Origin of the sequence: Amycolatopsis roodepoortensis, from assembly GCF_024628825.1 — a bacterium.
In the GTDB taxonomy this organism is placed as follows: domain Bacteria; phylum Actinomycetota; class Actinomycetes; order Mycobacteriales; family Pseudonocardiaceae; genus Amycolatopsis; species Amycolatopsis roodepoortensis.
The window spans coordinates 8763569-8819261 of record NZ_CP102415.1 but is presented as its reverse complement, the minus strand read 5'-3'; the positions used below and the strand labels follow the sequence as shown (position 1 = coordinate 8819261).

General features: G+C 69.5%; 52 protein-coding genes and 1 pseudogene (2 of these 53 cut by a window edge). 25 read left to right on the top strand and 28 right to left on the bottom strand.

All coding sequences use genetic code 11. The annotated features are described in order from the left end of the window. The 4 genes in view from NQK81_RS42330 to NQK81_RS42315 are tightly spaced (at most 17 nt apart) and all read right to left on the bottom strand, a layout consistent with a single transcriptional unit that may run on beyond the window. Positions 1 to 157: the 5' end (the start) of an HpcH/HpaI aldolase/citrate lyase family protein gene (locus NQK81_RS42330; RefSeq protein ID WP_257485980.1), read on the bottom strand. The gene continues 647 nt to the left of window position 1, outside the view; only the first 157 of its 804 coding nucleotides appear in the window; it begins with the start codon at positions 155 to 157; the stop codon falls past the left edge of the window. Next, entirely contained in the window at positions 154 to 927 is a 774-nt protein-coding gene (locus NQK81_RS42325) for an HTD2 family dehydratase (protein ID WP_257485979.1), read from the bottom strand. The genes NQK81_RS42330 and NQK81_RS42325 overlap by 4 nt, the downstream gene beginning before the upstream one ends. Beyond that, positions 924 to 2078, bottom strand: a complete 1155-nt coding sequence (locus tag NQK81_RS42320; protein ID WP_257485978.1) for a CaiB/BaiF CoA transferase family protein — start codon at positions 2076 to 2078, stop codon at positions 924 to 926. Before NQK81_RS42320 ends, NQK81_RS42325 begins: the two co-directional genes overlap by 4 nt. A gap of 17 nt (positions 2079 to 2095) precedes the next feature. Then, entirely contained in the window at positions 2096 to 3244 is a 1149-nt protein-coding gene (locus NQK81_RS42315) for an acyl-CoA dehydrogenase family protein (protein ID WP_257485977.1), read from the bottom strand. A gap of 86 nt (positions 3245 to 3330) precedes the next feature. On the opposite strand from NQK81_RS42315, the gene NQK81_RS42310 reads away from it, so the two are divergent. From NQK81_RS42310 to NQK81_RS42300, 3 genes are all read left to right on the top strand, one after another. Continuing rightward, a complete protein-coding gene (locus NQK81_RS42310; RefSeq protein ID WP_257485976.1) occupies positions 3331 to 4278 on the top strand; it encodes a LysR family transcriptional regulator in 948 nt (315 codons plus the stop codon). Continuing rightward, on the top strand, positions 4275 to 5051 hold the full coding sequence (locus NQK81_RS42305) for an alpha/beta fold hydrolase (RefSeq protein WP_257485975.1): 777 nt from the start codon (positions 4275 to 4277) through the stop codon (positions 5049 to 5051). The genes NQK81_RS42310 and NQK81_RS42305 overlap by 4 nt, the downstream gene beginning before the upstream one ends. Before the next feature lie 64 nt (positions 5052 to 5115). Further along, entirely contained in the window at positions 5116 to 6459 is a 1344-nt protein-coding gene (locus tag NQK81_RS42300) for an MFS transporter (protein WP_257485974.1), read from the top strand. Between the two features lie 1246 nt (positions 6460 to 7705). Here the strand turns inward: NQK81_RS42300 and NQK81_RS42295 are convergent. Further along, positions 7706 to 8854, bottom strand: a complete 1149-nt coding sequence (locus tag NQK81_RS42295; protein WP_371878935.1) for an HNH endonuclease signature motif containing protein — start codon at positions 8852 to 8854, stop codon at positions 7706 to 7708. A gap of 140 nt (positions 8855 to 8994) precedes the next feature. Further along, on the bottom strand, positions 8995 to 10047 hold the full coding sequence (locus tag NQK81_RS42290; protein WP_257485973.1) for an FAD-dependent oxidoreductase: 1053 nt from the start codon (positions 10045 to 10047) through the stop codon (positions 8995 to 8997). Between the two features lie 81 nt (positions 10048 to 10128). Here NQK81_RS42290 and NQK81_RS42285 point away from each other — a divergent pair, with 81 nt between their 5' ends. Then, on the top strand, positions 10129 to 10692 hold the full coding sequence (locus tag NQK81_RS42285) for a TetR/AcrR family transcriptional regulator (RefSeq protein WP_257485972.1): 564 nt from the start codon (positions 10129 to 10131) through the stop codon (positions 10690 to 10692). On the opposite strand, the gene NQK81_RS42280 is transcribed toward NQK81_RS42285, so the two are convergent. From NQK81_RS42280 to NQK81_RS42255, 6 genes are all read right to left on the bottom strand, one after another. Then, positions 10689 to 11690: a TerC/Alx family metal homeostasis membrane protein gene (locus NQK81_RS42280; protein WP_126737631.1), complete on the bottom strand. Its 1002-nt coding sequence runs from the start codon at positions 11688 to 11690 to the stop codon at positions 10689 to 10691. The two genes, NQK81_RS42285 and NQK81_RS42280, sit on opposite strands and share 4 nt — an antisense overlap. 39 nt (positions 11691 to 11729) lie before the next feature. Continuing rightward, on the bottom strand, positions 11730 to 12644 hold the full coding sequence (locus NQK81_RS42275; RefSeq protein WP_257485971.1) for a LysR family transcriptional regulator: 915 nt from the start codon (positions 12642 to 12644) through the stop codon (positions 11730 to 11732). After that, positions 12641 to 13822, bottom strand: coding sequence for a glycine C-acetyltransferase (locus NQK81_RS42270; RefSeq protein WP_257485970.1), 1182 nt, complete (start codon positions 13820 to 13822; stop codon positions 12641 to 12643). The genes NQK81_RS42275 and NQK81_RS42270 overlap by 4 nt, the downstream gene beginning before the upstream one ends. Beyond that, positions 13822 to 14853 (bottom strand): L-threonine 3-dehydrogenase, encoded by a 1032-nt coding sequence (gene tdh / locus NQK81_RS42265; protein WP_126737634.1) that lies wholly within the window; start codon positions 14851 to 14853, stop codon positions 13822 to 13824. The genes NQK81_RS42270 and tdh overlap by 1 nt, the downstream gene beginning before the upstream one ends. Positions 14854 to 14923: 70 nt before the next feature. Beyond that, on the bottom strand, positions 14924 to 15604 hold the full coding sequence (locus NQK81_RS42260) for a GNAT family N-acetyltransferase (protein WP_257485969.1): 681 nt from the start codon (positions 15602 to 15604) through the stop codon (positions 14924 to 14926). A gap of 55 nt (positions 15605 to 15659) precedes the next feature. Then, positions 15660 to 16340 (bottom strand): TetR/AcrR family transcriptional regulator, encoded by a 681-nt coding sequence (locus tag NQK81_RS42255; protein WP_257485968.1) that lies wholly within the window; start codon positions 16338 to 16340, stop codon positions 15660 to 15662. A gap of 66 nt (positions 16341 to 16406) precedes the next feature. Here NQK81_RS42255 and NQK81_RS42250 point away from each other — a divergent pair, with 66 nt between their 5' ends. Then, a complete protein-coding gene (locus NQK81_RS42250; RefSeq protein ID WP_257485967.1) occupies positions 16407 to 17162 on the top strand; it encodes a zf-HC2 domain-containing protein in 756 nt (251 codons plus the stop codon). 4 nt (positions 17163 to 17166) lie between these two features. Here the strand turns inward: NQK81_RS42250 and NQK81_RS42245 are convergent, their stop codons facing one another. Further along, complete coding sequence (locus tag NQK81_RS42245) at positions 17167 to 18906, bottom strand: ABC transporter ATP-binding protein (protein WP_257485966.1); 1740 nt, start codon at positions 18904 to 18906, stop codon at positions 17167 to 17169. A 74-nt stretch (positions 18907 to 18980) separates the two neighbouring features. Here NQK81_RS42245 and NQK81_RS42240 point away from each other — a divergent pair, with 74 nt between their 5' ends. Next, entirely contained in the window at positions 18981 to 19550 is a 570-nt protein-coding gene (locus NQK81_RS42240) for a TetR/AcrR family transcriptional regulator (RefSeq protein WP_257485965.1), read from the top strand. Positions 19551 to 19602: 52 nt separating this feature from the next. Next, the gene (locus NQK81_RS42235; RefSeq protein ID WP_257485964.1) at positions 19603 to 20472 is read left to right on the top strand and encodes a CPBP family intramembrane glutamic endopeptidase; all 870 of its coding nucleotides are present in this window, start codon (positions 19603 to 19605) and stop codon (positions 20470 to 20472) included. Positions 20473 to 20697: 225 nt separating this feature from the next. Here the strand turns inward: NQK81_RS42235 and NQK81_RS42230 are convergent, their stop codons facing one another. Next, positions 20698 to 21747: an NAD(P)-dependent alcohol dehydrogenase gene (locus NQK81_RS42230; RefSeq protein WP_192741770.1), complete on the bottom strand. Its 1050-nt coding sequence runs from the start codon at positions 21745 to 21747 to the stop codon at positions 20698 to 20700. 88 nt (positions 21748 to 21835) lie between these two features. On the opposite strand from NQK81_RS42230, the gene NQK81_RS42225 reads away from it, so the two are divergent. Together NQK81_RS42225 and NQK81_RS42220 are read left to right on the top strand one after the other, a co-directional pair. Further along, entirely contained in the window at positions 21836 to 22444 is a 609-nt protein-coding gene (locus NQK81_RS42225) for a TetR/AcrR family transcriptional regulator (RefSeq protein WP_257485963.1), read from the top strand. Between the two features lie 84 nt (positions 22445 to 22528). Beyond that, positions 22529 to 23884: an MFS transporter gene (locus NQK81_RS42220; protein WP_257485962.1), complete on the top strand. Its 1356-nt coding sequence runs from the start codon at positions 22529 to 22531 to the stop codon at positions 23882 to 23884. A gap of 6 nt (positions 23885 to 23890) precedes the next feature. Here the strand turns inward: NQK81_RS42220 and NQK81_RS42215 are convergent, their stop codons facing one another. The 4 genes and pseudogenes from NQK81_RS42215 to NQK81_RS45490 form a co-directional block, all read right to left on the bottom strand. Beyond that, positions 23891 to 24352 (bottom strand): ATP-binding protein, encoded by a 462-nt coding sequence (locus NQK81_RS42215; protein WP_257485961.1) that lies wholly within the window; start codon positions 24350 to 24352, stop codon positions 23891 to 23893. 90 nt (positions 24353 to 24442) lie between these two features. Next, complete coding sequence (locus NQK81_RS42210) at positions 24443 to 25054, bottom strand: TetR/AcrR family transcriptional regulator (protein ID WP_257485960.1); 612 nt, start codon at positions 25052 to 25054, stop codon at positions 24443 to 24445. After that, a complete protein-coding gene (locus tag NQK81_RS42205; RefSeq protein WP_257485959.1) occupies positions 25054 to 25887 on the bottom strand; it encodes a class I SAM-dependent methyltransferase in 834 nt (277 codons plus the stop codon). Before NQK81_RS42205 ends, NQK81_RS42210 begins: the two co-directional genes overlap by 1 nt. Before the next feature lie 77 nt (positions 25888 to 25964). Continuing rightward, positions 25965 to 26162 (bottom strand): annotated as a pseudogene (locus NQK81_RS45490) (hypothetical protein); the annotation flags it as partial. A 142-nt stretch (positions 26163 to 26304) separates the two neighbouring features. Here NQK81_RS45490 and NQK81_RS42200 point away from each other — a divergent pair. Then, positions 26305 to 26745, top strand: a complete 441-nt coding sequence (locus NQK81_RS42200) for a hypothetical protein (RefSeq protein WP_257485958.1) — start codon at positions 26305 to 26307, stop codon at positions 26743 to 26745. Here the strand turns inward: NQK81_RS42200 and NQK81_RS42195 are convergent. The 4 genes from NQK81_RS42195 to NQK81_RS42180 all read right to left on the bottom strand — a co-directional run bounded on the left by NQK81_RS42195 (position 26717) and on the right by NQK81_RS42180 (position 31937). Further along, positions 26717 to 29620, bottom strand: a complete 2904-nt coding sequence (locus NQK81_RS42195) for an AfsR/SARP family transcriptional regulator (protein ID WP_257485957.1) — start codon at positions 29618 to 29620, stop codon at positions 26717 to 26719. The genes NQK81_RS42200 and NQK81_RS42195 overlap by 29 nt on opposite strands. Beyond that, entirely contained in the window at positions 29620 to 30282 is a 663-nt protein-coding gene (locus NQK81_RS42190; protein WP_257485956.1) for a response regulator, read from the bottom strand. Before NQK81_RS42190 ends, NQK81_RS42195 begins: the two co-directional genes overlap by 1 nt. Further along, the gene (locus NQK81_RS42185; RefSeq protein WP_257485955.1) at positions 30279 to 31445 is read right to left on the bottom strand and encodes a sensor histidine kinase; all 1167 of its coding nucleotides are present in this window, start codon (positions 31443 to 31445) and stop codon (positions 30279 to 30281) included. Before NQK81_RS42185 ends, NQK81_RS42190 begins: the two co-directional genes overlap by 4 nt. 120 nt (positions 31446 to 31565) lie before the next feature. Then, on the bottom strand, positions 31566 to 31937 hold the full coding sequence (locus NQK81_RS42180; protein WP_192741754.1) for an MmcQ/YjbR family DNA-binding protein: 372 nt from the start codon (positions 31935 to 31937) through the stop codon (positions 31566 to 31568). A 113-nt stretch (positions 31938 to 32050) separates the two neighbouring features. Here NQK81_RS42180 and NQK81_RS42175 point away from each other — a divergent pair, with 113 nt between their 5' ends. From NQK81_RS42175 to NQK81_RS42165, 3 genes are read left to right on the top strand one after another with little or no spacing between them, the layout of a single operon-like run. After that, positions 32051 to 33259 (top strand): SGNH/GDSL hydrolase family protein, encoded by a 1209-nt coding sequence (locus tag NQK81_RS42175; protein WP_257485954.1) that lies wholly within the window; start codon positions 32051 to 32053, stop codon positions 33257 to 33259. 38 nt (positions 33260 to 33297) lie between these two features. Continuing rightward, positions 33298 to 34680, top strand: coding sequence for an FAD-binding oxidoreductase (locus tag NQK81_RS42170; RefSeq protein ID WP_371878838.1), 1383 nt, complete (start codon positions 33298 to 33300; stop codon positions 34678 to 34680). Between the two features lie 26 nt (positions 34681 to 34706). Further along, the gene (locus tag NQK81_RS42165; protein WP_126737658.1) at positions 34707 to 35969 is read left to right on the top strand and encodes a class I SAM-dependent methyltransferase; all 1263 of its coding nucleotides are present in this window, start codon (positions 34707 to 34709) and stop codon (positions 35967 to 35969) included. 5 nt (positions 35970 to 35974) lie between these two features. On the opposite strand, the gene NQK81_RS42160 is transcribed toward NQK81_RS42165, so the two are convergent. Further along, on the bottom strand, positions 35975 to 37582 hold the full coding sequence (locus tag NQK81_RS42160) for a thiamine pyrophosphate-binding protein (protein WP_257485953.1): 1608 nt from the start codon (positions 37580 to 37582) through the stop codon (positions 35975 to 35977). Further along, positions 37579 to 38355, bottom strand: coding sequence for a cyclase family protein (locus NQK81_RS42155; protein WP_126737660.1), 777 nt, complete (start codon positions 38353 to 38355; stop codon positions 37579 to 37581). The genes NQK81_RS42160 and NQK81_RS42155 overlap by 4 nt, the downstream gene beginning before the upstream one ends. Before the next feature lie 99 nt (positions 38356 to 38454). Between NQK81_RS42155 and NQK81_RS42150 the strand changes: the two genes are divergently transcribed. Both NQK81_RS42150 and NQK81_RS42145 read left to right on the top strand, forming a co-directional pair. Continuing rightward, complete coding sequence (locus NQK81_RS42150; protein ID WP_257485952.1) at positions 38455 to 38943, top strand: GNAT family N-acetyltransferase; 489 nt, start codon at positions 38455 to 38457, stop codon at positions 38941 to 38943. Positions 38944 to 39084: 141 nt separating this feature from the next. Then, positions 39085 to 40329, top strand: a complete 1245-nt coding sequence (locus NQK81_RS42145; RefSeq protein ID WP_257485951.1) for an HNH endonuclease signature motif containing protein — start codon at positions 39085 to 39087, stop codon at positions 40327 to 40329. A gap of 345 nt (positions 40330 to 40674) precedes the next feature. On the opposite strand, the gene NQK81_RS42140 is transcribed toward NQK81_RS42145, so the two are convergent. Together NQK81_RS42140 and NQK81_RS42135 are read right to left on the bottom strand one after the other, a co-directional pair. Further along, entirely contained in the window at positions 40675 to 41538 is an 864-nt protein-coding gene (locus NQK81_RS42140; RefSeq protein WP_257485950.1) for a sigma-70 family RNA polymerase sigma factor, read from the bottom strand. Positions 41539 to 41547: 9 nt separating this feature from the next. Further along, positions 41548 to 42462, bottom strand: a complete 915-nt coding sequence (locus NQK81_RS42135) for a glycoside hydrolase family 16 protein (protein WP_257485949.1) — start codon at positions 42460 to 42462, stop codon at positions 41548 to 41550. A 122-nt stretch (positions 42463 to 42584) separates the two neighbouring features. Between NQK81_RS42135 and NQK81_RS42130 the strand changes: the two genes are divergently transcribed. From NQK81_RS42130 to NQK81_RS42120, 3 genes are read left to right on the top strand one after another with little or no spacing between them, the layout of a single operon-like run. Beyond that, a complete protein-coding gene (locus NQK81_RS42130; protein ID WP_257485948.1) occupies positions 42585 to 43295 on the top strand; it encodes a GntR family transcriptional regulator in 711 nt (236 codons plus the stop codon). A 52-nt stretch (positions 43296 to 43347) separates the two neighbouring features. After that, the gene (locus NQK81_RS42125) at positions 43348 to 46743 is read left to right on the top strand and encodes a TM0106 family RecB-like putative nuclease (RefSeq protein WP_257485947.1); all 3396 of its coding nucleotides are present in this window, start codon (positions 43348 to 43350) and stop codon (positions 46741 to 46743) included. Then, positions 46740 to 47030, top strand: a complete 291-nt coding sequence (locus tag NQK81_RS42120) for a hypothetical protein (RefSeq protein WP_125684924.1) — start codon at positions 46740 to 46742, stop codon at positions 47028 to 47030. The genes NQK81_RS42125 and NQK81_RS42120 overlap by 4 nt, the downstream gene beginning before the upstream one ends. A 1-nt stretch (position 47031) precedes the next feature. Here the strand turns inward: NQK81_RS42120 and NQK81_RS42115 are convergent, their stop codons facing one another. After that, positions 47032 to 50115: an ATP-binding protein gene (locus NQK81_RS42115; RefSeq protein WP_257485946.1), complete on the bottom strand. Its 3084-nt coding sequence runs from the start codon at positions 50113 to 50115 to the stop codon at positions 47032 to 47034. Positions 50116 to 50233: 118 nt separating this feature from the next. Between NQK81_RS42115 and NQK81_RS42110 the strand changes: the two genes are divergently transcribed. The 5 genes from NQK81_RS42110 (at position 50234) to NQK81_RS42090 (ending at position 54214) form a co-directional block, all read left to right on the top strand. Beyond that, positions 50234 to 51115: an alpha/beta hydrolase gene (locus NQK81_RS42110; protein WP_257485945.1), complete on the top strand. Its 882-nt coding sequence runs from the start codon at positions 50234 to 50236 to the stop codon at positions 51113 to 51115. A 175-nt stretch (positions 51116 to 51290) separates the two neighbouring features. After that, a complete protein-coding gene (locus tag NQK81_RS42105; protein ID WP_257485944.1) occupies positions 51291 to 51911 on the top strand; it encodes a hypothetical protein in 621 nt (206 codons plus the stop codon). Positions 51912 to 52009: 98 nt separating this feature from the next. Then, complete coding sequence (locus NQK81_RS42100) at positions 52010 to 52513, top strand: hypothetical protein (protein ID WP_257485943.1); 504 nt, start codon at positions 52010 to 52012, stop codon at positions 52511 to 52513. Between the two features lie 136 nt (positions 52514 to 52649). Further along, positions 52650 to 53339 carry a sigma-70 family RNA polymerase sigma factor gene (locus tag NQK81_RS42095; protein WP_257485942.1) on the top strand — a complete coding sequence of 230 codons (690 nt, stop codon included), beginning with the start codon at positions 52650 to 52652 and terminating at the stop codon, positions 53337 to 53339. A gap of 95 nt (positions 53340 to 53434) precedes the next feature. Further along, on the top strand, positions 53435 to 54214 hold the full coding sequence (locus NQK81_RS42090) for an SH3 domain-containing protein (protein WP_126736796.1): 780 nt from the start codon (positions 53435 to 53437) through the stop codon (positions 54212 to 54214). Here the strand turns inward: NQK81_RS42090 and NQK81_RS42085 are convergent. Then, positions 54204 to 54725, bottom strand: a complete 522-nt coding sequence (locus NQK81_RS42085; RefSeq protein WP_257485941.1) for a hypothetical protein — start codon at positions 54723 to 54725, stop codon at positions 54204 to 54206. The two genes, NQK81_RS42090 and NQK81_RS42085, sit on opposite strands and share 11 nt — an antisense overlap. A 37-nt stretch (positions 54726 to 54762) precedes the next feature. Here NQK81_RS42085 and NQK81_RS42080 point away from each other — a divergent pair, with 37 nt between their 5' ends. Both NQK81_RS42080 and NQK81_RS42075 read left to right on the top strand, forming a co-directional pair. Then, positions 54763 to 55200: a MarR family winged helix-turn-helix transcriptional regulator gene (locus tag NQK81_RS42080; RefSeq protein ID WP_257485940.1), complete on the top strand. Its 438-nt coding sequence runs from the start codon at positions 54763 to 54765 to the stop codon at positions 55198 to 55200. A 60-nt stretch (positions 55201 to 55260) separates the two neighbouring features. Continuing rightward, on the top strand, positions 55261 to 55693 hold the start of the coding sequence (locus NQK81_RS42075) for a PucR family transcriptional regulator (RefSeq protein ID WP_257485939.1). The gene runs 740 nt beyond the window's last position; the window shows 433 of its 1173 coding nt (coding positions 1–433); the start codon lies at positions 55261 to 55263; its stop codon lies off the right edge, out of view.

Genomic DNA, 55693 nt, shown 5'->3' with positions numbered 1-55693 from the left:
CGTGCTCGCGGGCGGCCTCCTTCCGATCGGGCGCTACGGCGTCCTCCAGGTCGAGGATCACGACGTCGGCCCCACTGGCCGCGGCCTTCGCGAAGCGATCCGGCCGGTGACCGGGCACGAACAGGAAGGTCTTCGCGGCGGTCAGGAGTTCGTTCACCGGCCTAGGCTCCGCATCGTTCCGGTCGCCGTCCGCCGTCCGTGGCGATCACGCACGGCGGTGCCGGCCCCGTCCGCTCGCACGATCATGCCCTGATGGTCGAACAAGGGCGCGACGAGCCGGTAGTCGAAGGCCAGCCTCCCGCTGCTCCCCCGCCGCCGCGCGGCTTCGGCCATCGCGAGCGCCTGCAACGGGCCGTGGGTGAGCAGCCCCGGATAGCCCTCGACGTCGCGGGCGTAGTCGCGGTCGTAATGGATGCGGTGGGCGTTGTAGGTCAGCGCCGAGAAGCGGAACAACAGCGTCGGCGAGACGTCGATCTCCCATTCGTCCTCGGCCGCCGGCACCTCCGGCTCCTCGGCGGGGGCGTCCGCCCGCCCGGCGGCGGCGTCGCGGTAGACGATGTCCTGCTCCTCCTCGACCACGACCTCGCCGCCCTGGACGATCCTGTGCCCGGTCACGACGAAGGTCAGCCGTCCGGTGCGGCCCTGTTTCTCCTGTGTGGAAAGCACTTCCGTATGCCGCTCGGCGGGCAGCCCGCATCGCAGCGGGCCGAGTGTCCGCACCCGACCGCCCGCCCACATCCGGCGGCGTCCCGGCTCCATGCCACGGACCGGATGTCCGTCCGGCCCCAGATCGGCCTGCGCGGGCCGGTCCAGCAGGTAGAACCAGTGCCAGAGCAGGGGCAGGCCGTCGCGGTCCAGATCCGGCTGCTCGACGTCGAGCAGCGAAGCCAGCGCCTCCGCGGGACCAGGCTGCAGGATTTCCTTCACGTTCGCACCTCCTGAAGGGCACCGAACTCGGCCCGGATCGACTCGTTGTGCGCCCCCAGCGCGGGTACCGGCCCCATGATCGGCTCCCGGCCGGCGACCTCGACCGGTGGGAGCAACGCCTCCAGCGGCCCGGCGGGGGTTTCCACCTCGCGCCACCGATTCCTCGCGGCCAGCTGCGGATGGCGGGTGAACTGCTCCGGCGTCCGCAGCCGGGCGTTGGCGATCCCGGCGCGCTCCAGCAGGTCCCCGACCTCGTCCGCGGTCAAGCCGCTGAAGGCCTCCTCCAGGATCGCGGTGAGTTCGCCGTCGTTGGCGACACGGTCGTCGTTGGTCCCGAAGCGCGGATCTTCGATCAATGTCTCCTGTCCCAGCACGTCCCGGCACAGCACGATCCACTCCCGTTCACTTTGGACACTCAGGAAGACCCGGTCGTCCCCGGTGCGGTACGGGCCGTAGGGCGAGATCGACGGATGCGCCGCCGCCGTGCGCCGCGGCGGTTCCTTGCCGTAACGGGAGAAATAGGCGGGCTGGCTCATCCATTCGCCGAGCGAGTCGATCATCGCGACGTGCAGGCTCGCTCCCTCGCCGGTGCGCTCGCGGTCGTACAGCGCGGTAAGGACGCCGCTGTAGGCGTACATCCCGGTGGCGATGTCGGCGATCGAGATCCCCGCCTTGGCCGGTGTCTCCGGCGTGCCGGTGGACATCACGAGCCCGGTTTCGCACTGCACCAGCAGATCGTAGGCCTTCTTCGTCCGATATGGACCTTCCGGGCCATAGCCGGAGATCGAACAGTGGATCAGGTCCGGACGTTCCGCGCGCAGCGTCCCGGCGTCGAGACCGAGCCGCTCCACCGCGCCGGGCGCGAGGTTCTGCAGGAACACGTCGGCCTTGCCGATCATCGCGCCGAGCAGCGCCCGGTCCGCCGGATCCTTGATGTCGAGTTCGACGCTTTCCTTGCCCCGGTTGAGCCAGACGAAGTAGCTCGACTGCCCGTGCACCGTCCGGTCGTAGTCGCGGGCGAAGTCGCCCGCTCCACGGCGTTCGATCTTGATGACGCGGGCACCGAGATCGGCGAGCTGACGCGAGGCGAACGGAGCGGCGACGGCCTGTTCCAGCGCGACGACGGTGATTCCCTCGAGTGGTGGGCCCATGCTGCCTTCCTCGGTGTTCAGGACGGGATGCGGTGCCGTTCGATCAGCTGGCGCGCGATCACGCCGCGCTGGATCTCGTTGGTGCCCTCGCCGACGATCATCAGTGGCGCGTCACGGAAGTACCGCTCGACGTCGAACTCGGTCGAGTAGCCGTAGCCGCCGTGGATGCGGACCGCGTCGAGCGCGATCTCCATCGCGGCCTCGGAGGCGAACAGTTTCGCCATCCCCGCCTCCATGTCCGCGCGTTCGCCCGAGTCGTACCGTCGCGCCGCGTGGTGCACCAGCTGGCGGGCGGCTTCGAGTTTGGTCGCCATGTCCGCGAGATGGTTGCCGATCGACTGGTGCTGCCAGATCGGCTTGCCGAAGCTCTCGCGTTCCTGGGCGTAGCGCAGGGAATCCTCCAGCGCCGCCCGCCCGACGCCGAGTGCCCGGCAAGCGACCTGGATCCGGCCGATCTCCAGGCCCCGCATCATCTGGGCGAATCCGCGGCCCTCGACTCCGCCGAGCAGTGCCGTGACCGGCGCGCGGAAGCCGTCGAAGGAGAGCTCGCAGCTCTCGACCCCCTTGTAACCGAGCTTGGGCAGATCCCGTGAGACCTCGAAACCCGGCCCCTTCTCCACCAGCAGGATGGAGATCCCCTTGTGCGCGGGTTCGGCGGTGGGGTCGGTCTTGCACAGCAACGCGACCAGCTGGGACCGGCGCGCGTTGGTGATCCACGTCTTGCTGCCGTCGACCACGTACTCCTCGCCCTCGCGTCGCGCCGTGGTGCGGAGTGCCTGCAGATCCGAGCCGCCACCGGGTTCGGTGAGCGCCATCGTCGCGCGGATCTCGCCTGTGGCCAGCTTCGGCAGGTAGGTGTCCTTCTGCTCCTGAGTGCCATATGCGGCAAGGAGTTTCGCTACGACGGTATGGCCGCCCATCGCGCCGGCGAGGCTCATCCAGCCGCGTGCGAGCTCCTCCGTCACCAACGCGTAGCACTCCGCGGAGACCTGGGTCTCGCCCCAAGGCTCGGGCACGGCCAGCCCGAAGACACCCATCGCCTTCATCTGGTCGACGAGCCTCTCGGGATAGGTGTCCGTGTGGTCGAGCTCCCGCGCGACGGGCCGGACCTCACGATCCACGAACGCGGCCACGAGCGCGACGATCTCGGTCTCTTCCTCGGTCATGTGGTTATCATGAGCGATGATGAGACGGTATGTGAAATACCGAATCATGATGCCCGCATACCGGACCGCGATGAGCAGGGGCGACGGTGGACTTCAAGCAGCTCAAGGCGTTGGTGACGGTCGCCGAGGTCGGCAGCGTGACCCGCGCGGCCGAGCTGCTGCACCTGGTCCAGCCCGCCGTCACCCGGCAGATCCGCACCCTGGAGCAGGAGCTCGGGGTGCCGTTGTTCGAGCGGACCCGCCACGGGATGCGCCCGACCGAGGCGGGCGCGACGCTCGTCGAGCGTGCCCGGCGGGCGCTCACCGAACTCGACCGCGCCCGTGCCGAGCTGGCCCCGAAACCCGGTGTGGTCACCGGCATCGTCACGGTCGGCCTGCTGGAGAGCGCCGCCGAACGGCTCGCCGCGCCGCTGACCACGGAAGTGCTCCGCGAGCATCCGGGGATCGAACTGCGGCTGCTCACCGCGTACTCCGGACATCTCCAGCGGTGGATCGACGACGGCGACGTCGACCTGAGCCTGCTCTACAACCTGACCAGCACCCCGTCGCTCAACGTCCGTCCGCTGGTCCGTGAACGACTATGGGCGGTCGCTCCCCCGTCGGCCGGGCTCGATCCCGCGCGACCCGTCCCGTTCGCCGAGGTGGCCGCGCATCCGCTGGTCATGCCCTCCGAGGGGCACGCGCTGCGCACCCTCATCGACGGCGCGGCCCGGGAAGCGGGCGCCGAGGCGGAGGTCGCCGTGCAGACCAACGCCATGACCCTGCAGAAACGCCTCGTGCTCGGCGGGCACGGCTGGACGATCCTTCCCGGCATCGGCATCGCCGCGGACGTCGCGGACGGCACGCTGAGCGCGGCTCCGGTATGCGAACCGGAGGTCTGGCGCACCGTCGTCCTCGGCACGCCCAGGACGGGGCGCGTCACGCCCGCCGTCGACGCCGTCGCGCGGGCACTGGTCCGGCAGATCCACCGGACCGTGCGGGAGGGCGAATGGCCCTCGGCACGGCTCTGGGAAGACCGAACAGGAGAAGAATGAGCACGCTCACCGGCAACGCCGTCGCCGCCGACGGTGCCCGGCTGGCCTACCAGTGGCACGGCACGGGCAGACCGCTCGTACTGCTGGCCGGGCAGGCGAACGACCACACCTGGTGGGATCGCACGCGCGGGGACTTCCCGAGCACGATCACCATGGACTACCGCGGTACGGGTGCGAGTGACGCGCCAGATTCCGCTTACTCCACACCGGGTTTCGCGGACGACGTGATCGCGGTCCTCGACGAACTCGGGGTCGGCGAGGCCGATGTCTACGGCACCTCGATGGGTGGCCGCGTCGCGCAGTGGGTCGCCGCGCGGTATCCCGATCGGGTGCGGCGGCTCGTGCTCGGCTGTACCTCGCCGGGTGGCACGCACGGTGTCGAGCGGTCGAACGACGTGCGGCTGGCCCTGGCGCGGCGGTCGTCCGCGGAAGCACGGGAGACGCTGGAGGACCTGATGTACACGCCCGCCTGGCGAGCGGCCAATCCCGGTCCGTACCGGGTGCTGGGCGCGCACGGCATGCCGCCGCACGCGGTGCGCGGACACCTCGTCGCGAGCAACACCCACGACGCGTGGGACGTGCTTCCGGAGATCACCGCGCCCACGCTGGTCTTGCACGGTGACGACGATCTTCTCGCACCCGTGGCGAACGCGCCGCTACTGACCGAGCGAATCCCCGACGCACGAATGCATCTCTTCGCCGGGGCGCGCCATGCCTACTTCGACGAGTGCCGTCCCGAATCGAGCGAGCTGGTGAACGACTTCCTCGGGTAGACCATGCCGACCGGGTATGTGTCCATCGCGGATTTCTATTTCTCAACCGCAGGGATCACAGCTCATGATGGTCGGCGTTCCCGGAGCGAAGGAGCTTCCCTTGCCGCACAAGACACCCGGCGTCGTCGCGAACGTGGTCCGCGGCTGCCTCGGCAACCTGGTCGAGTGGTACGACTGGTTCGTCTACGCCTCGTTCAGCATCTATTTCGCGGCCAGCTTCTTCCCCGAGGGAAACCTGACGGCGCAATTGCTTTCGACCGCCGTCGTGTTCGCCGTCGGCTTCCTGATGCGCCCGCTCGGTGGCTGGCTGCTGGGCCTCTACGCGGACAGGTTCGGCCGACGGTCCGCACTGACCCTGTCCGTGACGCTGATGAGCTTCGGCTCGCTGGCCATCGCCCTCACCCCGGGTTACGCGTCGATCGGCCTGCTCGCGCCCGTGATCCTCGTGGTCGCCAGGCTCGCGCAAGGTCTCTCAGTGGGCGGTGAGTTCGGTTCGAGCGCGACCTACCTGTCCGAGATCGCCACCCCGCGGCGGCGCGGCTTCTACTCGAGCTTTCAGTACGTCTCGATCACCGTCGGGCAGCTTTCGGCCCTGCTGGTGATGATCGTGATGCAGTCGCTGCTCACCGAAGCGCAGATGTACGCGTGGGGCTGGCGGGTCCCGTTCGTGCTCGGCGCCGTCGCCGGCCTCGTGGTGATGTACCTCCGCCGCAGCATGGTGGAATCGGAGCACTTCCAGCGCTCTTCCGGCTCGCCTTCTCGCGGCGGCCTGCGGGTCCTGCTGCGCGAGCACCGTCGCCAGGTTCTCGCCGTTCTCGGGCTCGCCATCGGCGGCACGGTGGCGTTCTACACCTTCACCAGCTACCTGCAGAAGTACATGGTGAACACGGCGGGGATCCCGAAGCCGACCGCTTCGCTCATCGGTTTCGCCGCCCTGTTCCTGTTCATCTTCATGCAGCCCGTCGCCGGCGCCCTTTCCGACCGCTGGGGGCGGCGCCCGGTCATGTTCGGCTTCTCCGTCGGCGGCATGCTGCTGACTGTGCCGATCATGACGCTCGTGGGCAGGACGGGGAACCCGTGGGTGGCGTTCCTGCTCATGATCACCGCCATGATCTTCCTCAGCGGCTACACCGCCTTGTCGGCCATCATCAAGGCGGAGATGTTCCCCACCAACGTCCGCGCTCTCGGCGTCGGCTTGCCGCACGCCCTGGCGACCGCGGTTTTCGGCGGGCTCTCTGAGCCGATCGCGCTGGCCTTGAAGCAGGCAGGGCACGAGAGCGTGTTCTTCTGGTGGGTCACCGGTTGTATCGCGCTGACCTTCGTGGCGACTTTGGTGGTGCGGGAGCCTTCGCGTGACTCCGCGCTGGAGATCGGTGAGGCGCCTGCTCGGGATTCTGTTGTGCGGTAGGGGGTGCTTTCTCGGCTGGGTCGGCGGATGGTTGCGGTGGGATCCGGGCTCGGCGGTGTGGGCGTTGCCGAATCTTGGCGACGGTCGCGGGTGCCATGGCGAGGATTGTCGTCGCAGTTATCCGTACGGAGGTCTGTCCGTGGGATCAGCTGTCGTCGGATTTCGGTAATGGGCGGTGTGGTGGCGGGACTCGCGTGGTGCACGGTCTCCGTGGCCGTTTTCCGGCGACGGTGGGGGCCGGCGTCGGGGCGTAGCCACGAAGTGCGAGACACCGCATGGCGCACCGCTCCTGACTCCGTAGCCGAATTTTGGCAACGAACCCAAGCCTGAGCAGCGTGGTCGGTTTTCGGCGACGGTCCGAGGCTTGTGTCGATTGCGCAACTTGAGGTGGCGAACGTTAGCCGGATCGTAGCCGCGAGGCGCCAACGCCCGGCACATAGTCCCCTGGCTTCGTGGCCGGATTCTGGCAATGATCGCAGGCCTCGGCGCCGTGGTGTTTTCCAGCAACGGGCCGAGACCGGCGTCGATTGCGCAACCCGGGGGTGGCGAACGTCAGCCGGATCGCAGCCGCGAGGCGCCACCGCGCGGCACATCGTCCCTGGCTTCGTGGCCGGATTCCGGCAATGCTCCCAGGACTGGGCGCCATGGCCGTTTTCCGGCGACAGGCTCGATTAGGGAGTCGCATGACAAGCGCAGCCACAAGCCGCGAGAGGCCATCACAGGGTGCACCGCGCCTGTTCCGTGGCCTAATTTCGGCAACGAACCCAAGGCTGGGCACCGTGGCCGTTTTTCGGCGACGGCCCGAGACCGGCGCCGATTGCGCAACCCGGGGGTGGCGAACGTCAGCCGGATCGCAGCCACGAGACGCCAGCGCCCGGCACACCGCCCCTGGCTTCGTGACCGAACTCCGGCAATGCTCCCAGGACTGGGAACCATGGCCGTTTTTCGGCGACAGGCTCAGCTAGGGAGCTGCATGACGAGCGCAGCCACAAGCCGCAAGAAGCCACCACAGGGTGCACCGTCCTTGGCTCTGTCGCCGGATTCCGGCAACGAAACCAAACCTCGGCACCGTGGCCGTTTCGGCGACGGGCCAAGACCGGCGCCGATTGCGCAACCCGGGGCGGCGAACGTCAGCCGGATCGCAGCCCACGAGGCGCCACCGCCCGGCACACCGCCCCTGGCTTCATGGCCGAATTCCGGCAACGACACCAGCCCCGGGCAACCGTGGTCGTTTTTCGGTGATGGTTCAGAACGGTGGTTCCTCGGCACGAGGTTCGTGCAGGGGTGGTGGTGTGCTGTCGTAGCTCTGCCCGGTCGGCGTGGTGATGGTGAGTGTGCCGTCGGAGTCGAGTCGGTAGATCCAGCCAGGTTCATCCTTCAACCGGTGGTCCCGGCGGCACAGATCGATCAGCTCAGTGTGAGCGGTGTGGCCGCCGTGCTGCCACGGCACCGCATGGTCGAGATCGCAAGCCTGGGCGACACGATGGCAGCCAGGTCTTCGGCATTCCCGGTCCCGCACCCGCACGAACTCCCCCAACCCCGCAGTAGGCCGATACCGGTCACGACCCAGATCCAGCACCTGCACGGAAAGCGGATCGGTGACGATCCGCCGCAGGACGGTATCGGGCCCGGTGGCGATGTGCCGGGCCAGGGCAGCCGGAATATGCCCATGTCCGGCGAGTTCGGCGGGGTCATCGTTCAGCCCGAGATAGGTGTTCAAATCCATGTACAGGAACACCTCGGACCGTTCACTCCCACCCTGCCCACCCAGCAACAAATCAAGGGCCACATCCGCACGCAGCTGATCCAGAGTGCGAGTCTCGCCGCCGGTCTTGAGGGCGCGGGCTTCACGATCGATCCGGGTGTAGGCAGCGGCGACCTTCTCCACCGGCCCGTCCTCGACCTCGATCGACGCCACCCCAGCCTCGCCGTGGCGGATCGACAACCGGCGCCCGGCACGATGACGCTCCGCACGCCGGGCCGCGCCCTCGCGGTCGGCCATCATCGCCGCATGATTCGCCGCCTTCCGAACCTGCTCGGAATTCCGCCCCGGCAACCGATCCTCCAGCACCGCGTCCACCGCACGCGCATCGTCATCAGACAACCACGCAGTCGCGGCAGCGACCTTCATCGCCCCGTAACCGCCCACCTTGCCCCGATCCAGCAACCCCAGCGTGCACGGAAGCCGCGTGGTCAACGCCTCCGCCGTCGACACCAGCCCAGCCGCGTGACCGTCCACAACAGACAACCCCAGCGCGACCTCCTGCACCACACTGCCGGCGCCGTCACGGTGACGACTCAGCTGCGCCAACGCACGAAACCGCACCGCCTCCAACCGCGCGATCCCCTCCGACGCAGCCACCGCAGCAGCCACAGCATCGCCGTCCTCCAACATATCCAACGCGGCATTGACCTCCTTCAAAACATCAGCCGACGTGATTTCCTTGAGTACCGCCACAATGGCGTTGCGAGTATCCACACACCGAAGCTACAACCGACCACCGACAAAATGAGCATTTCCCTTACACAGCAACACTAATCGACATCGAGCAACCCCTCGGCACCATTCTCCAGCCGCCGCGCGATCTCCTCCGACCGTGGCAACATGGTCTTCTCGTAAAGCGCGACAGCATCACCGACCGAAGCAGAGCCGGCCAGCGCGAGGGCGAGTTCACAAGCGTCGACCATCGCCAGATTGACACCGACACCGAGCGGCGGCATCAGGTGAGCCGCATCGCCGAGCAAGGTCACCCAAGGCTTCTGCTCCCACGTGTGCGGAACGGGCAGGACGTACAACGGACGGTCGACGTACGGCCCGTCGTTCTCGGTGATCATCCGCAACATCGACGGCGACCAGCCGGAAAACGCGTCCAGCAGCCGACTTCGGACATCGGGCGTCGACCCGATCCAGTCCGCGGGCAGCCGCTGGATGATGTAGACCCGGATGTGGTCTCCACTGTTGCGCTGGGCGAAAAGGCACCGCTCGCCGTCGGCCGCCATCGCGCTGCCCTGGCCGACGAGTTCGGCGAGTTCGGGGTGCGCGTTCTCGACGTCGTCGAACCACGCCTCCAGGAAGGTGATCCCGGCGTATTCGGGCACGGCCGCCGAAACCGCCGGGCGGACCCGTGACCACGCGCCGTCGGCGCCGATGACCAGATCCGTCTCGACCGTCGCTCCGTCCGTGAACAGCAAGTGCCCGGGAGCTTCGACCCGCTCCAGCGTCCGTCCCCAATGGACGGTGCCAGGTTCCAGCGAGTCGAGCAGGAGCCCGCGGAGCTGGCCGCGGTCGATCTCCGGTTTGAACAACTCCCCTTCGGCAGGGACATGGTGTTCCAGGAGACGCCCAAGAGGATCCAGTTTGCGCATCTCCTGCCCTTCCGGGCGAGCGAGTGCGAAGAACTCGTCGAGCAGGCCGGCCTCGCGCAGGGCCAGCTGCCCGTCGTCCGCGTGGAGGTCCAGGGTGCCGCCCTGATTCCGCGCCCGGGGATGCGGATCGCGGTCGTAGACCGTTACGGGGACGCCGTGTTTCTGCAGGATGCGGGCGCAGGTCAGGCCGCCAGGACCCGCTCCGATGATGCTGATCGTCATGACCCCAGAAAAGCAGAACGAGTTAAAAAGTGCAACGAGTCAACTTAGTGACCGTGACAACTCATGCGGTAGGGTGCGCTCATGGAGACACCGGGACGGCGTGAACGCAAGAAGGCGGCCACCCGCCAAGCGCTGGCGGACGCCGCGCTGAAGTTGTTCCTGGAGCGGGGCTACGACCAGGTGAGCATCCGCGACATCGCCGAGGCGGCCGACGTCTCGACGACGACGCTGTTCAAGCACTTCCCCGGCAAGGAGGCGCTGGTCTTCGACGAGTCCCAGGACCGCGAAGAGCGCTTGGTCGCCGCGGTCCGGGAGCGCAAAAAGGGGCAGAGCATCGTCGAGGCGTTGCGCGAGTACGTGCTCGCGACGTGGCTTCCGCTCACGAAGCATCCCCAATACGCCGAGTTCACCGCGCTGGTGACCGGCACCCCGGCACTGCAGGAGTACGGCGAGCGCATGTGGACCCGGCACGCCGCGACCCTCGGCGCCGCGATCGCAGAAGACACCGGCGCGGACTCCGACGACATCGCCTGCCACGCGCTCGCGCGCTTCGTGCTGGACATTCCAGCCCTCACCCGGGGCCGCCCGGACCCGCGGGAGGACGTCGAGCGGATCTTCGACCTCCTCGAACGAGGCTGGCGTTAATCCTCTTCGGAAGCGTGGCGGGATCCGCGCAGCGAGCCCGGATGCGCCTTGGCGGAAGGATCCTTGCGGGTCTTGAGCAGGCTCGCCACCGTCACCACGACGAGGATGCCGATGATCACCGACAGGCTGACCGGCGTCGAGATCTCCGGAACACGCTCGTCGATGTCCACGTGTGCCCAGTGCAGGATCAGCTTGATCCCGATGAACCCGAGGATCACCGCGAGCCCGGCCGACAGGTACACCAGGCGGTCGAGCAGGCCCTTCACCAGGAAGTACAGCGCTCGCAAGCCCAGCAGGGCGAACGCGTTGGCCGCGAAGACCAGGTACGGCTCGTCGGTGACGCCGAAGACCGCGGGGATCGAGTCCAGCGCGAACAGCAGGTCGATCCCGCCGATCGCGAGCAGCACCACGACCAGCGGCGTACCCACCTTCTTCCCGTCAACACGGGTCACGAGCTTGCCGCCGTCGTATTCGGTGGACAGCGGCAGCAGCCTCCGCGCGGACCGCACCACCACGTTGTTCTCGACGTCCGGATCCTCGTCGCGATGCCGGAACAGCTGGACGCCGGTGTAGATCAGCAACAGCCCGAACAGCAGGAACATGAAGGAGAACAAGGAAAGCAGCGTGGCGCCGAGCGCGATGAAGATCGCGCGCATGATCAGGGCGACGACGATGCCGAACGTGAGCACCTTGTGCTGATGTTCCTCGGGTACCGCGAAGGTGCTCATGATGATCACGAAGACGAAGAGGTTGTCGACGGACAGGCTCTTCTCGACGATGTAACCCGCGAAGTACTGCTGCCCGAAGTCGCCACCGTGCGCGAGCGTCAGCCAGACGCCGAACGCCACCGCGACCAGGATGTAGCCGACCGACCAGGCCACCGCCTCGGCGAAGCCGACCTTGTGCGGCCGCACCGCCGCGAGGATGAGATCGAGTGCCAGGAGCCCGAGCACCAGCCCGATCGTGACGATCCAGGTGAGGGCATCGATCTGGAGCATCCGCACCCTGTCTTTCCTTCGACGGCTGGTGCCAAGATCTTATGTGCGACTCCCGCGGTCCGCATTCGCAGGACCCGGCGCCGCGTCCAGCAGCGCGGCGAGCACGGTCTTGAGCAGGGGGTGGTCCGCGCTCCCCCGCCGGACGGCGGCGAACACGCGGCGCAGCGGCGGCTCGCCACGCAACGGGACGGCGACGGCTCCGTGAACGGCGGCGAAAGCGTTGCGCGGCACCAGCGCCACGCCCTCGCCCGCGGCGACCAGGGTGGTGATCGCGTGGAAATCGTCGGAGACGTGCCGGATCGCCGGGTTGGCGCAGACGATCATCAGCACGTCGCGGCACGGATTCCCGGGCTTCGGCGCGATCCACTCGTCGTCGGCGAGTTCGTCGATGTCCACTTCGGACGCTTCCGCGAGCCGGTGCGCGGTGGGCAGCACGACGTCGAACGGCTCCACGTACAGGGGGAACCGGGTGAGCCTGCTTTCATCCGTCCGTGGCGAAAGCCGGTACTCCTCGGTGATCGCCAGATCTACCTCGCCGTCGAGCAGCAACGGGATGCTCGCGTGCCCCTCGACGTCCTGGACCTGTATCGACACGCCGGGCGAGCCGGCGCGCAAGGAGGCGATCGCCGGCGCGACGACCATCGTGATCGCGGAGGCGAAACTCGCCAGCCGCACCATGCCCTGCACGCCGGAATCGAGCGCGGCCAGCGTGGCCTGCGCCCGTTCCAGTTCGGCCGCGACGGCGTTGGCGTGCACCACCATCAGTTCACCCGCGGGGGTCAGCGAAACCCGCCTGCCCCGGCGGCGAAGCAGCTGCTGGCCGCACTCGGCTTCGAGGGCGGCCAGCTGCTGGGAGACCGCGGACGGCGTGAGGTGCAGCGCCTGGCCCGCCGCCGTCACGGTGCCGTGGTCGGCGAGGGCACGCAGCACGCGCAGCCGTCGCGGATCGATCATTCGTCCATCATGGACCTTGCCGTCACGAACGCGTCGACGGCCCGGTTGACATCGTCGGTCGAATGCGCGGCCGACATCTGCGTCCGGATCCGGGCCTTACCGTGCGGCACCACCGGGTACGAGAAACCGATCACGTAGATGCCCTGGTCGAGCAGCAGATCCGCCATCTTGCCGGCCTTGGCGGCGTCGCCGATCATCACCGGGATGATCGGGTGCTCGCCCGGCAGCAGGTCGAAACCGGCCTCGGTCATCCGGCGCCGGAACAGCTCGGTGTTGGCGCGCAGCTTGTCCAGCAGCTCGCCCGAGGACTCCAGTAGTTCCAGCGTGGCGAGCGCGGCCGCGGTGATCGACGGCGCCAGCGAGTTCGAGAACAGGTACGGCCGCGAACGCTGCCGCAGCATCTCGACGATCTCCGCGCGGCCTGAGGTGTAACCGCCGCTCGCACCACCCAGCGCCTTGCCGAGGGTGCCGGTCAGCACGTCGACCTTGTCCTGGACGCCGAACAGCTCGGGCGTACCGCGGCCGGTCGGACCGGTGAAGCCGACGGCGTGCGAGTCGTCGACCATCACCAGCGCGTCGTAGCGCTCGGCCAGCTCGCAGATCTCGTCGAGCGGCGCGAGGTAACCGTCCATCGAGAACACGCCGTCGGTGGCGATCATCCGGTAACGCGCGCCGGACGCCTCCTTCAGGCGGGCTTCCAGATCCGCGACGTCCCGGTTGCGGTAGCGCATCCGCTTCGCCTTGCACAGCCGGACGCCGTCGATGATCGACGCGTGGTTGAGCTCGTCGGAGATGATGGCGTCCTGATCCGTCAGCAGTGTCTCGAAAAGCCCCGCGTTGGCGTCGAAACAGGAGCTGTAGAGGATCGTGTCCTCGGTGCCGAGGAATTCCGACAGCTTCGCCTCGAGCTCCTTGTGCGGCTGCTGGGTCCCGCAGATGAACCGCACCGACGCCATGCCGAAGCCCCACCGGTCCAGCGCCTCCTGGGCGGCCTTGATCAGCTTGGGGTGGTCGGCGAGGCCGAGGTAGTTGTTCGCGCAGAAGTTGAGGACGTCGCCGTCGCCGACACTGACCGAAGCCCGTTGCGGCCCCTGGATCACCCGCTCGCCCTTGTACAGCCCGGCTTCCCGGATCTCGGCGAGCCCGGCCTTGAGGTCGTCGCGCATCGCGCCGTACATCAGTTCTCCGTCCAGTCCAGAATGACCTTGCCGCAGCGGCCTTCCCTGGCCGTCGCGAACGCCTTCTCGTATTCGGTGTAGCCGAACCGGTGGGTGACCACCGGCGAGATGTCGAGCCCGGCCTGCAGCAGCACGGACATCGAGTACCACGTTTCGAACATCTCGCGTCCGTAGATCCCCTTGATCTGGATCATCTTCAGCACCACGGACGCGATGTCGACCGACACCTCGGAAGCGGGGAGGCCCAGCAGCGCGACGCGGCCGCCGTGCGACATGTTCGCGATCATGTCGCGCAGCGCCTCGGGCCGCCCGCTCATCTCCATGCCGACGTCGAAGCCTTCGGCCATGCCGAGCCGCTCCTGCGCGTCGGCGATGGTCGAGGAGGAGACGTCCAGCGCGAGGTCGACGCCGACCTTGCGGGCCAGTTCCAGCCGGTGCTCGCTGACGTCGGTGACGACGACGTTGCGCGCGCCCGCGTGGCGCGCGATGGCGGCGGCCATGATGCCGATCGGGCCGGCGCCGGTGACCAGCACGTCCTCGCCGATGACGGGGAAGGACAGCGCGGTGTGCACGGCGTTGCCGAGCGGGTCGAAGATCGCGGCGATGTCGAGGTCGACCTTGGTGCGGTGCACCCAGGCGTTCATCTCGGGCAGGACGGCGTACTGCGCGAAGGCGCCGTCGGTGTGCACGCCGAGGCCCTTGGTCCTGGCGCACAGGTGACGCCGTCCCGCCTTGCAGTTGCGGCAGCTCCCGCAGACGAGGTGCCCCTCGCCGCTCACCAGGTCGCCGACCTTGACCGTGGTCACCGAGCGGCCGATCTCGACCACCTCGCCGACGAACTCGTGCCCGATGACCAGCGGCGCGGCGATGGTGCGCGCCGCCCAGTCGTCCCAGGAGTCGATGTGCAGATCGGTGCCGCAGATCCCGGCGCGCAGCACGCGGACGGCGACGTCGCCGGGGCCGACGACGGGGTCCGGCACGTCGGTGAGTTCCAGCCCGGGTGCTCGGTCGGCTTTGACCAATGCCTTCATGGCGCGAAGTCTGGCCCGCCCATGTTGTTCAGTCCATCGCGAGTTTCTGAAATCCCTCGTTAGAGCAACTTCACAAGGAGCCCGGAACGCGGACCGACACGAAGTCCGGCCGCGGCTCCACCTCGAAACCGATCGACCGATACAGGCGGATGGCCGAAGTGTTGGTCGCGGCCGCGTGCATCATCGGGCGTTCGCCGCGTGCCCGGATCCCCGCCGCCACCGCGCGGATGAGCCGCGTCGCCAGCCCTTGGCCGCGATACGCCGGGTCGGTGCAGACGGCGCTGATCTCCGTCCAGCCGGGTGGGTGCATCCGTTCCCCCGCCATCGCGACCAGTTCGCCGTCGCGCCGGATGCCCAGATAGGTCCCCAATTCGATGGTCCGTTTCCGGAACGGGCCGGGCTTGGTCCGTTCGACCAGCGCCAGCATCTCCGGGACGTCGTCCGGCCCCAGCACGACCGCTTCGGGATCTTCGGCGGCTTCGAGCGCGACGTCGACCAGCCGGACCCCGGCGATCCTGCCGAGGACCTCCCAGTCCGCCGGGACGGGCAGGGAATTGTGGACGGTCACGGTCTGGCCGGGACCCGCCAGCGCGGCGACGTCTGCCCACACGCCGTCGTCCGGTTCCGGCGGCAGGGCGAAGAACGGCGCGACGTCGACCTGGTAGCGCAGGACCTGGCCGGAGCGCTCCGCGAAGTGGGCGTGGGGGCCGGTCAGCGAAGCCCAAGCGGGATCGTCGAAGGGGGTGGCCATGATCGCTCCGACACCGACGGGCCGGCTTTCATTCCCGCTCCCACATCCTGAGCGCTCAGCCACCCGGAACGAGCAGCGGTGAATGCGGGTCGAGTTCGATCCCCCGTTCGCGGAGCGTGTCGTCGATGACCCGCCAGATCCACCGCACCAGCTGGCCCGCGAGCTCCGGGAGTTCGAGGCCGCCTGGATTCTCCAGCCAGCGCGCGGCACTCGCGTCGACGAGGCCGACCAGCCCGAAGGCGAGCGGTTCGGCGATCCGGCCGTCCAGGTCGAAGGTGTCGAGGTAGTGCTCGAACAGGATGGTGAGCTGCCGGGCGATCGCCGTTTTGACGTCGGTGATGGCGTCGCCGCGCCGCCCGGCCTGTGAATGCCGGGCGAGATAGCGGTAGAGGTTCCCGTATTCGGCGAGCCAGCCGGTATGGGCGCCGACCGCCATGGTGATCAGCTGCATCGGCGTCCCGCTCGGGTCCCACAGCGGGGCCAGCTCGGCGGTGATGAGCCGGACGGCGCGGTCGGCGATCGCGCGCTGCAGGTCGGCGGCGTCGTCGAAATGCTTGTACACCCGTGTTCTCGCCACCCCCGCCTCGTCGGCGATCTGTTCGGTCGAGACCTCCGGACCGTGCGCGGCGATCGCGCGCAGCGCCGCGTCGACGAACTCCCGGCGGCGGCGCTCACGCTGTCCCGCCCAGCGCGCCGCGCGGCCGTCCGGCCGAGGCACGTCGGCTTCAGGCGTCATCCCCCGGAGTTTATCGGCGGCCGGTTAGCAGGTACACTGCCGTACCCGTTACTTCGGGAGACCGCGATGAGGGAAGACGTCGACACCACGGCGGACGCCACGCTGCTCGACGCCTTCCGCGCCGGTGACATCGCCGCCGGCGAGACCCTGTTTCGGCGGCACGCCGAGCCGCTCCGCCGGATCGCCGCGGGCTGGGTCGCCGAGCCCGCCGAGCGGGACGACCTCGTCGCCGAGGCCTTCGTGCGGGTCCTGAGCGTCATCCGCGACGGCGGCGGCCCGCGGGAGAACCTCCGGCCCTATCTCGCGGTCACCATCCGGAATCTCGCGGCCAAATGGAGCCACCACCACAAACGGGTCGAGTTGTACGGCACGACCCCGGCGGTCGAAGAGCCCGCCGGGACGATGGGCGCCGACGAACTCCTCATCCTCCGCTCGAACGCCCGGCTGGCCTGGACCGCCTATTGCGCGCTCCCCGGCCGCTGGCGGACGGTGCTTTGGCGAACCGAAGCCGAAGGTGACTCGCCGAAGGTCGTCGCCCCGCTGTTGGGAGTCTCCCCCAACGGCGCCTCCGTTCTGGCCCTTCGAGCCCGCGAAGGACTCCGCCAGGCGTTCCTGCAGGCGCAGGTCCCTGAAACGAGAACGCCGTGCTGCCAGGAAGCCCGGCGCCGGATGGGCGCGTGGCTCCGCGGCGGCGTGCCGGGCCGCCGGGCGGACCTGATCACCGCGCATCTGGCGGACTGCGAGCCCTGCCGCACCGTCGCCACCCGGCTCGACGAGGTCAACCGCGAGATGCCGCCGGGTGTCCGCGCCGTCTCGGCATAGGAGATCAACCGGGCACCGGGGCGCCCTCCCCCGCGATCCGCAGCGCCTCCACCAGTTCCCGGTACAGCGTGTCGGTGGCGAGCAGATGTTCGTGGCTGCCGCTCGCGCGGACGCGGCCTTCCTCCATCACCACGATGGTGTCCGCGTCGATCACCGTGGACAGCCGGTGCGCCACGGTGACCACGGCGCCCTCGCGGGCCAGCCGCCGGATGCAGTCGTGGATCGCGCTCTCGGTCCGGCCGTCGACCTGCGCGGTCGCCTCGTCCAGCAGCACCACGTCCGGCGTGCGCAGGATCGCCCTGGCCAGCGCGATCCGCTGCCGTTCCCCGCCGGACACCGACGTCGACGAAAGCGGCGTGTCCAGTCCGTCGTCGAGCGCGGCGATCTTGTCGCTCAGCCGGACTTCGCCGAGAGCCCGCCGCACCTCTTCCTCGGTCGCGTCCGGATGGGTGAAGAGCAGGTTCTCCCGGATCGTCCCCGGCACGATCGGCGTCTCCTGCTCGACGTAGGCCAGCCGGCTCCGCACGTCCGCGTACGGCAGGTCCGCGTACTCGCGTCCGTCCAGCAGCAGCGCGCCCGACTCCGGCCGCACGAACCGCATGATCAGCGACAGCATCGTGGTCTTGCCAGCGCCGGACGGCCCGACGATCGCGGTGTGCCCGCGTCGCGGGATCTTCAGCGAGACGTCCCGCAGTGCCGGATCGCCGCCGTAGCCCGCGGTCACCCCGCGCAGTTCCAGCACGGGACCGTCCTGTTTCCCTGACGGCTCCGTCCGGGCGGACGCCTGGTCCTCCTCCACCTCGAGCGCGTCCATCTCCCGGATCCGGCCCGCCGCGGCGATCCCCGCCTGCAACGCGGTCATGTTCTGGCTCAGTTCGGTGATCGGCTCCATCAGCGCGAACGCGTACAGCAGGAACGCGATGAGGCTCGACACCTCGAGCAGGCCCGCGTCGACCCGCCAGGCGCCGAGCCCGAGGATCACCAGGGTCGCGGCCTGAATGCCCGTCCAGGCCACCACCCAGGCGACGGCCTCGCGCCGCACCGCGCGGACTCCGTGCGTGGCGGCGGCTTCCGCGTCGACCAGGATCCGCTCGGACTGCCGGGCTTCGGCGCGGCTGGCCTTCACCGTGCGGATCGCCCGCAGCGCGCCCTCGAGGACGCCGCCGAGACGGCCGACGCGGTCCTGCGCCTTCTCCTGTTCCTTCGCGATGGCCGGCATCAGCCACGTGAACAGCGCGATGACCACGAGCACGGCCGCCACCGTCGTCCCCAGCAGCACCGGGTCGAGCACGCTCATCAGCACCAGGGTGCCGACGAGCATCACCACACCGTTGATCAGGCCGATCACGCTGGAGGACGCCGCCTCGCGCAACAGCACCGTGTCCGAGGTGACGCGGGTGACCAGCTCCCCCGTCGGCCGCTTGGTGATCGCGGGGATCGTCGCGCGGAAGAACCGCCGCACCATCGACTCCCGCGCCTTCAGCACCACCCGCTCGCCGACCGTGCCGAGCAGGATCCACTGCCCCAGCCAGATCACCGCGCCGACCACCATCAGGCCCGCCAGCGCCAGCACGGGACCCGCCAGCGACGCCGACGAACCGAGCGAGTCGAGCACCCACTTCGTGACCATGGGTGTGGCGAGGCCGGCCGCCGAACCGAGCAGGGCTAGCAGCAAGCCGATCGCGAGTGCCCCCTTGTGTGGTCTCGCGAACGACCACAGCACCTTCAATCGTGGAGTGTTCATGGTTCTCAATGGAACACGAGTGTTCTAAACTCGTCAAACGAGTTCCATATCGGAAGCGAGGTACGGTACCGGCCATGAGTGAGGGTGTGGTCACCGAGACGGGTGTCCGGGCGAGGACCCGGCGCGCGATCCTGGACGCGGCCATCGAGACGTTGACCAAGCAACCGGGCGCATCGCTGGCCGACATCGCGGCGGCGGCGAACGTCGGGCGCACCACGGTGCACCGGTACTTCGCGGAGCGTTCGGACCTGATCGACGCGATCAGTCACGACGCCCTCGACAAGATCTCCCTGAGCACTCAGCGGGCCAGGCTCGACGACGGCCCGGTCCCCGCCGTGCTGGCGCGGTTGTGCCAGGAGTACTTCGAGCACGCCGACATCTTCCAGCTGCTGTTCACCATGCCGGATCTGGTGACCCGACCAGAATGGACGGAAGAGAGCGACGACGACCGCCGCCTGCTCCGGCTCATCGAACGCGGGCACGCCGAGGGCTCGATCGATCCGGCGATGACGAAGGAGTGGTTGCTGCAGCTGCTCTGGAGCATGCTCTACACGGCGTGGGAACTGGTGCGCGACAAGACACCGAAGCACGAGGCACTCACGTTGTGCCTGCGCAGCCTGGAAAAGGTCATCGCGGTCGGCTGAAGTCCTCCGAAGTGATGACGCGGACTCGCCCGTCTTCGAAGATCCTGTCCCGATGACAGAAAAACCGGTACCCGCCTGGGGAATTCTCTTCGGCGGGCTCGCGGTGTTCGTGGCCGCACCGGCGCTGCTGCTGGCGACCGGGCACGACACGATCAAGCCGTCCGCGGATTCGGACAAGGCGCTTTCCCTTACCGGAGCGCTGATTCCGGCGCTGGCCGGGATCCTGCTGGTCCACGGGATCCCGCTCCACGCGCCGAACCTGCTCCCCGGCGTGCCCAACCGGCGCAGGCTCCGAAAGCAGGCGATGGCCCTGGCTCTCATCGCCTTCCTGTGGCCGCTGGCGTTGTTCGTGGTTTCGGCGGCGGGACACCAGGGGCTGGTCCGCGACATCTGGGCGCTCGCCAAGCCGCTCGTGTTCCTTGTACTGCCGTTGATTCTCCTGCGCACACGCGGGGAACCCGATCCGTTCCGGCTCACGTGGTGGCCCCGGCAGACCTGGCGATGGCTCGCGCCGATCCCGGCGGTGCTCGTGTTCGGCTGGCTCTACGTCCTCGGCCCGCTCGCGCCGCCGCTCCCCACCTCGGAGGATTACCCCGACCCCGTATACCTGGCGGTCGGCGCCACCCTGACGTTCTTCACCGCGAACGTCCTCGAAGAGGTCTTCTTCCGCGGCATGCTGCAGACCCGGCTGGAGGCGCTTTTCGGGCGGTGGCCGGGAATCCTCCTGGCGGCGCTGCTGTTCGCGTGGCTGCATCTGCCGACGCACGGACAGGGGTCGCTTCCGCTCACCCTGGGCGCGATCGTGGCGTTCCAAGGGTTCTTCGGTCTGTTCACCGGTTACCTGTGGTCGCGCTACCGCAACCTTTGGGCGCCGATCGCCGCGCACACCGCGATGAACACCGTGCCGCTGCTGCTGATGTGAGCGCGGGGTCGGGGAGGCGGTGTCGCGAAAGCCACTTTCGGGACACCAGACGTCGCGAAAGTGGCTTTCGCGACATGGTCGCCAGGGCAGTGTCGGGCGCGCGGCGGGCCGGGGTTGCGAAAGTGGCTTTCGCAACCCCGCCGGCCAAGCCCAGCCCCTGGCCGGGTCTCGTGAGTGGCAAGGACGGTTAGAACCGTCCTTACCACTCACGAGACGGCAGGAAGGTCACGCGCCGATGGTCGCCGCGTCGATGACGAACCGGTACCGGACGTCGCTGTTCTCGACCCGGTCGTAGGCCACGTTCACCTGGTCGGCCGAGATCGTCTCGATCTCCGCACCGATCCCGTGCTCGGCGCAGAAGTCGAGCATCTCCTGCGTCTCGGCGATCCCGCCGATCATCGAACCGGCGAGCACCCTGTTCCCGCCGAGCAGCGAGAAGGCGTTGTACGACAACGGTTCGCCGGGCGCGCCGACGTTCACCATCGCCCCGCCGACGCGGAGCATGCCGAGGTAGGAGTCGACGGGCAGCGTCGCGGAAACGGTGTTGAGGATCAGGTCGAAGCGGCCGCGCAGCTGCTTGAACGTCGACGCGTCGCCGGTCGCGAAGTAGTCCTTCGCACCCAGCTTCAGGCCGTCCTCCTGCTTCTTCAGGCTCTGGCTGAGCACGGTGACCTCGGCGCCCATGGCGACCGCGATCTTGACCGCCATGTGGCCGAGTCCGCCGAGGCCGACGACGGCGACCTTCTTGCCCGGCCCGGCGCCCCAGCGGTTCAGCGGCGAGTAGGTGGTGATGCCCGCGCACAGCAGCGGGGCGGCGACGTCGAGGCCGATGCCTTCCGGGATACGGCAGACGAAGGAGTCCTTCACGACGATCTGGCGGCTGTAGCCGCCGTAGGTGTTCTCGCCGTCGAAGCCGACACCGTTGTAGGTCTGGATGTTGCCCTTGACGCAGAACTGCTCCGTGCCCGCCAGGCAGTATTCGCACTCACCACAGGAATCGACCATGCAGCCGACCCCGACGCGGTCACCGACCTGGTACTTCGTCACATCGGAGCCGACCGCGGCGACGACGCCGGCGATCTCGTGACCGGGCACCATCGGGAAGATCGCGCTGCCCCAGTCCTCCTTCACCTGGTGGATGTCGCTGTGGCAGATCCCCGCGTACGCGATGTCGATCAGCACGTCGTCCGGACGCAGGTCGCGACGCTCGATCGTCGTCGGCGACAGTGCGGCGCCCGGGGACGGCGCGGCGATGGCGTGCGTGGTCGTCGTCATGAAACCCTCCGAGAAACAGTGAGACCATGTAAGAGGTCACTTACAACTAGCGTAAGAGGGCTCTTACATATTCCCCGACCGGGACGGTGTGATCCACGACATGGGCGGCAAGTACCATCACGGCGACCTTCGCGCCGAACTCGTGCGGGTCTCGCTGGACCTGATCGCCGAACAGGGACTCGGCGCGTTCTCGGTCGCCGAGGTCGCCAGGCGCTCGAAGGTCAGCCCGGGCGCGCCCTATCGGCACTTCCCGGACAAGGAGAGCCTGCTGGCCGCGCTCGCGGCCACCGTCGCCTGCCAACTGGCCGACAGGGTGCAGAAAGCCATCGAGGCCGAGAGCGAACCCGTCGCCGCGCTCGCCGCGGCCGCCGGCGCGTACACGGAGTACCTCATCGAACGCCGCGCCGGGATGAACATCATCTACTCGGACGGCTTGCAGGGCCCTGAGCACGCCGCACTGCACGAGCAGACCCGCCGCCTGACCGACCAGTTCGTCATGCTCTGCCTGACCGTCGCGGACCGGCCGCAGGACGGGCTCGAACTGATGGAGCAGCTGTTCACCCAGGCACACGGTTACGGCACGTTCTACCTCGACGGCGTCTTCAAGAAACAGGGCTACTCCACGGAAGTCGTCGTCCGGAAGTCGATCGAGGCCGCCCGCGCCGCCATCGAAGGCCGCACGAAGAATGTGACGTGATTCACGTCCGATTTGTCCGATTACCGGGGCTCCCCGCGCCGACAGGATGCGAAGCGCAATCCTTTCGACGACAAGGAGAACCGCGTGAGCATCGGGCAAGAAGTCGGATCGTGGCGGGAATTGGGCCGCCATACGAGCACGTCGGCGGTGCTGGCGGGCGGCGTGCTCGTCGGCGCGATCACCATCTACGTGGCGGCGAGTCTCCTGCCGACCGCCGTCCAGGACATCGGCGGGCGGCCGCTGTACGCCTGGACCATGACGGCGTTCCTGGTCGCCCAGGTCGTCGCGACCATGCTGGTGGGCCAGGCCCTTTCCCGCTTCGGCGGCAAGGCTTCCTATCTGATCGGTTTCGGTGTCTTCGCCGCCGGCTCGGTCCTGTGCGCGGCGAGCCCGTCGATGCCGATCCTCCTGATCGGGCGCGGGACACAGGGGCTCGGCGCCGGCCTGCTGACCGGGCTCGGCTTCGCCCTGATCCATTCGGCGTTGCCGCCTCGGCTGTGGAGCCGGGGCAGCGCCCTGATCTCCGCGATGTTCGGAGTGGGCAACTTCGCGGGTCCCGCGCTCGGCGGTTTCGCGGCACAGTTCGGTTCGTGGCGGGCGGCGTTCGCGATCCTCGCGGTGGCCGCGGGTGTGCTGGCGATCTTCGTGCCCCGCGCGCTTCCCGCCGTCGAACGCCCGGCGCAGTCGCCGCCGGTCCCGGTCGTTTCGCTGTCGCTGATCGTCGGCGCCGCCGGGGCGGTGAGCGTGGCCGGGATCCTGTCCGACGTCCTCGCGATGGCCGCCTTCATCGCACTGGGTCTCGTGCTCGTCGGCGCGTTCCTGGTGACGGAAAACCGTGCGGTGGCAGGTGTTCTGCCCGCTTCGGTCTACCGGCGGGGTTCACGGCCGCGGTGGATCTACCTGACCATCATGGTGCTGGCGTCCGGCGTCGCGGTGGAGACGTTCTTGCCGCTGTTCGGCCAGCGGCTGGGCGGCCTTCCGCCCGCGGCGGCGGGATTCTTCGCCGCCGCGCTGTCCCTGGGCTGGTCGGTGAGCCAGCTCGTCAGCGCTTCCGCGCGTAAGACACGACGGCTGGTCCTGGCCGGGCCCGTCTGCCTCGCGGCGGGATTCGCGCTGCTGGGGCTGATGCAGACCGAGCAGCCGTCGCTACCTGTCGTGCTCGCCTGGCTGCCGGTGCTCTTCCTCGGTGGCACCGGAATCGGCATCGCGATGCCTCATCTGTCCGTCGCGGCGATGACCTCCGCCCCGGACGGCGAGGGCGGGCAGGCGGCGGCCGCGATCGCGACGATCCTGACGATGTCGACCGCGTTCGGCGCGGCCGTCGCCGGGTTGCTGGTCAACTTCGGCGGCACCTCGGTGGTCGCGTCGGCGAGGTGGCTGTTGTTCGGTTTCGCGGCGGTCTCCGCGCTCGGCCTGCTCACTGCGCGCCGCGCGGTCTGAGTCCGGTCAGTTCCGGGAGCGCCTCGTGCGCACGCGCGGGAGCGCTTCCGGACACCGGCCGTCGCACCGGATGTGGGCCCAGACGATCTTCCCGCCTCGCACGGGCTCACGCCGGACGCCCCATTGCACGGCCACTCCGTCGACGACGAGCAGTCCGCGCCCGCGGGGATCCTCGATCTGCGAATACCGCGCCCGGGGCTGCTCGACACTGACGTCCGCGACCTCGATGCGCACCGCGCAGGGTGTCACGCCACGCCACAACTGGATGTGGCGTGCGCCACCCCCGTGCACGTAGGCGTTGGCGACGAGTTCCGTCGCGGCGAGCAGGACGTCGTCGCGGTGCCCCTCGCCGAGATCGGGAAGGCATCTGACCACCCAGGCACGCATGTCCGGCAACGCCCGCGGCGTCGTGGCTCGCAGGTCAAGCACCCAGGTTCCCGGCACCGGATGCTCCGCGATACTGATCATGGAGCCACCCTTCCCGTCGCGCGCGGCCTCCCTGCTGAAGTCGCACAATCGGGTTACCCAGAACGTCCGCCGATCAACCCGTGCCGGAGGTCATCGGACCGCGATACCCTCCAGCACCGTCCTGACCACGGCTTCCACCTCCGGCGAAGTGGTCATGGCCGGGCCGTGCGGAAGCAGACCGGAGAGCACCGTCTCATGGCAGACGCCGACCAGCATGGCCGCCGCCGCCCCGACATCGCCGTCGAGCCTGCCGAGTTCCTTTTCCGCTCGCAGGTATCCGGTGAGACGATCGCGCCAGGTCTCGCCGTCGCCCGCCCGTTCGCCGAACCGCGCGAGCACGACGGGACGGGCGAGCAGGCCGGCGAACGCGGGCAGGATCTCCTTGTGCAGAGCCAACCCGTACGCCAGCTGGGCGCGAAGATTGGCCTCGACCGTAGCCGAACCGGGCTCGGGAAGCTCGCCGAGCCCGGCTTCCGCTCTCCGTACGTGCTCCGCCAAAGCGTCGGCCAGCAACTCCTCCTTGTCGGCGAAATGGTTGTACAGCACGCCATCGGCGACTCCCGCCGCGCGCGCGATCGCCCGCACCGTGAGTTCCGCGGTGCCGTGCGCGGAGATCAGGTCCGCGGCGGTATCGATCAAGTGCTCGCGCAGGCTCCGGCCGTCTTCCGTGTGCCGCAGGGCCGCCGCTTTTCTCGGTGACATCAGGATTTCGCCCCGACCAGCCACGCGGCGCCGCGCAACCGGACACCGCCGGCCCCCTCGAATGGCCGCAGGGCGGCCGAAAGCGCTTCTCGCGCACTGTCCGCCGCTTCGGCGCTCACCTGGCCGAGGTGGTACTTCACCGGCCCCCAGTCCGCGATGAACCCGGCCGCGTCGGGAACATCGCTCCCCCAGACCTGGTCCGCTTCGACCCGGTCGCAGGCGACATCTAGGAATCCAGCGCCGGTCAGCACCGAGCGGATCCGCGCCGGGTCGGCGAACGCCGTCGGCCCCGTACCGTCCTCGCCGGTCGGGGTCGGCAGAAACGGTGCCAGTGCACCGAAAACGGCACCGAGATCGGTTCCGGCGAGCGCGGTCATGCACAGAAAGGCGAGCTTCCCACCGGGTCGCATCGCGCGGCGCACGTTGGCGAAAGCGGCGACCGGATCGGCGAAGAACGTCACCGCGAACCGGCTGAGCGCGACGTCGAAAACGCCGTCCCCGAACGGGAAGACCTGGACGTCGCCCTGCTCGAACGCCACGTTCGCGACACCTTCGGCCTCCGCGCGCGCCCGCGCCGTCGCGAGCATCGGCGCGGACAGGTCGATCCCGGTCGCTGCCCCGAGCGGAGCACGGACGGCGGCGAGCCGGGTGACCTGCCCGTTGCCGCAGCCGATGTCGAGCACGCGGTCCCGCTCGCCGATTCCGGCGGCCTCGAACAGGAACTCGTTGAACCCGCTGTTCACCGCGTCGTAGCGCTCGTCGTGCTCGGCCCAATGCCGTCCCTCGTAGCCGTTCCACGCCTCCGACTGCGCGGTGTTGACGATGCCGGACATACCAGAACCTCCTCCGTTATGAACGTGCGTTCATGAACGCTTGTTCATACTGGAGGAGGTCTGGTCCGCTCGTCAAGCGGTGATGCTCCGGAACCCGCGCAGGCGCAGGCTGTTGAACACCACGAAGACCGAGCTGAAGGCCATCGCGGCTTCCGGGCGGTGAACGCCGCCGCCACCGAACCGCCGGTACCGAGCCAGAACATCAGCGTGCCGACGGCGAGCGCGATCACGATCGGCACGAAGACCGCCGAAACCCGGTCCGCCAGCCGTTGAACTAAGGAAGGAGGCCTTCACGACCTTGGTGACCGCCAGGGGACGAGTCGACCGGGAGCTCGTTTCATCGGGATTTCATGGCTCCGCTTTACGGTTCCGGCACCGATCCGCGGCCGCGGGCCGGAGGTCCACGAGGAGACGTGCATGAGCCCGGCGAGCCGGACCCCGTACAACATGGTGGTGCCCAGGGACGACACGCCGAGTCCCGGGGAACGGGACGGGCTCGTCGGACCGGGCTGGAGCTGGGCCGCGTTCGCCACGCCGTGGGCCGACGGCCGCCCGTCGCCGAAGTACCGCTGGACGTTGTTCGAGACCGCCGCCCACGCCGTCGAAGACCTCCGTCGCCGCCTTGACGACGGCAGCATCGGCAGGCGCGGAGCCCTATGTGCGTCCGTGCTCCGCAAGCGCGGGGCACCGCGGGAGCTGGTGCTGTGCGACGGCGCGGAGTGGGCTTGCGTCGTCCACGAGGTCCGCGCCGGGGTGCACCTGGCCGACGCCGCCGACGCCTACTTCGCGCGTTGGAAGACGAGCATGGCGGGGCACCGCTTCACGATCATCAACGCCGGCGTGCCGACTGTCTGGTGAGGTCCAGACCTTCCAGTGCGAGAGTGCGCTGCAGGGGATCACCGTCGGGGCCGATGGTGGTGAGCACCCACTCGAAGTGTTCCCTGGCGGCCACCGGATCACCCGCGGCGAGATGGGTACGGCCGAGCCGGTTGCGGATTTCGGACTCCATCCCGGCGATCGTCTCCTCGGTGACCGCCGTCAGCGCCCGCCGCTGGAGCTCGAAGGCGGCGTCGAGATTCCCCAGCTCCAGTTCCGCGGCGCCCAGCCTGGCGAGACTGGTGGCGGTCAGCAGGCCGTCCGTGGTCTCCTCGGCGAGTTCGACGGAGCGCCGGAAATCCAGTGCGGCTTCGGCGAAGCTGCCGGTCTCCAGCCGGACGGTGCCGCAGTGGCACAGCACCCTGGCCAGCATCCCAGGGCTGCCGATCTCCTCGCTCAGCTCGCGAGCGCGACCGAGGTGGCCGAGCGCTTCCTCGTGCTCGCCTTGCAGGTACGCGAGATACCCCAGGGCGGACAGCGACCGTTCGGCGAGCCATTGGTCCCCCACCTCCTCGGCGAGGACCATCACCCGCCGCATCCCGGGGATGGCGAGATCGTGCCGCCCGGCGATGAGATCCGCCATGGTGAGCCCGCCGAGCGCCCGCGCCTCCACTCCGCGGTCACCCGAGGCCTGCCCGGCCCGCAGCGCGTCGTCGAACCAGCCGCGCGCCCGGTCGAGTTGCCCTTGCATGGCATAGGCGTAGCCAAGGCAGAACCGCAGCGACGAGACCAGGCGTTCGTCTTCGGCCTCTTCGGCGAGCGGCAGCGCGACCTGCAACGCCGTCCGGCATTCGTGGTACCGCTGCTGACGCGCGAGATAGTCGACCAGGCCTTCGGCGACCGAGCACGCGAGGTCGTCCAGCCCGGCTTCGGCCGCTTGCGACACCACCTCCGGCAGGTCGCCGGCCGCGTCGAGCCAGGCGGAAGCGTCACGCTGCCCGGTGAACGGTCCCCCGGTCTCCACCGGGAATCGCGCCACACCCCATTCGCTCGCCCGGCGAGCGGCGCTGAGGTACAGCCCGTACACCCGTTTCCGGGCCGCTTCGGCGTCCTCCTCGGGCATTTCCCCGGCGAGCCGCCGGGCGTAGACCGCTACCAGATCGTGCAGCCGGTAGCGGCCGCTCGCGGGCTCCTGCACGAGGCTGGCGTCGACCAGGCTTTCCAGCTGCCGCTCGGCTTCGGCGGGCGAGCTGTCCAGCAGGGCGGCGACCGTCAGCCGGTCGAACTCCGTCGTCGGCGACAGGCCGAGCACGCTGAACGCGGTCTGCTCGGCGGGCCTCAGCTGTTCGTACGACAGGCGCAGTGCCACCTCGACACTGCGATCCTCGGCCGTCAGTTCGCCGAGCCTGCGCTCGTCGTCCGACATCCGGTCGACCAGGTCCTTGAACGTCCACATCGGACGGTTCTGCAACCGGGCGCCCGCGATCCGCAGTGCGAGCGGCAGCCGCCCGCACAGCCCGGCGAGGGCGCGCACGGCGAACCGCTCCCCCTCCGCCCTCGGTGCCCCCACGATGCGCCCGAGCAGCCGTTCGGCCGCTTCGAGGCCCAGCGCGCCGAGGGAAACCCGGCGGTCGGCGTCCAACCCGGACAGACGGCGGCGGCTGGTCACCAGCACGCGGCTGCCCGGCCCGGACGGCAGCAGCGGCCGCACCTGACCGGCCGACTCGGCGTTGTCGAGCACCAGCAGCAACCGCAGCTGCGCGGTCGCCGCCCGCCACGACGCGGCCAGCTCGTCGAGATCGTCCGGCATCGCCCCGTCCTCGACCCCGACCGCGCGCAGCAACCGCCGCAGCGCGCGCTCCGGCGTCACCGGCTCGCGGCCTTCGGTGTAGCCGTGGAGATCCACGAACAACGCACCGTCCGGATAGGACTCACGGAGCTTGTGTGCCGCGCGCACCGCGAGCGTGGTCTTCCCGGCGCCGGGGACACCGTCGACGGCGTCGACCGAGACGGACTCCGGATCGCCGCCTTCGACGAGCAGCGCGAGTTCCCGGTCCCTGCCGACGAGTTCGCCGTTGACAGCGGGCAGTTCGTTGCGGATCCGGCGGGACGGCTCCCGGCGCGGCGCGACGCCGAGGAGCGCCTCGTCCCCGCGCAGCACCGCCTCCTGCACCTGCCGCAGCTCCTCGCCCGGCTCGACGCCGAGCTGCTCGATCAGCCGCTCGCGGACGTCGGTGAACACCTCCAGCGCCTCCGCCTGCCGCCCGCCGCCGTAGAGCGCCCGCATCAGCAACGCGGCCAGCGGCTCACTCGGCGGATCGGCGGACACCAGCGCCGACAGCTCGCCGATCACCTCGTCGAACCGCCCGAGCTTCAGCTGGGCCCGCAGTTTCCGGCGCAGCAACAGAAGCCGGCGTTCCTCCAGCCGTCGCCGCTCCCCCTGGACGAACGCGCCGGGCAGCCCCGTCAGCGGCTCGCCGTGGAACAGCCGGAGCGCGTCGGCGAAGGTGTCGACCGCGGAGACGAGGTCACCCGACTCCTCGGCGGCGGCCGCGACGGCGGCGACCTCCTCCAGCCGGACCACGTCCAGCCGGACCCCGCCGCTGGCGAACCGGTAACCGCCGCGATCGGACACGATCACCGAGTCCCTCGGTTTCTGGCCCGAGGTGTCCAGGCATTGCCGCAGCCGCCGGACGTACACCGGCAGCACGTTCGACTCCGGCGGCTTTTCCCAGAGCCCGTCGGTGAGTTCGTAGTGGCTGACCGTCACGTCCGGGCGCAGCAGCAGCGCGGCCAGCACGGCCTGCTGCCGGACCGGCCCCAGATCCAGCCGGGTCTCCCCGTGCCAGGCCCGCAACGGGCCGAGCAGTTCGAAGCGAAGTCGCGAGTCCGGCATGATCCCCCCATCGTTGCGCATCAGCCCGGCACCACGATCCCGTGGTCGAACGCGTACACGATCGCCGCCGCCCGATCCCGCAACTGGAGTTTGGTGAAGATCCGGCCGATATGGCTTTTCACGGTCACCTCCGAGATGACGAGGGCCGCGGCGATCTCCGCGTTGGTCAGCCCGCGGCCGATCGCCCTGAGCACGTCCTGCTCCCTCGGGGTCAGCAGTTCCGGTGAACGCCCGCCGCTGCCGTTCCCGGCGGCCTGCCGGTACGCGGCGAGCACCCGCCCGGTGACGCCGGGGTCGAGCCAGGCGTCGCCCGCGGCGACCGCCCGCACGGCCCGGATCAGGTCCTCGGCCGGTGAATCCTTGAGTACGTACCCGGCCGCGCCCGCGCGCAGCGCGTCGGCCAGGAGGTTGTCGTCGTCGAAGGTGGTCAGCGCGAGCACCGGCGGATGCCCGCCGGACCGCCGCAGCCGCCTGGTCGCCTCGACCCCGCCGACGTTCTTCATCCGCAGGTCCATCACGATGACGTCGACCTCGTGCGCGGCCAGCGCCGACGGCACCTCCGAGCCGTCGCCGCATTCCCCCGCGATGACGAACCCGTCGCGACGGCGCAGGATGCGCCGCAGCCCGGACCGGACCAGCTCCTGGTCGTCGACCAGCAGCACCTGGATCTCGGCGGCGGTCACGGTTTGACCCCCGGCACGGTGACCTGCACGATCCACTGCCTGCCACTGGGCCCGGCACTGAGATCGGCACCGAGCTGGGCGGCGCGGACGGCCATCCCTGCCAGTCCCGAACCGTCCTCCGCCGCGCGCCGGACGGTCGCGGGAAGGGTGTTGCTGACGGTGAGCTTCAACCCCGAACGGCCGGCGTTCAGCCGGACCTCCGCGGTCGCGCCGGGGGCGTGTTTGACGACGTTGACCAGTGATTCCTGCACGATCCGGTAGAGGCCCAATCCTTCCGAGGCGCCTACCCGGCCGAGGTCGCCTTCCTGTGTATAGCGCACCGCCAGCCCGGCGCTGCGAGTGCGTTCCACCAGCGTGGCGATGTCCTCCACCCCCGGGAGCGGGGCGCTGCCCGACGGGGAGTCGGCGAGCAGGCCGACCGTGCGGCGGATGTCGGCCATCGCGGCCCGTCCCACCTGCTCGGCTTCGGTGAGCGCTTCGATCGCCTCGTCGACGTCGCGGTCCTGCTGCAGCGCGTGCCGGGCGCCGGTCAGGTGCAGCAGCGTGATGCTGAGCGAATGGCCGACGACGTCGTGCACCTCACGCGCGATGCGCTGCCGTTCGGCGAGCAGCGCCTTGTCGCGGGAGGCGTCCCGGTTGCCGCGTTCGGCGTCCAGCACCCTGGTGTACCAGCGGACCATGAGCCCGCCGCTGAGGCCGAGCAGGATCGCGACCATGTACACCGGCCCGCCGATCAGCCCGCCCCAGATCCCCGCCACGACCAGGACCGCCTCGCCCGCGACCGTGACGAGGGCGATCCCCCACGTCGTCCGCAGGACACTGCCCGCCTCGGTGGCCGCGACCAGCAGCAGCAACGGCGCGAAATCCGGCAGCACGGGCTCGACGAGCAGCACCGAGGCCGCGATGATCAGCGCCGTCATCCGCACCCACGGCATGATCCAGTCGGTGGCCGCCCAGATCAGCGACGGCGCGATCACGATCAGGCCGGCCAGCGCGATCGGCTCGGGCGGCAGCAGGGCGTCCCGTTGCACCAGCGCGACCGCCGTGAACACGAAGCTCACCGCGCTCGCGCACAACGCCCCCCACCACGGCAGGGTCAGCCCGGCCCGGGTGAGGCTCGCCTGCACCCGTGCCCGGAACCGGTCCCGCAAGATCTCCAGCACGGGATCAGCCTAGGAAGTCCCGGTGAGCGAGTCATCGTGCGGCGGGCGGCACCCGTCTCCGCCCACGGTAGGAGGCCGGGCGAGCACGGCGGGATGAAATCCGGATGAAACCCGGGCCGGTCATTCCTGGCTGAGCGCCACCCAGTTCAGTTTCTCCTGTTCTCGTTTCGGCAGGCCCGCGACGACGAGGTCGTAGGAGTCCTCGATCATCTCCCGCACGAAGTCGTCGGTCAGCGAGCCGTCCAGCTCGACGGTGTTCCAATGTCGTTTGTTCAGGTGGTACCCCGGGATGATCGCCGGATGCTCCGCGCGCAGCCGGACCGCCAGATCGGGCTCGCATTTGAGACTGATCCGCAGCGGCTTCGCCTTGAGCGGGCCGAGCGCGAAGACCTTGCCCGCGACCTTGAACACGTTGATGTCCTCACCGAACGGGAACTCCTCCCGGGCGCCGGGGAGGCCTAGGCAGAGCTTCGCGAGCGCGGCAGGTTTCATGGCGTTCAGGCTAACCGCGCCCACCGACAGAAACCTGTCCTGTCCGGGCCGTTGACCGGCCGTCGGTGATTCATTGACGATGAGTGGAGCCGACTGGGTGGAGGCGAACCGACATGCGCGTGAAGTATTTCGCCATCGCGGGAATCCTGGCGCTGGGTCTGGTGCCGGGCGCCGCGACGGCCCAAGTGGAGGGCACGGCCACCAGCGGCTGGGTGGGCACCTGGGCGGCGGCGCCCGCGGCCGGAGTGGCCGGGACCGACAACGGGTATCCGAACTTCTCGATCCGCAACATCGTGCACACCAGCGCCGGCGGGCACGAGGTCCGCGTGCGGCTGTCCAACGCCTTCGGCCGGACGCCGGTGCTGTTCGGGCGGGTGACCGTCGCGGTCGCCGCGGGTCCGGACACCCCGCAGGCCGTACCCGGCACGATGCGCACGCTGACCTTCGGCGGGGATCGCGAGGTCACCGTGCCGCCGGGCGCCGACGTCGTCAGTGACGGCGCGCCGCTGACCGTGCCGAGGGACGGCGACCTCCTGGTGACCACGTACACCCCGGAGCCGTCGGGCCCGGTCACGTACCACCCGCTGGCGATGCAGAACTCGTACTTCACCCGGAACGGCGACAAGGCGGCCGACGAGTCGGCGGCCGCGTTCCCGGAGAAGACCGCTGTCTGGCACTACGTGTCCGGAGTGGACGTCCGCGGCGCCGGGTTGCGGGGCAGTGTCGTGGCGATCGGCGATTCGATCACCGACGGGGCGTATTCGACCTGGGGCGCGAACCTGCGCTGGCCCGATCAGCTCGCCGACAAGATCAGCGCGCGCCTCGGCGTGCTCAACGCCGGGATCAGCGGGAACCGGCTGCTGCTCGACGGCGGCAACTACGGGGTCAACGCGCTGGCCAGGCTCGATCGGGACGTCCTGAACCAGTCCGGCGTGCGGACGGCGATCGTGTTCGAGGGCATCAACGACATCCAGCAGACCCCGCACCAGGCCGATCCGGACAAGATCATCTCGGCGCTGAAGCAGATCGCGACGAGGGCGCACGACCGCGGTCTGCGGGTGCTGGGCGCGACGATCACCCCGTGGAAGGGCTGGGGTTCGTACACGCCGCAGCTCGAAGAGACCCGGCAGGCGGTGAACCGGTTCATCCGGACCAGCAGGCTCTTCGACGGCTACATCGACTTCGACGCGGTGATCCGCGATCCCGCCGACCCGCAGCGGATGAAACCCGAATACGACTCCGGCGATCACCTCCATCCCGGCGACAAGGGCTTCACCGCCATGGCGGACGCCGTCCCGCTGCACCGCCTCCGGCACGAATAAGGGCTGCGCCAGGCGGTTCCGTGGGGCACGATGAACTGATGGCGAGCGACAGCGGTATCCGGGAGACGGCGCGGCTGGTCCGGTTCGCCGAACACGAAGCGCGCGCCGAAACGCTCCGCGCACAGCTCGCGGATCTCCACGGGACGATCCGGCTGGCGAAGCGGACGTCGAACCTGTTCCGGGCACGGACGGCGACCACCACCCCGGGGCTGGACGTCTCGGGATTCACGCATGTGCTCGACGTCGATCCCCTGGCGCGCACGGCCGACGTCGAAGGGATGGTCACCTACGAGCAGCTGGTGGACGCGACCCTGCCCCACGGACTGATGCCGCTGGTCGTGCCGCAGCTCAAGACGATCACGCTCGGCGGCGCGGTCACCGGCCTCGGCATCGAGTCGTCCTCGTTCCGCAACGGACTCGTGCACGAGTCGGTGCTGGAGATGGAGCTGCTCACCGGTGACGGCAGGATCGTCGTCGCGCGGCCCGACAACGAGCACAGCGACCTGTTCCACGGCTTCCCGAACTCGTATGGGACGCTCGGCTACGCGCTGCGGCTGAAGATCGAACTGGAGCCGGTCAAACCGTACGTGCGGCTCCACCACGTCCGGTACGAGAACACCGAGGAGTACTTCACGGCGCTCGGCGAAGCCTGCCGTGACGGTTCGGCCGACTTCGTGGACGGCACGGTCTTCGGGCCGGGCGAGCAGTACCTGACCCTGGGTACGTTCACCACCTCGGCGCCCGCGACCAGCGATTACACTTGGCTCGACATCTACTACAAGTCGATCCGCTCCCGCGAGACCGACCATCTGAGCGTCCGGGACTACCTGTGGCGCTGGGACACGGACTGGTTCTGGTGCTCGCGGGCGTTCGGCGTGCAGCACCGGCTCCCCCGGCTGCTGCTGGGCAGGCGGCTGCTGCGGTCTTCGGTCTACTGGAAGGTCGTGGCGCTCGACCGCCGGTTCGGGATCGCCGCGAAACTGCTCAAGCTGCGCCGGCTTCCCCCGGAAGAGACCATCGTCCAGGACATCGAAGTGCCGCAGTCGCGGGCCGCGGAGTTCCTGGACTTCTTCCGCCGCGAGATCCCGATCAGCCCGGTGTGGATCTGCCCGCTGAAGCAGCGGCCGGGCGGCGTGAACTCGCCGCTGTACGAACTGGACCCCGAAACGCTGTACGTCAACTTCGGGTTCTGGTCCGCGGTCCCGTTGGACCCCGGCGAGGCACCGGATACGCACAATCGGCTGATCGAGGCCGAAGTGACCCGGCTCGGCGGGCGGAAGTCGCTGTATTCCGACAGTTTCTATACCGAGGACGAGTTCTGGCGGCTGTACAACGGCGACGCCTACCGGAAACTGAAGACGGCCTACGACCCCGACGGCCGACTGCTCGACCTGTACGCGAAATGCGTGCGGCGGCGGTGACCCGGGCCGGAAGAAGAGAGACGACCATGGCTGAGACGACGACCGTCGGCGAGATCTTCGAGCGGTTGCTCGGCCCGAGCACCGAAGTGTCCATCACGGCCTACGACGGCAGCACGAGCGGGCCCGCCGACGCGCCCGTGACGATCGAAGTGCGGTCGCCGCTGGCGTTGACGTATCTGATGTCGTCGCCAGGCGACCTCGGTCTCGCGCGGGCCTACGTCGCCGGCGCGCTCGACGTCGACGGCGACCTCTACACGGCGTTGCGCGCGCTCGTTTCCCAGGTCGATCAGCTCAGCGCCGCCGACCGGTTGTGGCTGCTGCGCAAACTCGGCCCCACACATCTGCGCCGCGTCGCCCCGCCCGCCGAGGAGCTGCCGAGCCGGGCCAAGCGCGTCTTCGACGGCCTACGCCACTCGAAAGCACGCGACAGCAACGCGATCTCGAACCACTACGACGTCTCGAACCGGTTCTACGAACTGGTGCTCGGGCCGTCGATGGCCTACACCTGCGCCGCGTATCCGTCCGCCGACGCCTCGCTGGAAGAGGCACAGGCGCACAAATTCGACCTGGTGTGCCGGAAACTCGGCCTCCGGCCGGGGATGCGGCTGCTGGACGTCGGCTGCGGCTGGGGCGGGATGGTCGAGCACGCCGTCGCGAACTACGGCGTCGAGGCGCTGGGCGTCACCCTCTCGCGCGAACAGGCGCAATGGGCGCAGAAGGACATCGTGACCAAGGGGCTCGCGGACAAGGCCGAGGTACGGCATCTCGACTACCGCGACGTCACCGAAACGGGTTTCGACGCGGTGTCGTCGATCGGCCTCACCGAGCATATCGGCGCCCGCAATCTGCCGTCGTACTTCCGTTTCCTCGCCGGGAAACTGAAGCCGCACGGGCGGTTGCTGAACCACTGCATCACCAACCCGGACACCTCCGTGGCGCACCGGTCGCGCGGGTTCATCGACCGATACGTGTTCCCCGACGGCGAACTGGAGGCGGTCGGCGAGATCGCCACCGCGATGCACGACAGCGGGCTCGAGGTGCGGCATTCGGAGAACCTCCGCGAGCACTACGCCACCACCCTCGGCGCGTGGTGCGCCAACCTCGACGCGAACTGGGACGCGGCCGTCGCCGAAGCGGGCGCCGGGCGGAGCCGAGTCTGGGCGTTGTACATGGCCGCGTGCCGCCTCGCCTTCGAGCGGCGGGAGATCGAACTGCACCAGGTGCTCGGGGTGAAGGTCGGTCCGGACGGCGACTCGGGCATGCCGCTGAGGCCGGACTGGGGCGTTTAGCGGACTCAATGCCGGAAGGCTTCGGCGAGCCACCACGAGCCGCCGTCGTCGGCGATCTTGGCGTCGACGACGAGCGGCGCGTCCCTTGGTCCGTCGAGCCATTCCTTGACGGCGCCGAGATCCTCGACCGACCGCACGGTGACCCCGGCACAGCCGAAACCGCGGCCGATCGCCGCGATATCGGTGTCGGGGAACCTGACCGTGGTCATGTCCGCGTCGCCGAAATGGTGGATCTCGGCGCCGTACGCCGCGTCGTTGTAGACGATGACGACGAGCGGGATTTGGAGCCGTACGGCGGTTTCCAGTTCCGAGACGGCCATGTGGAACCCGCCGTCGCCGACGCCGAGCACCGGTAGCCTGTCCGGCCGCGCCAGCGCCGCGCCGATCGCCGTGCCGAGACCGAGCCCGATACTTTGGAACGCCTGGGTGAAGCAGAAACCGTTCTCGTCGGGAACGGACAGGTACGCACTCGGATAGCCCGTGAAGTTGCCGGAGTCGATCGAGACCACCCGTTCGGCCGGCAGGATCTCGTCGAGACGGCGGCTGAGCGTGCGCGGATCGATCCTCCCGCCGCCGGATAGGTCGTTATACGGCACGTCGTTCCATCTTGTGCCGGTTCGTTGCCTCTGGGCGTGGTGGCCACGTCTGTCGAGTTCGGCGCGAACGTCGACGGCCGTGCTGGTGACGTCGCCGACCACGCCCAGTTCGATCGGCCGGTGCGCGCCGAGCGCGGCCTGGTCGACGTCGACCTGGACCAGCCTCGCGTCCGGGCCGAGGAGCGTGCCGTGCCGGGTGGTCCACATGTTCAGCGCGCAGCCCCAGCCGATCACGAGGTCGGCGTCTTTGATGAGGTCCGCTGCCGATGGCGACGAAAAGCCGCCCGCGATCCCGATCGAGAAGGGATCGTCGTGGAAGAGGCCGTGCGCCACCGCCGAGGTCGCCAGCAGCGCGCCGGACACTTCCGCGAGCGCCTTGAGGGGTGTGGCACTCGCCCGGGCACCGCGACCGGCGATGAACACCGGCCGCCGCGCTTCGACAAGGAAGTCGGCCAGCTTCGCCACCGCCTCGGCGTCGGGCCGGACCGGCGCCGGACCGGGGACCTTCGGGATTCGGACCGCCTCGGGCGCTTCCTGGACTTGGACGTCGAGCGGCAGGTTGAGCAGGACCGTACGGCGCTGCTGCACCGCCGTCCGGTAGGCGCGGACGGTGTCGGCGACCGCGGTACGCGCGCCATGCACGCGTTCCGGAACGGCGCCGATGGCTGCCGCGAGCGCGTCCTGGTCCACCCGGAAGTTCGACAACACCGACGACGCCGCGGTATCGCCGGCCAGGACGATCATCGGTGTCCGGCTCTTGGCGGCCTCGGTGATCCCGGTGAGCGCGTTGGTCAGACCGCAGCCCTGATGGACACTCAGCACCGACACACGGCCGCTCATCCGCGCGTACGCGTCGGCCATACTCGCCGCGCCGCCCTCGTGCCGCGCCGCGACGAACCGCACCCCGCCGGAGCGCAATCCGTTGGTGGCCTCGAAATTGCCGCTGCCCACCACCCCGAACGCCGCGCCCACCCCGAGTTCCGCCAGCGTGCGGCCGACCAGCTCCGCGACGTTCATGCCCGTTCGACCAGCGCGTACACCCTGGCGGGGCTGCCGGAACCGCCGACGATCGGGAGTGGGCTGACGACCAGTAGCGATCCAGTGGGCGGCAGGCTCGCGAGGTTCCTCAACTGGGTCAGGCCGTGCTTTCCCGCGCCCAGAAGGAGTTCGTGGCAAGGGAAGGCAGGTTCCAGAGCCAGCGCCTGCCCCGCGTCGGTGCCCACGGTCTCCACCCCGAACCCGGTGATCGGCGCCTCCTCCGCGAGCCAGCGGGCGCACTCCGCCGAGACGCCCGGCGAATGCGGACCGTTCTCGTCGTTGTTGAGGAAGGCCTCCTGATCATGCGAACGGGCGTCCCAGCCCGTGCGGTAGAGCAGCCAGCCACCGTCGGGAAGCGGCCCGTTCACCCGCTCCCACTCACGGATGTCTTCTATGGAGAGCAGGAAGTCCGGGTCTTCGGCCGCGCGGGCCGTCGCGTCGAGCACCACGGCCGGGGCGACCAGCGTGCGCAACGGCACCTCGGAGACGTCGTGGCCGTCCTTTCCCGACACCCAGTGCACGGGAACGTCGAGGTGGGTGCCGGTGTGCTCGCCGGTGTGGATGTTGTTCCAGTACCAGCGCGGCCCGCGTTCGTCGTAGCGGCTGATCTCCTCCAGGCCGAACGGGATCGTGTTCGCGAACGGCTCCGGCAATTGGAGGATCGGGGTGCTCGCGCTCAGCGGGGCGGTGAGGTCGACGACCTCGATCGTGCCCGTGGTGATCGCGGTGTTCAGCTGGGCCAACAACGACATGCGTGCCTCCCGGATGGCTGCGGCGTCTTCGGTCACTTTAAGCGGATTTAGGGTTTGATGGCTGCCGGGGACGTCGCCGATACGCTGAGGAGGAGATCGATGGTCCAGGTGGCACTGCGGCCGGTCGAGGATCGTGACCTCGACACGTTGTTCGAGCTGATGCGTGACCCCGAGTCGGTCCGGATGGCCGCTTTCATCGCCAGGGACCCCGACGATCGCGAAGCCTTCGACCTGCACATGACGAGGTTGAGGAATTCACCGGATCTCATCCTGCGCGCGGTGACGGGTGACGGACGATTCCTCGGCACCATCGGCAGGTTCTTCGTGGACGGCGACGCCGAAATCACCTACTGGATCGACCGTTCGGTTTGGGGTCGGGGAATCGCCAGCCGAGCACTCGCGCTCTTTTTGGACATGGTCGAGGTCCGGCCTTTGTACGCGCGCGCCGCCAGCGACAATCTCGGGTCGCTTCGGGTCCTGCAGAAGGCGGGCTTCAGTGTCATCGGCACCGAGACGGCCTACGCGTCCGCCAGGGGTGCCGAGATCGAAGAAACCGTGCTGCGCCTTGGGTCACTGTCCGGCTCATGACATGGCGCTGCCGGTCTTCGCATTTCCCTTTCTTCTCAACAAGAGCGAGTTGTCCCATCTCGGCCACCACTAGAATACGAAACCGTTTCTGGAGCACTTTTCATATTCGCACACCTGTTCGATTTCTGGTAATCTTGCGGGGTGTCCAGTCAACGAATCCTCGAACCGCCGCACGAGTTGTGGCGTGCCGGTGCGCGCGAGCTCGCGCACGGTGTGGTCGAGCGGTTGTCGGTGGCACGACAGGCGTTGGCGGAGGCCGGGCAGTACCTGGTCGAGATCGAATCGCGCGGCCCGATGGAACTCTTCGGACACGGATCGACGGCGGGCTGGTTCGCCGAAACCGCCCGCATCACCCCGAAAGAAGCCAGCGACACCGTGACGCGAGCGCTGGCGGTAAACGAGGGCCGCAACCTCGACGGCACCCCCGCACCCGCCTTCGCGCCCATCGCCGGAGCCGCCGCCGCGGAAGGCGACCTCGGGCACCAGCAACTCGACCCGATCCTCGCCGTGCTGAAGAAAATCCCCGCCGAGGTGTCGGCCGAGGACCGGTCCGGCGCGGAACAGATCCTGGTGACCCTGGCCCGCCACGCCGGCCCCCAGGAGATCACCAACGTCGGCGCCGACCTGCTGGCGCACCTGGACCCCGACGGCAACGAACCCAAAGACGACGACCTCAAACCACCGTCACGTGAGGTCCATCTCCGGAAACGCGACGATGGCTGGTGGCGATTGAACGGCTTACTGGACCCCGAATTCGGCGCCCGGGTCAACGCCCTGTTCGACACCTGGGGACAACGAAGACCCATCGACGAAGACGGCAACCGCGACCCCCGCACCCCCGGCGAACGCCACGGCGACGCCTTGTTCGACGCCATCCACTACGCCATGACCAACGAGAAGGCGCCTACGTTGTCCGGGGACCGAACGACGGTGGTGGTCACCATCCCGCTGGAGACCCTGACCTCCGGACTCGGGTCCGCCTGCATCGACGAGGTCTCCCAGATCACCGCACGGCACGCGCGGATGCTCGCCTGCGACGCGAAAATCATCCCCGCCGTCCTCGGCTCCGACAGCGAACCCCTCGACATCGGCCGCGCCACCCGCAGCGTCACCCCCGCCCAACGCCGCGCCCTGAACCTCCGCGACCACGGCTGCGCCTTCCCCGGCTGCCACCGCAAACCCAAACACTGCGAAGCCCACCATATTTTGCCGTGGGGCCAACTCGGCGACACCGACCTGAACAACCTCTGCCTACTCTGCCGCTACCACCACATGGTCATCCACGGACAATCCGGCTGGAAAGTCCAAATCACCAACGGCCGACCCGAATTCATCCCACCCCAATACCTCGACCCGCTACAAACCCCACGCCGCAACCACCGCTGAAACCGAAGAGCCCGCCGCACCACCGGCGACGGGCCCTTCGGCATGCCCGCGTTCAGTCGAACGTCCTCCGACAGGCCCGCCAGCCGCTTCCCGAGGTCGACGGGCCGTCATGTGCGTTGTCGCGATAGATGACCCGAAACCGGCTAGGAACATTCGTACTGAGCGAGCCGATGATCCCCTTCCGGCCTTCCTGCTGTATCGCCGGCGGCGGACTGTCGATCACGTCGGACCCTTGGCACTCCGTCAGCGACGGTGTCCGTGCTTGGCACCGGAAGTCATCGCACCATTCGCGGATCTCAGCCCACCGCCGCGTCCGCTTGAAGTCATCACGCACCGCGACCCGGCTCAGTCCACCATCACCAAATCCAGCCCCACCAACCGTTCCCGATCCGCGATGACGTCGATCTCGCTGATCTTCCCGTCCACGAAGGCGAACGCGAGCACCACCGAAGGCCGTCCCTCGTCGGCCATCACGAGACCGATGCCGCCGTTCACCAGCGCGAGCTGAGTGACCGCCGCCCGCACCGAAGCCGCGGCCGCGCCACGAGCCACTACATTGGCGCCCCGCAGGAAGATCGGCTCGCGCGAGGGGCCTGCCGCCTTGTCGGCGCGGAGGACGACGTCGGGGTGCAGGAGTTCGAGGAGCGCCGCGAAGTCGCCGCCGCGGGCCGCGGTCAGGTAGGCGTCGACGACTTGGCGCCGTCGCGCGACGTCCGGTTCCGTAGCGACGGAACGGCCCTGGACGCGGCGCCGGGCGCGGCTCGCGAGTTGCCGGGCGGCGGCCGGGGTGCGGTCGATCAGCGGGGCGATCTCGTCGAACGGCACCGCGAACATGTCGTGCAGGACGAACGCGAGCCGTTCGGCCGGCGCGAGTGTGTCCAGGACGACCAGCATCGCCAGCCCGACCGAGTCGGCGAGCACCGCGTCGGCGGCGGGATCGGCCGCGGCGTCGATCGGTTCGGCGAGCCGGTCGTCGAGCGGTTCTTCCCGCCGGTGATCGCGCGAGCGCAGCACGTTCAGGCACACCCGCGCCACCACCGTGGTCAGCCAGCCACCGAGGTTCTCGATCTCCGCCGCGTCGGTGCGGTCGAGCCGCAGCCACGTCTCCTGGACGGCGTCTTCGGCCTCGCTGACCGAACCCAGCATCCGGTACGCCACCGCCCGCAGCCTGGTCCGGTGTTCCTCGAAACGTTCAGTCAGCCGATCCACGGCTCATATCTAACAACCACCGAGGTCGTCGGCGAACCGCACACCCGAGGACCGGTACGACGCGGCCCGTTCGGCGGCGGCCTGCGGCGTCAGCACCTCGTTCTTCGCGTAGTAGACCCAGTCGACCTGTTCGAGGTACGTGCTCGTGCCGCCGCTGTGCTGCGTGAGGTCGATGAACCACTGGTTGAAATTCAAGGACATGTTCTGCCGCGGGTACACGTCGAACGGCCCGCTGCGGTCGTGGTCGGCCACCAGCGTGCCGTCGATGTAGTACCGGACATGGCCGTCGGACACGGTCGCGACGACGGAATGCCAGCCGTCGATGCTGCGGCGCTGGCTGTCGCTCTTGTTCTCGGCGTACCACGGATCCGGCGTGTAGGTGTGCCAGCTGGTCTGGAAGTTCACCGGGCCCGCCTCGCCCCAGCCGCCGTTGGGCAGGTACTCCGAGAAGTCCAGCTCGCTGTAGATCGGGTCGTTGTCGTAGCGGAGCGGGCTGATGGTGAAGAACGTCTGGTTGATCCGGTCACCGTCCGGGCCCGACACCGGCGCGTCGGAGAAGCGGATCCGCGCCGCGTAGGTCCCCTCGAAGAACCGCCGGTCGGGTTGCATGATCTCGGTTTGCGTCGTCCCCGCGGGCGTGCCGTCGGTGGTGGAGGCGAGTTGCAGCACCTTGTCCCCGCCGAACGCCGGGAAGGTGATGCCCTCCGGAGCCCAGCGCGCCCCGCCGACGCCGGGGCCGCCGGCGCCGGAGCGCACCTGCCAGCCGTGCTGGGCGAGGAGCCCGTCGGTGTGGGAGCCGTAGTGGAAATCGTCGAACAGTGCCCCGCAAGCGGCCGCCCCGGCCGCGGCACCCGGCGCCACCGCCAGTGCGGCGACCGACAACACGGCGACGGCGGCAACGCGAAACTTCCCTGTGTTCGACATCGTCGTCTCCTTAACCACTGGTCAGTTTCTTTCCACCGTCACCCGGTGAAGTGGTAAAGTCAATAGGTCTAGACAACTTGTCCACCAGCCAATTCGCGCTGACCACTGGGTAGGCTGTGGTCATGCGGCGAACAGAGGTCAAGGACCGGCTACGCCAGCTCATCGAGCGGCGTCAGCCGGGCGAGGTCCTGCCGTCGGAGCGCGCGCTGAGCAGTGAAATCGGCGTCTCGCGTCCCACCCTGCGGGCCGCGATCGACGAGCTGGAGCGCGACGGCCTCGTGGTGCGCGAGCATGGCCGCGGCACCTTCACCGCGCCGCGCAAGATCTCCCAGGACCTCGTTCCCGCCACCGGCGGCGAGCAGTTCGCCCCGCCCGCCGAGGGCCACTGGACCAGCAGGGTGATCGAGTTCGCCACCACACCGGCGGGCGCCCGACTCGGCAAGCGGCTCGAGGTCTCGCCCGGCCACACGCTGGTCGCCGTCACCCGCGTCCGCGTCGTCGAAGAGGCGCCGATGGCGATCGAACGGATCCTGGTCCCCCGGGACCTCGTGCCGGACATCACGGCCGCGGGCTTCGAGTCCGGTTCGTTCTACGAGCTGCTCCGCTCACGGTACGAGGTCGTTCCCGCGACGGCCGTGCAGATCATCGAGCCGACGGTCACCGACGCCGACGAATCCGGGCTGCTCGGCGTCCCGCAGCACTCCCCCGCGCTGCTGTTCGAGCGCACCACGCGCGACGCGGGCGGCCGCGTGATCGAGTACACCCGCTCCATCTACCGGGGCGACCGCTACCGGATCACCTCGCATCTGAAGTTCGACCACACCTCCGGCTGACTCCGGCGCGCCGGGACCGTCCATCCGGGAGTCCGTGCGAGACTCCCGGGCGATGTACACCCCGTCCGATCTCGCCGACCTGCTCGAATGCGAGCACCGCAGCCTCCTGAACCAGGCGCTGGCCGCCGGCCTCCCGGGAGCGCCGCGGCCGGGTTCCGGGCCGGATCAGCTGGCGGTCACACACGGGCGCGCGCACGAGGCCGCGACGCTGGACAAGCTGCGCGGCGAGCGGAGCGCCGTCGTCGAGATCGACGAACGCGACCCGGCCGTCGCCGCGAAGGCCACCGAAGAGGCGCTACGGGCCGGTGCGCCGGTGATCTACCAGGCGGTCTTCCACGACGGCGAATTCTCCGGCCGCGCCGACTTTCTGATGCGGGACGACGAAGGCCGCTACGAGGTCTACGACACGAAGCTGGCCAGGCACGCGAAGCCCGCCGCGGTCGTCCAGCTGACCGCGTACGCCGACGCGCTGCGCCGGGCGGGCTGGCCCGCCGGCCCGCGGATGCATCTGCTGCTGGGCGACCACAGCACGCGTTCGTTCCGCGTCGACGACTTCCTCCCGCTGGTGGACCGGCTCCGCGCCCGATTGCGGAACCGGCCGCCGACGTTGCCGGTCCCGCTGTGGGCCGACGAGCGGCCGGCGTGCGGCGGCTGCTCCTACGCCGCGCACTGCGCGAGCGCCCGCGAGGCCGACCGCGATCTTTCACTGGTCGCGGGAATGCGCGGCGACCAGCGGCGCAAACTCGTCGCCGCGGGCCTCGGCACCATCGACGCGCTCGCGGCCGCCGCGCCGGAAGACCGGCCGCGCGACATCTCGGCGACGTCGTTCACCACGCTGCGCGCCCAGGCCGCGATCCAGGTCCGGCAGGACGCCACCGGGCAGATCGCCTACGAGGTCATCGATCCGGACGCGCTGGCCGAGCTCCCGCCGCCCGCGCCCGGAGACGTCTTCTTCGACATGGAAGGCGACCCGTACGCCTTGGCGGGCGAAGGGCTCGAATACCTCTTCGGCGCCGTGACCGCCGAAGAGGGCACGAAGTTCACGCCCTTCTGGGCGCACAACCGGTCGCAGGAGAAACGGGCCTTCGAGGAGTTCGTCGACTTCGCCACCGCGAGGCTCGCCGAGCATCCCGGCTCGCACGTCTACCACTACGCCCCGTACGAGGTCACCGCGATCAAGCGGCTCGCCGCCGTGCACGGAACCCGCGAGGACGCCGTCGACCATCTGCTGCGCAGCGGCGGCCTGGTGGACCTGTATTCGGTAGTGCGTAAGGCACTCCGGGTCTCGCAGCGGTCGTACTCGATCAAGTATCTCGAACCGCTCTACATGCCCGAAGCCCGCGACGGCGACGTCAAGACGGCGGTTTCGAGCATCGAGGCCTACGAGGAGTACCTGACGCTCACTGCCTCCGGCGAGACCGAACACGCGGACGAAGTTCTCCGCGGGATCAGCGACTACAACGAATACGACTGCGTCTCCACGCTGCGGCTCTTCGAATTCCTCCACAAAGTCCGCGTGGAGGAAGGGATCGCGCTCGCCGAGCCACCCGAAGAGTCCGATGTGGACGCTCTGCTCCGCCAGACCGAAGAGGACGTCGCCGCCCAGAAACGCGCCGAGCGCGCCGCGCAGCTGGCCGCGCTGGTCGATCCGCTGCTGGACGGGCTGCCCGACGATCCGGCCGAGTTCACCGGTGAGGATCGTGCCCGCGCGCTGCTGGCCGCGTCCGTCGGCTACCACCGCCGCGAGACGAACCCCGCGTGGTGGGAGTACTTCCGCCAGCTGGCCGCCCCGCTGGGCGATCTGGAGACCGACAACGCCTGCACCGTCCCGGTCTCGCTGGAAGCCGGGGAATGGGTGCCGCCGTCGGGCCGGGTCCGGAAGGCGAAGCGCTCGCTCGTGCTCCGCTGCGACCCGGACCGGCCACATCCCTTCGCCCCCGGCGACGACGTCCGCCTGCGATACGGAGCGGCCGCGCGGGACGCGAAGGTCGTCTCGGCCACCGCCGTCGAGCTGACCCTCGAAGAAAGCTGCCCGCCCGACGAGACCACCGCCGACCGGCCGGTCGCGGTGCTGCCCGGGAGCCCGGTCCGGCCCTCCCCCAAGGACGACGCGGTCGCGGATCTCGCCCGCCTCGTCGTCGACGGGTTGCCGACCCTGCCCGCCCATCCCGGCGTCGATCTGCTCCGGCGTGCGTCACCGCGGCTGCGCGACGACCGGGACCTGCCCGAACCCGGGACGGACCTGGTGAGCACGGTGATCGAGGCCGTCGAGGCGCTCGACGGTTCCACGCTCGCCGTCCAGGGCCCGCCCGGCGCGGGCAAGACGTACCTCGCGGGCAGGCTCATCGCGAAACTCGTGCGCGCGGGCAAGACGATCGCCGTCACCTCGACCAGCCACAAGGCCGTGGAGAACGTGCTGTCCGCCGCGCTCAAGAACGCGCCGGACCTGCCGTGCGCCAAACGCGCCAAGCGGACCCCGGATCCTGCCGCGCCGTGGGAGCAGCCGAAGACCAATCCCGCGCTGGTGAAATGGCGCGAGGAGCACGACACCGGCCATCTGGTCGGCGGGACGGCCTGGACGTTCGCGAATGCCGCGATCCGGGAAGAGCCCTTCGACCTGCTGATCATCGACGAGGCGGGCCAGTTCGCCCTCGCCGACGCGCTCGCGGTGTCGATGTGCGCCAAGAACCTCCTGCTGCTCGGCGATCCGCAGCAGCTGCCGCAGGTCGTGCAGGGGACGCATCCCGCGGGCGCCGAAGCTTCCGCGCTCGGGCACCTGATCGGCGAGGCGGACATCATCCCGGCCGAGCTCGGGTACTTCCTCGACGAGACCCGCCGCATGCATCCGGCCGTCTGCGCGCCGGTGTCGCGGCTGTCCTACGCGGGCCGCCTGCACTCGCATCCCTCGGCCGCCGAGCGGGCGATCGACGGGGTCGAGGCGGGCCTGTACCTCGCCGAGGTCGACCACCACGGCAACACGACCAGGTCGGTCGAGGAGGCCGAGGCGGTCACCGCCCTGGTCGCCGAACTCCACGGCCGCGCCTGGACCGATCACGGCGAGCCCCGGCCGCTCGGCGACGAGGACATCCTGGTCGTGGCGCCGTACAACCTGCAGGCCAGGGTCGTGGCCCGCGCGCTGGACGAGGCCGGGCACCCCGGCGTCCGGGTGGGCACCGTGGACCGGTTCCAGGGGCAGGAGGCGCCGGTGGTGATCACCACGATGACCTCGTCGTCGGCGGTCGATCTGCCACGTGGCCTGGACTTCCTGCTCTCCCGCAACCGGCTCAACGTGGCGCTCTCGCGGGCTCAGGCGCTCGCGATCGTGGTCTGCTCGCCGCGCCTGGTCGAAGCCGACATCCGCACCGTCGACCAGATGCGGCTGGTTTCGGGCATGCTCGGGTTGATGACCGAAGCCGTGCCGTGGCACGCAGGACGGAGTGGACGATGACCGAGAACAAACCGGACAAGGAAATCCTCGACGCCGAGATCGTCGAAGAGACCCCGACCGCGCCCGTCGAAGTCCCGGAGCCGGATTACAGCGAGGGCGGCGTGCCCTCGTTCGACCACGTGCGGGACCGCATCGAGCAGCGCTACACGACGTCGCTGGGCTCGACCGAGCTCGCCGGTCTCGGCGGCAAGGAAGACGTCGCTTCGCTCGACAAGAAGATCGCCGACCGAGACAAGGCCGCCAAGGACAAGCTGGCCGAGATCCGCCGCGCGATGCGGGAGCAGTGAGCTAACCCCAATGCGGTGAACCGGCCTTCACCGCGATGGCCCGCGCCTTCCGATGATGCTCGGCGGCCGCTTCTCGCCGGTCGAGGGCGGTGGCCAGCTCACCGAGGTAGTACGCGACCGGGCGGAGGGTGAGCATCCCGCTCCCGGCACCGGCGATCTCTCCTTCGGCGGGTAGGAGCTCGGCGTAGAGGCGTTCCATCGCCGTCCGGTCACCGAGTTCGATCGCGACGACGGCGTGCAGACAGGTGCGGGCCTCGAACAGCAGATCCCGTGGCGAATCCGGGATCGGGAGCACCGGGCGGCACCAGCTTTCGTAAGCGCCGTAGTCGTCCTCCAGCGCTTCGGGCGGCAAACCACGCTGGAGCCGGTCGCAATACAGCGCGAGCGCGAGGATCCCGTTGTCCACACCGGACATGGCGGTTCCCGCGAGACCCGCCGCCGCGGCGCGATAGGCGGCTTCCCCACCGGGGCCGGTCATCGCGATCCGCATCGCGCGATACCACCGGGTGAACACGCCGACGAGCGGAAGGCCGTAGCGCTCCCCGAGTTCGTCCGCCGCCGCGGCATGCCGGTCCGCGGCGGCGAAATCCGCGAGCGCGCTCTTCGCCTGCAGGAGCACGAGATGCCCGAGCACCTCGAACGTCACGAGCCCGTGCCGCGCGGCGAGGTCGACCAGTTCGGCCCCGATCGCGGCCCGCTCCGGAGCGAGACCGGCGCGGTCGAAGGACTGCAGGAACAGGGCGTTGAGCGCGAACGCCAGCAGAGCCGGATCTTCCAGCGTACGCGCGATCGCTTCAGCTTCCCGGGCCGCGTCACGTGCCCGCTGTCCGCCCGCGTTCCGCAGTTCGACAGCGAGGGTGGCCAGCAGGCGGCACCGCTCGGCCAGGCGTTCGGCGGGCAAGGCGGCGAGGGTGCGCTCGACGGTTTCCGCGATCCGCGAAGCGAGTTCCCGGTCGTCGCTTTCCGTCCAGCTGGCGGGGACGTCGAAGGCACCGATCACCCGCGCGGTCAGCAGCGGATCGTCCAGCTTTTCCGCCAGTCCCAACGCTTCGGCCCGATGCCGCCGCGACTGGCCGAGCCCGCCGGCGACGGCCGAAGCGCGGGCCTTGCCCATGATCAGCTCCAGCCGCTTCGCCGTGTCCGAGGCACCTGAGCGGTCGTACGCGGCTAGTGCAGCGTCCCAGAGTCGCGCCGCCTCCACTGGCGCGAAACGACTTTCGGCGCGTTCGGCGGCGGCCTGCGCGTACCGCGCGGCACGGTCGTCGTGCTCCTCCGACAGGAGGAAATGGTGCGCCAGGGTGTCGACGTCGTCCGGGCGGAGCTCTTCCAGCGCCTCGGCGATCTCGCCGTGTTCGCGGGCACGCCGCGAACGGGAGAGATCGTGGTAGAGCGTGTCCCGCACCAGCGCGTGCGCGAACCGGAACCGGCGCGGCGCCCGCTCGGTCAGGAATCCGCGCCGGACCGCGATCTCGGCCGCGTCGAGCGCGGTCTTCCCCACCAGGGCTTCGAGAACGTCCAGGTCGACGTCCGTCCCGATCACCGCCGCCCGCCGCACCACGCCGCCGACGTCACCCGGCAGCGCCTCCACCCGGTGCCGGACGACATCGCGCACCCCCGGCGGCACCGCGTCCAAGGCGGCCGAACCCTCGGTGGCCAGCAGGCGGGCGAGTTCACGGACGAAGAACGCGTTTCCGCCGGTGCGCCGATGCAGCACCGCGGCGGTTTCCGGGTCGATCTCTTCCCCCGTCGTGGCGCGGACCAGGCCCGCGACTTCGCTCTCGGGCAGGCCGCCGAGGTAGATCCGCGCCGGCTCGTGGCGGGCGGCCTTGGCGAGGAAGTCCGTCAGCCGGGCGGGCGGGTTTATGCCGCGATAGGTCGCGATGATCGACACCGGCTCGGCCAGCACGGAGGTCAGCAGCGCCAAGGTCTCTTCGCCCGCCCAGTGCAGGTCGTCGAGGACGAGCAGGAGCGGCGCCGCGCCGGACAGATGAGACGCGACGGCGCGATGCCACCGCCAGCGAGCGGCCAGTGGGTCTTCGGTCCCCGGCTCCGCCGTCGGCGCCGGGCCGTACCCGGCTTCGGCGAGTGTGGCCAGGATCCGGGTCCAGGCGTAGGCCGGTGGCGCGCCCTCGTCGTCGGGGTCGCTCCCCCAGGCCGTGGTCCATCCCCGCGCGGCGAGACGGGCGGAGAACGCTTCGGCGAGCGCGGTCTTCCCCACCCCGGCGTCGCCGGAGACGAGCACCAGCCGCGACCGCGTCACGGCTTCTTCGAGCTCGGCCAGCTCCGCGTCGCGTCCGACCAGCGGCCGCTCGGCGATCTCGGGCACGGACGGCTCCAGACGGGGCGCCTGCGCCAGGATGTCCGCCTCCAGGTCCCGCAGGCCGGCGCCGGGATCGATGCCGAGTTCGTCGGCGAGGTGTTCGCGCGTCGTGCGTAACACCGCCAGCGCGTCACCCTGCCTCCCGGAGCGGTACAGCGCGAGCGCCAGCAGCCGGGAACCGTTCTCCCGCAACGGATGTTCACGGACCAGCGGTTCCAGTCCCGGGACCGCCTCGGCGGCGCGTCCGAGCGCGAGGAGTGCCTCGGCACGGAGTTCTCCCGCCAGCGAACGGAGTTCGGTCAAGCGGGAGACTTCGCCGACGGCCCAGCCTTCCTCGGCGAACTCGGCGTACGCGGGACCACGCCAGAGCGCGAGCGCACTGTCCACTCGCGACAGTGCCGCGTCCGGCCGCCGGGCGTCGAGCAGTTCACGGGCCGCGGCGACCGCGTCCTCGAAGTCCCAAGCGTCGACGGAATCGGCGCGCAGGGCATAGCCGCGGGCGACCGTGACGAGCAGCCGCGCGGGCTCACGGGGCGCGCGATCCGGCTCCAGCGCCCGGCGCAGGGCACCGACGAACGTCTGCACGGCGCCGACCGCGCCCTCGGGCGGGCGTTCCCAGAGGTCGTCGACCAGGCGTTCCACCGGCACGACCCGGCCGCGGGCGATCAGCAGCCTGGCCAGCACCGCGCGGTGCCGAGGCCCCTTGAGCCCGACCTCGCCGCCGTCGTCCTCGGCCACGAGGGGGCCGAGCACCCCGAACCGCATCGTCACCTCCTCGCCTCGACGGTGATCATCGTGCCCCGGCCGCTCGGTCGCCGCTGACCGGGTGCTGATCCGGACCGGGGACGCTGACGGTCGTCACTGAACGACCAGGAAGGTACCCATGCGCATCACCGGATTCGACTACCAGCGGGTGCCCGTCGCGGACGGCGTGGCGGTCAACGTCGCCGTCGCCGGGACGGGCAGCCCGATCGTGCTCTTGCACGGTTTCCCCGAGACCCACTTCATGTGGCGGCACGTCGCGGCGGATCTGGCGGCCGACCACACCGTCCTCTGCCCTGACCTGCGAGGATACGGCGAAAGCGACAAGCCCGCCGACACCGGCGAGACCTACTCGAAGCGCTCGATGGCGGCCGACATCGTCGCCGTCGCGAAGGCCTTCGGTCACGACCGGTTCGCCCTCGCCGGGCACGACCGGGGCGCGCTGGTGGCGCTGCGCGCCGGGCTCGACCACCCGGACAAGGTGAGCCATCTCGCGATCCTCGACGTGCTGCCGACGCTGGACATGTGGGACGTCCTGCACGGCACCTCGGCCGCGGTGGGCTTCCACCTCTACCTGATGGCCCAGCCGCCCGGACTGCCCGAGCAGCTGATCGGCGCCGCGCCCGACGCGTTCTTCGGCCACTTCCTCGACGCGTGGACCCAGCACGGCGACGCGATCCCCGCCGACGTCCGGGCCGCGTATCTGGAGGCGTCACGGAACGCGGTGCCCTCGATCGTCGCCGACTACCGCGCGTCGGCGGGCATCGACGTCGAGCACGACCAGGCGGATCGTGCGGCGGGCAACCGGCTCACGATGCCGCTCACCGTGCTCCAGCAGGACTGGGGTGCCGCACTGGGCTACGACGCCGTCGCACTCTGGCAGGCGTGGGCGGCGGCTCTGGACCACCGGACGGTGAAGGCGGGGCACTTCATGGCCGAGGAATCACCGGCGGAGGTGGTGAAGGCACTGCGGGACCTGCTCACGCGGTCGGAATCGTTCTAAGGAGGGGTAAGGCAACGGTGGCAGGTTGCGAAAGCCACTTTCGCAACGTTGAAGGTTGCGAAAGTGGCTTTCGCAACGTCAGCGGTGCTGGGGAGCGCGAGAGGTCGCGAGCTGCCTGCCCACCGCACCCGAAACGCCGTGGCGCCTGCCAGGTCACGCACCGTATCGTCGCCGCATGTCCAGGCTCTTTCCGGTGGTGGAATCCTTGCCGCCCAGCTATTCGTCCTTCGAGCTATGGCCGTTTCGCGGCCACGACGGCGAGTGGATCCCCCTGCACCGCGAAATGCCCTCCGACGACGTCGGCGCGGTCATGCTCTCCCTGCTCGGGAACAGCATGAGCGACGAGCTCACCCAACCCGACCTCGAGACCGCGTTCGACGAGCTGGTGCGGCTCGAGACTCCCTTCCTCTCCGGCGGTCTCCTGCTCGAGGCCGATGGCATCATCGTGGCTCCGGGTTGCTGCTGCGACCTGACCGACTGGCCGGACTGGCACGGGCTGCCGGACGGGAACGGGCCCGACCTCGGGCATGGGCCGGGGACGATGTTCGAGTTCGACGGCGAGATCATCCGGTTCTGGCCGGACGTGGACGACGAGGACTGGGAGTTCCCCGCAGGACGGCGGCTGGAGATCCGGCGTCAGGACCTCCCCGGCCTCCTCCAGAGCGTGGATCAAGACCTCGTCGGGTTCATCGAAGCGCTCCGGGCATGGGTGCGGAACCTCGAGCCGTCCCGCGCGGATCGGGTCGTCGCCGCGGTGCGCGGCTACTTGCGCGTCGGAGAGTGCCCATCGGCCTGAGCCGAACGGCGCAATCCGGGCCACTGCCCGCGCCAATCCGGGTTTAACGCTCGTTACGACGGGTATCGGGAGTCGGCACGACGAACGAGGGGCCCGACATGACACCCACTGCCAAACGCGCGCACACCGTCGCCCGCGATCTCCTATCACTCACCAGATCGGGTGAAGCCGACCAGCTCGCCACCGCGCTGGTCTCCATCGCTTCCTCCACCCGGCGCGCACCGGCGCTCGGTGACGTCGTCGGACGGCTGGTCGACACGTTCTCCTTGGCGGCCAAGGATCGCCGCCGGTCGTTGCGGATCGGTGAACCGTTCACCCTGCGCCTGCGGGATCACGCGGGTATGACGGTGCGGCCGGACCGGCTCGACCCGGGCGTGGCCGCGATCGTCCGTGCGATCGCCGCGAGCGTCCGCGACGACCGGGACACCTGCGCCGACCAGATCGGCGAGGCCTGCGAGAACGCCGATCTCGACCAGCGGATCCGGGTTCTCGCGCACTGTCTGGTCTGGACCTCGGATCTCCTCAGCACCGACACCACCGCCTATCCCCCGGTGCTGTCCTGTTTCAAGGTCGCGCCCGCCGGTGTCCACAGTAGACATTGAGCGGTTCGGATGACTTCCGGCCCGTCGTGTGGACATCCCTCGCGGGGAACGGCAAGCTGGACAACCGCGCACGAAGTCCCGGCCCCCGATGACGGGCGCACCTTGGCGGCAGTTCCCCTGAACCAGGAGTGCAGACTTGGACGAGGTAGCGCCATCGACGGTCCCCGCGGATTCGCGTGCCGCGGCAACGGCGGGACGGCTGCCCAATCCGGACAGCCGGGTGGTCCGGGCGGCCGTGGCCGGTGACCCGGACGCGATCCGCGAGTTGAGCCGTTTCCTTTGCCCGCACGTGTTCCGCTACTGCGCGAGCAGGCTCGGAAGCGGCGGAACGGGCGCTTGCGACGCACAGGACTGCGCGCAGGAGGTATTGCAGGCGGTCCTGATCGCCTTGCCCCGCTACCGGTACCGCCCGGACCGGTTCCTCGCGTTCGTCCTCGGGATCGCCGGGCACAAGGTGGCCGATCTGCACCGCCGCCGCTCCCGCGAACCGGTCGCCTCCGTCCCGGAGATCGGGGACGGGCTGCCGTTCTGGGCCCGCCGCGACCCGGACGAGATCGAACGCCTGGAACACCGGCTGCAGGCCGGCGTCCTGCTCGCGAAGGTGCCGATGCCGCACCGGCAGGTGCTCGCGCTCCGGTTCGTGTTCGGGCTTTCGGCCGAGGAGACCGCCGAACGGCTCGGCCTGCCGAGCGCGGGAGCGGTCCGCGCGGCCCAGTTCCGCGCGCTCGCGCGGCTTCGTGTCCTGCTCACCGAGCGGAACGCCCGGTACGCGGCCGATGTCCCGATCATCGGACCAGCCGCCGAACCGGAGCTCGTCCCGGTATAGAACCGTCCACTTCGGACGATCGACTTCTTGTACGCGCCTTGTACGGGGATCCACCATCCTGTCCCCCTATTCGGGGAAACCACTGGAGGACAGCGATGAAGATCCGATCGAGGATCGCCAGAGGCATGACGGGCGCGATGGGCACGATCGCCCTCGCCGGGGCGATCATGCTCGGCGGCGCGGGTGAGGCGCTCGCGGCGACGGGCACGGTGAACACCGACTCCGGGGCGGCGGTGACCGTGCGGTCGAGCCCGAGCACCAGCGCGAGTTCGGTCGGCACCGTCGCGAGCGGCACCGCCGTCACGATCGACTGCCAGACGAACGGCTCGACCGTGACCGGGAAGTACGGCACGACCGACATCTGGGACTACGTGCCGTCGAAGGGCGGCTACATCAGCGACGCCTACGTCTACACCGGTTCGGACGGCCGGGTCGCCCCGGACTGCGCCGGCAGCACCCTCTCCTGCTCCACCGCCGGCACCGGCAACCCGCGGACCTGCGCCGAAGCCATCGCGTGGGCGAAGGCGCACGTGCACACCCACAACGACCCCGACTACTACCGCTGGTGCGACCGGATCAACGCGTGGGCCTACGGCTGGAACGCGAGCGGCTCGGAAACGGCCTACGTCCACTGGACCCAGATCCCCGGTTCGTTCAAGCACCCCGGTGACACCCAGGTCCCCGCGGGCGGGCTCGCCTTCTTCAGCAACGGCGGCACCGGGCACGCGATGTTCTCCATCGGCGGCGGCAAGTTCCTGTCGAACGACATCCACGGCCCCGGCAGCTTCACCGAGACCACCATCGCGGAGATCAAGAACGCGTGGGGTTACACCTATCTCGGCTGGTCGCAGCCGTGGTTCAAGATCAACCACTGATCGCGCGAGTGGCCTCGAAACGCTGCCGGACGAAGGGGTCCTCGTCCGGCAGCGTTTCCTCCGCCCGCCACGAGAAGCTCTCGCCGGTCAGCTCGGAGAAGATCCACCGGCGCCGGACGCCGTCGGTATCGGCTTCGATCTCGAAGCCGTCCTCGGTCGGCTTGCCGAGGAACGGGATCACCCAGCCGTTGCCGGGGCCGAGCCAGGTCGAGCGGAAGGCGTCGACCCTTTCGTCGTAGAAGCGCAGGCTCATCCCCCACTCCCCGTCCGCCCCGTCACGCCGGCTCGCCCTGGCGGGGCTGATCCACACGTCGGCCAGCGCGCGGCCGTCGAGCGCCCAGCCGAAATGCCATTCCCCGTCGACGGTCCGCACGGTCCCGTCCTCGGCGTAGTTGTGCACCACGAGGTCCCAGCTGCCGATCAGCGGCTCGAACACGGCCAGCCGTCCGGCGAGTTCGGGACGCGGCCCCGGGGCGGTGAAGACGGCGGCGATCCGTTCCATGACGTCCATCCGGCCAGGATGGCCATTTGACAGTATGCTGTCAAATATGACCGACCTCGTCCACGACTACCGGCTGCTGATCGCCGACGTCTACGAACTGGCGGGACTGAGCCGCCGGATCAGCGAGCGGGAGGCCGCCGGGCAGGGTACGACGGTCGCCCGCTGGCACGTGCTCAGCACGGTTTCCGAAGAACCGCTCGCCGTTCCCGCCATCGCGCGACGGCTCGGCCAGGTCCGCCAGGCCGTGCAACGCGTCGCGGACGACCTCACCGAGGCCGGCCAGCTTCGCGCGGAACCGAATCCGGCCCATCGCCGCTCGCCCCTGTACGCCATCACGCCCGAGGGCACACGGCTGCTGGAGCGGCTGTGGGACGCGAGCGGATCCCGGCGGCGCGACCTGCTCGCCGACAGCGGCGTGACCCCCGATGAGCTGCGGCAAGCCCGTGACACCCTGCGCAGGTTGTCAGCCGCGCTCAGCTCGTGAAACCGCCCTTTCGTCGCATCGTGATAAAAAGCGGCCACGGATGCGGGTTAGAGTTGACGGATGGGCACCGAAGCTCTCGCTACTCCCGCACCCCGGGAGCAGCGTGTGCTCATGCAGGCGATGCTCACCCGGCTGCCCGAGTTCAGTGACCGCCTCGCCCAGCTCCTCAGCGACGAGGACGAGTTCTATCACCAGGTCGACAGCACCGCGCCGGACGAGTTGCGCAAGGTCTGCCGGGCCAATCTCGAACGGGCGCTGACCGCGCTCGTCGAGGGCCGCGGGCTTCCGCTCGACGCGGCCCGCAAGACGGGGCTGGCGCAGGCCAGGCAGGGTATCCCGCTGCCGTCCGTGCTCCGCGCGTTCCGGATCGGCGGGATCTTCGTCTACGAGCGCCTGCTGGAACTGGCGGGCCCCGGCTTCATCAACCCCGCCCGCACGGTGGAGATCAACTCCAACGTGTGGAAGACCATCGACCTCTACTCCGACGCGCTGA

Excerpts from the sequence above, each read along its gene's own strand:
- NQK81_RS42320 (WP_257485978.1), bottom strand. The coding sequence starts at position 2,078 with ATGGGCCCACCACTCGAGGGAATCACCGTCGTCGCGCTGGAACAGGCC.
- NQK81_RS42315 (WP_257485977.1), bottom strand. The coding sequence starts at position 3,244 with ATGACCGAGGAAGAGACCGAGATCGTCGCGCTCGTGGCCGCGTTCGTG.
- NQK81_RS42305 (WP_257485975.1), top strand. The coding sequence starts at position 4,275 with ATGAGCACGCTCACCGGCAACGCCGTCGCCGCCGACGGTGCCCGGCTG.
- NQK81_RS42300 (WP_257485974.1), top strand. The coding sequence starts at position 5,116 with ATGATGGTCGGCGTTCCCGGAGCGAAGGAGCTTCCCTTGCCGCACAAG.
- NQK81_RS42295 (WP_371878935.1), bottom strand. The coding sequence starts at position 8,854 with ATGTTGGAGGACGGCGATGCTGTGGCTGCTGCGGTGGCTGCGTCGGAG.
- NQK81_RS42290 (WP_257485973.1), bottom strand. The coding sequence starts at position 10,047 with ATGACGATCAGCATCATCGGAGCGGGTCCTGGCGGCCTGACCTGCGCC.
- NQK81_RS42285 (WP_257485972.1), top strand. The coding sequence starts at position 10,129 with ATGGAGACACCGGGACGGCGTGAACGCAAGAAGGCGGCCACCCGCCAA.
- NQK81_RS42280 (WP_126737631.1), bottom strand. The coding sequence starts at position 11,690 with ATGCTCCAGATCGATGCCCTCACCTGGATCGTCACGATCGGGCTGGTG.
- NQK81_RS42275 (WP_257485971.1), bottom strand. The coding sequence starts at position 12,644 with ATGATCGATCCGCGACGGCTGCGCGTGCTGCGTGCCCTCGCCGACCAC.
- NQK81_RS42270 (WP_257485970.1), bottom strand. The coding sequence starts at position 13,822 with ATGTACGGCGCGATGCGCGACGACCTCAAGGCCGGGCTCGCCGAGATC.
- tdh (WP_126737634.1), bottom strand. The coding sequence starts at position 14,853 with ATGAAGGCATTGGTCAAAGCCGACCGAGCACCCGGGCTGGAACTCACC.
- NQK81_RS42260 (WP_257485969.1), bottom strand. The coding sequence starts at position 15,604 with ATGGCCACCCCCTTCGACGATCCCGCTTGGGCTTCGCTGACCGGCCCC.
- NQK81_RS42255 (WP_257485968.1), bottom strand. The coding sequence starts at position 16,340 with ATGACGCCTGAAGCCGACGTGCCTCGGCCGGACGGCCGCGCGGCGCGC.
- NQK81_RS42250 (WP_257485967.1), top strand. The coding sequence starts at position 16,407 with ATGAGGGAAGACGTCGACACCACGGCGGACGCCACGCTGCTCGACGCC.
- NQK81_RS42245 (WP_257485966.1), bottom strand. The coding sequence starts at position 18,906 with ATGAACACTCCACGATTGAAGGTGCTGTGGTCGTTCGCGAGACCACAC.
- NQK81_RS42240 (WP_257485965.1), top strand. The coding sequence starts at position 18,981 with ATGAGTGAGGGTGTGGTCACCGAGACGGGTGTCCGGGCGAGGACCCGG.
- NQK81_RS42235 (WP_257485964.1), top strand. The coding sequence starts at position 19,603 with ATGACAGAAAAACCGGTACCCGCCTGGGGAATTCTCTTCGGCGGGCTC.
- NQK81_RS42230 (WP_192741770.1), bottom strand. The coding sequence starts at position 21,747 with ATGACGACGACCACGCACGCCATCGCCGCGCCGTCCCCGGGCGCCGCA.
- NQK81_RS42215 (WP_257485961.1), bottom strand. The coding sequence starts at position 24,352 with ATGATCAGTATCGCGGAGCATCCGGTGCCGGGAACCTGGGTGCTTGAC.
- NQK81_RS42210 (WP_257485960.1), bottom strand. The coding sequence starts at position 25,054 with ATGTCACCGAGAAAAGCGGCGGCCCTGCGGCACACGGAAGACGGCCGG.
- NQK81_RS42205 (WP_257485959.1), bottom strand. The coding sequence starts at position 25,887 with ATGTCCGGCATCGTCAACACCGCGCAGTCGGAGGCGTGGAACGGCTAC.
- NQK81_RS42200 (WP_257485958.1), top strand. The coding sequence starts at position 26,305 with ATGAGCCCGGCGAGCCGGACCCCGTACAACATGGTGGTGCCCAGGGAC.
- NQK81_RS42195 (WP_257485957.1), bottom strand. The coding sequence starts at position 29,620 with ATGCGCAACGATGGGGGGATCATGCCGGACTCGCGACTTCGCTTCGAA.
- NQK81_RS42180 (WP_192741754.1), bottom strand. The coding sequence starts at position 31,937 with ATGAAACCTGCCGCGCTCGCGAAGCTCTGCCTAGGCCTCCCCGGCGCC.
- NQK81_RS42175 (WP_257485954.1), top strand. The coding sequence starts at position 32,051 with ATGCGCGTGAAGTATTTCGCCATCGCGGGAATCCTGGCGCTGGGTCTG.
- NQK81_RS42170 (WP_371878838.1), top strand. The coding sequence starts at position 33,298 with ATGGCGAGCGACAGCGGTATCCGGGAGACGGCGCGGCTGGTCCGGTTC.
- NQK81_RS42165 (WP_126737658.1), top strand. The coding sequence starts at position 34,707 with ATGGCTGAGACGACGACCGTCGGCGAGATCTTCGAGCGGTTGCTCGGC.
- NQK81_RS42160 (WP_257485953.1), bottom strand. The coding sequence starts at position 37,582 with ATGAACGTCGCGGAGCTGGTCGGCCGCACGCTGGCGGAACTCGGGGTG.
- NQK81_RS42155 (WP_126737660.1), bottom strand. The coding sequence starts at position 38,355 with ATGTCGTTGTTGGCCCAGCTGAACACCGCGATCACCACGGGCACGATC.
- NQK81_RS42150 (WP_257485952.1), top strand. The coding sequence starts at position 38,455 with ATGGTCCAGGTGGCACTGCGGCCGGTCGAGGATCGTGACCTCGACACG.
- NQK81_RS42135 (WP_257485949.1), bottom strand. The coding sequence starts at position 42,462 with ATGTCGAACACAGGGAAGTTTCGCGTTGCCGCCGTCGCCGTGTTGTCG.
- NQK81_RS42130 (WP_257485948.1), top strand. The coding sequence starts at position 42,585 with ATGCGGCGAACAGAGGTCAAGGACCGGCTACGCCAGCTCATCGAGCGG.
- NQK81_RS42125 (WP_257485947.1), top strand. The coding sequence starts at position 43,348 with ATGTACACCCCGTCCGATCTCGCCGACCTGCTCGAATGCGAGCACCGC.
- NQK81_RS42120 (WP_125684924.1), top strand. The coding sequence starts at position 46,740 with ATGACCGAGAACAAACCGGACAAGGAAATCCTCGACGCCGAGATCGTC.
- NQK81_RS42115 (WP_257485946.1), bottom strand. The coding sequence starts at position 50,115 with ATGCGGTTCGGGGTGCTCGGCCCCCTCGTGGCCGAGGACGACGGCGGC.
- NQK81_RS42110 (WP_257485945.1), top strand. The coding sequence starts at position 50,234 with ATGCGCATCACCGGATTCGACTACCAGCGGGTGCCCGTCGCGGACGGC.
- NQK81_RS42105 (WP_257485944.1), top strand. The coding sequence starts at position 51,291 with ATGTCCAGGCTCTTTCCGGTGGTGGAATCCTTGCCGCCCAGCTATTCG.
- NQK81_RS42100 (WP_257485943.1), top strand. The coding sequence starts at position 52,010 with ATGACACCCACTGCCAAACGCGCGCACACCGTCGCCCGCGATCTCCTA.
- NQK81_RS42090 (WP_126736796.1), top strand. The coding sequence starts at position 53,435 with ATGAAGATCCGATCGAGGATCGCCAGAGGCATGACGGGCGCGATGGGC.
- NQK81_RS42085 (WP_257485941.1), bottom strand. The coding sequence starts at position 54,725 with ATGGACGTCATGGAACGGATCGCCGCCGTCTTCACCGCCCCGGGGCCG.
- NQK81_RS42080 (WP_257485940.1), top strand. The coding sequence starts at position 54,763 with ATGACCGACCTCGTCCACGACTACCGGCTGCTGATCGCCGACGTCTAC.